The organism is Methanosarcina sp. (assembly GCF_035390745.1).
Classification (GTDB): Archaea; Halobacteriota; Methanosarcinia; order Methanosarcinales; family Methanosarcinaceae; genus Methanosarcina.
This window is the reverse complement of record NZ_DAOOUJ010000023.1, coordinates 1-42716: the sequence shown is the minus strand read 5'-3', so window position 1 is coordinate 42716 and position 42716 is coordinate 1. Positions and strand designations below refer to the sequence as shown.

Annotated in this window: 36 protein-coding genes and 1 pseudogene; 22 read left to right on the top strand and 15 right to left on the bottom strand. The window is 41.8% G+C overall.

Going from position 1 to position 42716, the window contains the following annotated elements; all coding sequences use genetic code 11:
* Positions 1-107: 107 nt before the first annotated feature.
* Positions 108-605 (bottom strand): Holliday junction resolvase-like protein, encoded by a 498-nt coding sequence (locus PLL47_RS07440; protein WP_324445558.1) that lies wholly within the window; start codon positions 603-605, stop codon positions 108-110.
* A gap of 277 nt (positions 606-882) precedes the next feature.
* Here PLL47_RS07440 and PLL47_RS07435 point away from each other — a divergent pair, with 277 nt between their 5' ends.
* From PLL47_RS07435 to PLL47_RS07420, 4 genes are all read left to right on the top strand, one after another.
* The gene (locus PLL47_RS07435) at positions 883-1119 is read left to right on the top strand and encodes a hypothetical protein (RefSeq protein WP_324445557.1); all 237 of its coding nucleotides are present in this window, start codon (positions 883-885) and stop codon (positions 1117-1119) included.
* Positions 1120-1540: 421 nt separating this feature from the next.
* Complete coding sequence (locus tag PLL47_RS07430) at positions 1541-2347, top strand: AzlC family ABC transporter permease (RefSeq protein ID WP_324445556.1); 807 nt, start codon at positions 1541-1543, stop codon at positions 2345-2347.
* Positions 2347-2685 (top strand): branched-chain amino acid transporter permease, encoded by a 339-nt coding sequence (locus PLL47_RS07425; protein WP_324445555.1) that lies wholly within the window; start codon positions 2347-2349, stop codon positions 2683-2685. The genes PLL47_RS07430 and PLL47_RS07425 overlap by 1 nt, the downstream gene beginning before the upstream one ends.
* Positions 2686-2763: 78 nt before the next feature.
* The gene (locus PLL47_RS07420; protein WP_324445554.1) at positions 2764-3645 is read left to right on the top strand and encodes a ferredoxin-like domain-containing protein; all 882 of its coding nucleotides are present in this window, start codon (positions 2764-2766) and stop codon (positions 3643-3645) included.
* Positions 3646-4577: 932 nt separating this feature from the next.
* Here PLL47_RS07420 and PLL47_RS07415 read toward each other — a convergent pair.
* The 6 genes from PLL47_RS07415 to PLL47_RS07390 all read right to left on the bottom strand — a co-directional run bounded on the left by PLL47_RS07415 (position 4578) and on the right by PLL47_RS07390 (position 10590).
* Positions 4578-5102, bottom strand: a complete 525-nt coding sequence (locus tag PLL47_RS07415; protein WP_324445553.1) for a hypothetical protein — start codon at positions 5100-5102, stop codon at positions 4578-4580.
* Between the two features lie 340 nt (positions 5103-5442).
* Entirely contained in the window at positions 5443-6519 is a 1077-nt protein-coding gene (locus tag PLL47_RS07410) for a DUF8173 domain-containing protein (protein ID WP_324445552.1), read from the bottom strand.
* 178 nt (positions 6520-6697) lie between these two features.
* On the bottom strand, positions 6698-7207 hold the full coding sequence (locus PLL47_RS07405) for a nitroreductase family protein (RefSeq protein WP_324445551.1): 510 nt from the start codon (positions 7205-7207) through the stop codon (positions 6698-6700).
* A gap of 199 nt (positions 7208-7406) precedes the next feature.
* Positions 7407-7877, bottom strand: coding sequence for a serine O-acetyltransferase (locus PLL47_RS07400; RefSeq protein WP_324445550.1), 471 nt, complete (start codon positions 7875-7877; stop codon positions 7407-7409).
* 1226 nt (positions 7878-9103) lie between these two features.
* On the bottom strand, positions 9104-9373 hold the full coding sequence (locus PLL47_RS07395; RefSeq protein WP_324445549.1) for a hypothetical protein: 270 nt from the start codon (positions 9371-9373) through the stop codon (positions 9104-9106).
* 152 nt (positions 9374-9525) lie between these two features.
* Positions 9526-10590, bottom strand: a complete 1065-nt coding sequence (locus PLL47_RS07390; RefSeq protein WP_324445548.1) for a chromosome segregation ATPase — start codon at positions 10588-10590, stop codon at positions 9526-9528.
* 216 nt (positions 10591-10806) lie between these two features.
* Between PLL47_RS07390 and PLL47_RS07385 the strand changes: the two genes are divergently transcribed.
* The 4 genes and pseudogenes from PLL47_RS07385 (at position 10807) to PLL47_RS07370 (ending at position 15555) form a co-directional block, all read left to right on the top strand.
* Entirely contained in the window at positions 10807-11913 is a 1107-nt protein-coding gene (locus tag PLL47_RS07385) for a helix-turn-helix transcriptional regulator (protein ID WP_324445547.1), read from the top strand.
* 344 nt (positions 11914-12257) lie between these two features.
* Positions 12258-12761, top strand: a complete 504-nt coding sequence (locus PLL47_RS07380) for an amino acid-binding protein (RefSeq protein ID WP_324445546.1) — start codon at positions 12258-12260, stop codon at positions 12759-12761.
* 19 nt (positions 12762-12780) lie between these two features.
* Positions 12781-13782 (top strand): annotated as a pseudogene (locus PLL47_RS07375) (homoserine dehydrogenase); the annotation flags it as partial.
* 66 nt (positions 13783-13848) lie between these two features.
* On the top strand, positions 13849-15555 hold the full coding sequence (locus PLL47_RS07370) for an ATP-dependent DNA ligase (protein WP_324445545.1): 1707 nt from the start codon (positions 13849-13851) through the stop codon (positions 15553-15555).
* 92 nt (positions 15556-15647) lie between these two features.
* Here the strand turns inward: PLL47_RS07370 and engB are convergent, their stop codons facing one another.
* The 3 genes from engB to PLL47_RS07355 all read right to left on the bottom strand — a co-directional run bounded on the left by engB (position 15648) and on the right by PLL47_RS07355 (position 19096).
* On the bottom strand, positions 15648-16277 hold the full coding sequence (gene engB, locus PLL47_RS07365; RefSeq protein ID WP_324445544.1) for a GTP-binding protein EngB: 630 nt from the start codon (positions 16275-16277) through the stop codon (positions 15648-15650).
* Entirely contained in the window at positions 16274-17263 is a 990-nt protein-coding gene (locus tag PLL47_RS07360) for a DHHA1 domain-containing protein (protein ID WP_324445543.1), read from the bottom strand. Before PLL47_RS07360 ends, engB begins: the two co-directional genes overlap by 4 nt.
* Positions 17264-17497: 234 nt before the next feature.
* Positions 17498-19096, bottom strand: coding sequence for a BatD family protein (locus PLL47_RS07355; RefSeq protein ID WP_324445542.1), 1599 nt, complete (start codon positions 19094-19096; stop codon positions 17498-17500).
* A gap of 687 nt (positions 19097-19783) precedes the next feature.
* Here PLL47_RS07355 and PLL47_RS07350 point away from each other — a divergent pair.
* A complete protein-coding gene (locus tag PLL47_RS07350; protein ID WP_324445541.1) occupies positions 19784-20704 on the top strand; it encodes a Nif3-like dinuclear metal center hexameric protein in 921 nt (306 codons plus the stop codon).
* Between the two features lie 49 nt (positions 20705-20753).
* Here the strand turns inward: PLL47_RS07350 and PLL47_RS07345 are convergent, their stop codons facing one another.
* Positions 20754-21575, bottom strand: a complete 822-nt coding sequence (locus PLL47_RS07345) for an HD domain-containing protein (protein WP_324445540.1) — start codon at positions 21573-21575, stop codon at positions 20754-20756.
* A gap of 674 nt (positions 21576-22249) precedes the next feature.
* Here PLL47_RS07345 and PLL47_RS07340 point away from each other — a divergent pair.
* Positions 22250-25588: a tetratricopeptide repeat protein gene (locus PLL47_RS07340; RefSeq protein ID WP_324445539.1), complete on the top strand. Its 3339-nt coding sequence runs from the start codon at positions 22250-22252 to the stop codon at positions 25586-25588.
* 198 nt (positions 25589-25786) lie between these two features.
* Here the strand turns inward: PLL47_RS07340 and PLL47_RS07335 are convergent, their stop codons facing one another.
* Complete coding sequence (locus tag PLL47_RS07335) at positions 25787-26065, bottom strand: DUF5661 family protein (protein ID WP_324445538.1); 279 nt, start codon at positions 26063-26065, stop codon at positions 25787-25789.
* A gap of 158 nt (positions 26066-26223) precedes the next feature.
* Between PLL47_RS07335 and PLL47_RS07330 the strand changes: the two genes are divergently transcribed.
* From PLL47_RS07330 to PLL47_RS07310, 5 genes are all read left to right on the top strand, one after another.
* Positions 26224-26721, top strand: coding sequence for a nucleoside deaminase (locus PLL47_RS07330; protein ID WP_324445537.1), 498 nt, complete (start codon positions 26224-26226; stop codon positions 26719-26721).
* Between the two features lie 336 nt (positions 26722-27057).
* Positions 27058-29475: a phosphoenolpyruvate synthase gene (gene ppsA, locus PLL47_RS07325; RefSeq protein ID WP_324445536.1), complete on the top strand. Its 2418-nt coding sequence runs from the start codon at positions 27058-27060 to the stop codon at positions 29473-29475.
* A gap of 281 nt (positions 29476-29756) precedes the next feature.
* A complete protein-coding gene (locus PLL47_RS07320; protein WP_324445535.1) occupies positions 29757-29888 on the top strand; it encodes a hypothetical protein in 132 nt (43 codons plus the stop codon).
* Positions 29885-30061 carry a hypothetical protein gene (locus PLL47_RS07315; RefSeq protein WP_324445534.1) on the top strand — a complete coding sequence of 59 codons (177 nt, stop codon included), beginning with the start codon at positions 29885-29887 and terminating at the stop codon, positions 30059-30061. The genes PLL47_RS07320 and PLL47_RS07315 overlap by 4 nt, the downstream gene beginning before the upstream one ends.
* 877 nt (positions 30062-30938) lie before the next feature.
* A complete protein-coding gene (locus PLL47_RS07310) occupies positions 30939-31508 on the top strand; it encodes a hypothetical protein (protein WP_324445533.1) in 570 nt (189 codons plus the stop codon).
* An 801-nt stretch (positions 31509-32309) separates the two neighbouring features.
* Here PLL47_RS07310 and PLL47_RS07305 read toward each other — a convergent pair.
* Positions 32310-32933 (bottom strand): hypothetical protein, encoded by a 624-nt coding sequence (locus PLL47_RS07305; protein WP_324445532.1) that lies wholly within the window; start codon positions 32931-32933, stop codon positions 32310-32312.
* A 558-nt stretch (positions 32934-33491) separates the two neighbouring features.
* On the opposite strand from PLL47_RS07305, the gene PLL47_RS07300 reads away from it, so the two are divergent.
* The 7 genes from PLL47_RS07300 (at position 33492) to PLL47_RS07270 (ending at position 40640) form a co-directional block, all read left to right on the top strand.
* Positions 33492-34295, top strand: coding sequence for an indole-3-glycerol-phosphate synthase (locus PLL47_RS07300; RefSeq protein ID WP_324445531.1), 804 nt, complete (start codon positions 33492-33494; stop codon positions 34293-34295).
* A 148-nt stretch (positions 34296-34443) separates the two neighbouring features.
* Positions 34444-35652 (top strand): tryptophan synthase subunit beta, encoded by a 1209-nt coding sequence (trpB, locus tag PLL47_RS07295; protein ID WP_342674264.1) that lies wholly within the window; start codon positions 34444-34446, stop codon positions 35650-35652.
* A 1-nt stretch (position 35653) separates the two neighbouring features.
* Positions 35654-36472, top strand: a complete 819-nt coding sequence (gene trpA, locus PLL47_RS07290) for a tryptophan synthase subunit alpha (protein ID WP_324445530.1) — start codon at positions 35654-35656, stop codon at positions 36470-36472.
* A 34-nt stretch (positions 36473-36506) separates the two neighbouring features.
* Positions 36507-37619 (top strand): anthranilate phosphoribosyltransferase, encoded by a 1113-nt coding sequence (gene trpD / locus PLL47_RS07285; protein ID WP_324445529.1) that lies wholly within the window; start codon positions 36507-36509, stop codon positions 37617-37619.
* The gene (locus tag PLL47_RS07280; RefSeq protein ID WP_324445528.1) at positions 37616-38317 is read left to right on the top strand and encodes a phosphoribosylanthranilate isomerase; all 702 of its coding nucleotides are present in this window, start codon (positions 37616-37618) and stop codon (positions 38315-38317) included. Before trpD ends, PLL47_RS07280 begins: the two co-directional genes overlap by 4 nt.
* Complete coding sequence (gene trpE, locus PLL47_RS07275; protein WP_324445527.1) at positions 38304-40007, top strand: anthranilate synthase component I; 1704 nt, start codon at positions 38304-38306, stop codon at positions 40005-40007. Before PLL47_RS07280 ends, trpE begins: the two co-directional genes overlap by 14 nt.
* Before the next feature lie 30 nt (positions 40008-40037).
* Positions 40038-40640, top strand: coding sequence for an aminodeoxychorismate/anthranilate synthase component II (locus PLL47_RS07270; RefSeq protein ID WP_324445526.1), 603 nt, complete (start codon positions 40038-40040; stop codon positions 40638-40640).
* A gap of 65 nt (positions 40641-40705) precedes the next feature.
* Here the strand turns inward: PLL47_RS07270 and PLL47_RS07265 are convergent, their stop codons facing one another.
* The gene (locus tag PLL47_RS07265) at positions 40706-41446 is read right to left on the bottom strand and encodes a hypothetical protein (RefSeq protein ID WP_324445525.1); all 741 of its coding nucleotides are present in this window, start codon (positions 41444-41446) and stop codon (positions 40706-40708) included.
* A gap of 244 nt (positions 41447-41690) precedes the next feature.
* Positions 41691-42362, bottom strand: a complete 672-nt coding sequence (gene rnhB, locus PLL47_RS07260) for a ribonuclease HII (protein ID WP_324445524.1) — start codon at positions 42360-42362, stop codon at positions 41691-41693.
* Positions 42363-42716 lie beyond the last annotated feature (354 nt).

Genomic DNA, 42716 nt, shown 5'->3' with positions numbered 1-42716 from the left:
AAAAATAGCAGGTAAGGAAATTGCGGAAACAAAGGAAATTGCGAAACAAAGGAAATTGCGAAACAAAGGAAATTGCGAAACAAAGGAAATTGCGAAACAAAGGAAACTTACTCTCTGTTGTGGATAATTTCGTAGCTTACCTTTCCTCTATTGATGCATTCCCGGACAAGTTTTTCTCTCTGGGAAAGAGCGCCGTTTTTGCCGGACTTGACCTCGACAAAGACCACCTTATTCATTTCTCCCTCGGAAAGCCCGTCAAAAACAATGAAATCCACAGGAGTCCCGAGAAACCTTGCATCCTTGGGGTTATATTCAAAGTCAGGGAAATAAGGGATAAGGTGTTCCGTGACCTTTCCGCGGATAACGGCTTCACTTTTCTTTACCGCGTCCTGGCGGATTTTCTTTTCTTCATCAAGTTTCCATGTCCTGAAGAGAGTATCGGCTCTTTCGGATACCAGGCGTTCCATTTCCCTTGCCTGCCAATCTTCGTAGAGGTCTCTGGCACGGGATTCGACCCTGCCTTTCAGTTTAATGTATTTAACGAGCAGGTAAACTATAAGCAGGGCAAGGAAAAGAATAAGGGTTGAAATCATCCAGTCGTCCACTTTTGTTTCTCCGGAAAGTTTTGTTTTTCAATTGAGTAAAGTAAGGGATAAGTTTCAAGACTGAAGCTCTAGAATAAATTTCCAGAAATAAATCTGAGACTCTATAAATGGCTACAAATATTTAAAAGTTCCAGCAGGCTCTGATTTCCACAAAATTAACGCTTTGAATATCCTTAGGGATGCCTGAGGAGTCCTTATCCTGAAAGTTCCTTGATTCTGAAAAAACATTAGCAGTGTCTCTCAAGTACAATATGGAGAATATAAAATAGAGGATATAGTGGGGGACTCAGCACAGAACTCTGGAGAGAGCAGCTTCGGTGAAATTCTCGGACTGAAGGAAGAAATCGGAAAAATACAGGTGTCAATTGCTGAGTATGAGACCGGGAAAAAACTTAACATTGCCATAATAGCCGGAACTTTCCGCACCTGCTCATCGAACTCTCCTGCAATCGAGCCTGCGGCTTTGGTTGCAACTTGCATGATTCTTAATAGAAATGTTGAATTTATTTTTTAAGTAGCTTCTTAAAAAGACCGAATATACTAAAAGATGTCCTACGGTAAACTTTATTGTACACCGCTTTTTTTGGACTCTTTACAATTCCCGTTCCCTTTTTTCCATAAAATGGTACTACAGCCTTTTTTACTTTACGTTTTAATTTGCCTGTAGTTCTTGCTTTAATAGACTTTTTCAAAGATGGTTTTCGGATACCGAATTTCATAAACTTCCACACCGTTTGATTTTATTCCAGAAATAATAATATAACACTATATATAACTGGTTTACTTCTTCTTAAATATAGAATTCTAAAAATAACATGCTTTTCCAAAATATGATGAGAATTCCGATATTTATTCAGTACCTTTAAATATAATAAATACAATGTATGCTTTTTTCTTCAGGCAAAATGAGGCAAAAAGGTAAAAGAAGAGATAGTATGAATTTAATGGAGGAAAAAAGGCACAAAACAAAAAAAGGTAATAAGGACCTTTTCCTGACCGCCCTCAAAACCACAGTTCCCGTATTTCTCGGATATATACCTCTCGGAATGGCTTTTGGCTTCCTGCTGGACGGCGCCGGATACCACTGGATTTATGCTTTTATAATGAGCCTCCTCATTTATGCGGGTGCAGGGCAGTTTCTTACAGTAGCTCTACTTGCTGCAGGAGCCGGACTTACGGAATTTGTCATAGCCACTCTGCTCCTGAACCTCAGACACGCCTTTTACGGGCTTTCTCTGCTGGAAAAATTTTCCGGCATAGAAAAAGTCAAGCCATACCTTATCTTTGCATTAACTGACGAGACATATGCCCTTCTGACCACAAGCGAAGTTCCGGAAGGTGGCTCAAAGTCAAGGTTTTACTTTTATATTGCAGCTCTGGACCACATTTACTGGATTATAGGGTCCGTAATTGGTGCGGTGCTTGGTTCCATGCTTAATCTTAACCTTGAGGGTATGACTTTTGTGCTGACCTCCCTTTTTGTGGTGCTGACCATAGAGCAGTACTTCAATTCCAGCGTACGCTTCCCCTTCGTAGCAGCAGTGGGTGCAGGCGCCGCTTCCCTTATACTTTTCAGCCCTGATAACATGCTGTTGATCTCAATTATTCTTGGTACTCTAATTCTCATGGGCAGGGAAAAACTGATTCAGGGGGATTTGAATATGAATAAAGGAATTAAGAAGGCGCATTCAGCAGCAGCGCAGCCCGTTAAGGTTCAGGAAAGATCAAAGGAGGAGAGCTGATGGCAGAAGCACTGCAAATGCTTGTAACTATTATGGTGGTAGCTCTTGCAACCTTTGCTACAAGGGTTCTTCCTTTCGTATGTTTTGGATCAAGAGAGCCGCCGGAAATGCTTTCTACTATTGAAAAAAACCTGCCGCCAATGATCCTCTTGCTGCTGGTAATTTACTGCTTAAAAGATGTTCAGTGGTTTGCAGCCCCTTACGGAGTTCCGGAACTGTTTACAATAGGAGTTGTTGCAGGGCTGCACTTCTGGAAAAGAAACGCCATGCTCAGCATCTTTGCAGGCACGGGTCTATACATGGCACTTGTGCAGCTAAATGTCTTTTCTTTCCTCTAAATTTTATTAAATGAGAAATATAATTCAAAATATTAATATACAGCTTCTATCATGCCTCCTAAAGTGAAGTGACTTTATATGGATGAGAAAAAGGTTGACAAGGCTTCAATAAAAAGTAAAGGTTTTCTGCCTCAGAGGCAGGAAAATATGTTTTCAATGCGGCTGAAAGTAGTGAGCGGGAATCTGGATGCTGAAAAACTCCGGGCAATTGCAGACGCAGCAGAGAAATACGGCTCCGGATATGTTCACATAACCTCAAGGCAGCAGATTGAGGTTCCTTTTGTCAAACTTGAAGATGTGGAAGCAGCAATCAACGAACTTGGAAAGCAGGGCATTTCAGGGGGCTCTGCCGGGAAAAGGGTAAGAGCCGTGGTCGCCTGCCAGGGAAATAGGGTCTGCAGACATGGGTTGATTGACTGCGAGAATCTGGCATATATGATAGATAAAAAGTACTTCGGAGAAGCAGTCCCGAAAAAACTCAAGATTGCAGTAACAGGATGCCCTTCAGCCTGTGTAAGACCCCAGGAAAATGACTTTGGAGTTATGGGTACGGTAAAGCCTGAAATCCTCGAAGAAAACTGCGTCGGCTGCAAGCTCTGTGAAAAAGCGTGTAAGGTGGGGGCAATAACAGTACAGGAAGAGAAAGCCAGCATAGATACTGAAAAATGCATACTCTGCGGAGCCTGCATTTCAGCCTGCCGAAAAGATGCCCTGAGGGCAGAAAAAACAGGATGTACAATCTTTGTTGGGGGCAAAGCAGGACGCCAGCCCAAACAGGGGACAAAGATTCTTGAGCTTGCGGACGAGGAGCAGCTCTTCTCAGTCCTTGAAAAAACCTTTGAATATTACAGGAGCGAGGGACTTGATGGAGAGAGGCTTGGAGAACTCCTTGAAAGGCTGGGAATTGAAAAATACTTAAACACAGTAGGCTGTGCACCGATAAATGGCGGCTTATCGTAAAATCAGAATTTGAAAAAAGGTGTTTTACAGTACAGCCGATCAAAATCCATTTTTTTACTTTTTTCCAGGATTTCGGCATTTATCTCGCTGAAATTCCCGGAAAAAGTCATTGCTAACTCTGTTCCGCCTGAAATATGGAATAAAAACGGCAAGTATATCTGCTAGAGTGCTATGATATTTTCAAACTTTTGAGAAACTTTTCTCGAAGGAGCGTTTAGTTATGGATATTATATACCATATCAAAGTGCCAGCTGCCAGAACTCTAAAATTACCTGAAAGTTTAAAAACTTAAGAAGCTACAGAAAAACTCCTGTTCTGCCTATCTTAAACACACCAGATTTGATATAATAAAGAGCGCCATATGATAGCATTTCTAACGTCTCTTTATATCCTTAAAATGATTGTATTTTACTGGATAGCAAAGAGAATAATTAGATGGAGAAAAAAGAGGCGAAAATAGACCGTCTTTTTAAGCTGATTTAATGCCGGACTGAAATACAAAAATCCAGGCCGGCATTATTCCGAATAGAACTAAAAGTCAAGAGTTTGCAAATATTGTAAGTGACTCTTTTTTATAAAGGAGTGCCTCTTCAACAACTCTTCTAAAATCTTCATGGTCCTCAAATGTAAGATATACTTCTTTTTCCATATTATGACCTCATCAGTTCTTAGTCTTCTTTTATATTACTATTTGAACTCTTTATGGTATTTTCTGGAAAGTTCATTCAGAAATAGATGTAGAGTTCCTGTTTTCAAGTCCTCACCTGCGATCCCATCCGGAGATTAAGAGAAAACCTATTACCCCTGATCCAGATATCTATAATAACAGAGTAATATATATCATAATTGATGCCAAAAATTGTTTAGGATTTGAAATTTTAATATGATTAAAAAATCAGGTGATATGCAGTTGCACTCCCGCAAGAATTATATTAAGCAAGCACTAAAGGGCTGATGCCAGCAGTCCCTGAGTTATCCTTTGACTCAGTAAGTATCGAATCGCAGTACTCATTCCACGTATTTTCAGTCATGAGACAGACATGTATCTTGCAGGAAGAGCCTCCGAATTTCTTGTGGAATGCTCCCACAAAGTGTATATTTTTCTTTTCGGAGATACGGCTTTGAATGTATTCGATTCCCATATTACTGAAAACACCATTAAAACGATATTCAACTGCAACAGCCACAATATCCTCATAGGGCCTGTAATAATTTCTCGCCGTAGTGATAATCAGGCGCTCAATTCCGGGTTTTGGAGCATATGAAGTTCTTAAAAACATAATAGGGTACAGTATTACATCATCGTTTTTGCCTAACCTGAAGATTTCTTCAAATAGTCCAAAAGTTATCTCTTTGCAGTCGAGAGGTTCGACGGGTTTCCTGTCTTCATAATAAGCAACTCCGCATTCATTCTGCCGTAATGAAACAGTGACATAATATTGGTTATGGCTGATCATGGAATCTCCAATTACTGATTTTACACTTAAAAAGTAGTTCTTATACAGCTTGCAAATTTTTCACTTGATAAAATTTTCACTTGATAAAATAATGTTATTTATACTAATAAAACTTACTCAAAAAAATTAGGAGATCGTGTGCAGGAAATAATCTCGATCTTGCTGGCAAGTATACGGCAAATGTGTAAACATGTACCTTTTTGAGATAGCTATGTTTAATAAAAAATAAAGGAAGAACTTCTTCCCATAACTCCCTTATACCGGATAAGACCTCTGATCAATATGAAGCAATTTGCAGTCTGTTTTATTTTCTTTGGGCTGCTTTTTCAGTTATTTTGGATCACCTTTCAGTCTTTGCCTTATCTGCAAGCCAGATCCCTGTTGCTCCCAGTCCTATCAGCAGCGCAATAAAACTTATGAATGAACCAAGGAAAGGAATTTCATAAACGATTGCAAATATAACCGCTCCTACAAGGTAGTATGCTATTTTTCCGGCTTCTTTTTTGAAGACTCTGGTGTAAATTATTTCTCCTGCTAACAGTTTGACCGGTACCGTAGCGATAAGTGCTGCAAGTGCGAAGAGAAGGAGCAACAGGATCGAAAGACTCCATCCGAAGAATGTTATTAGCAGGATGACAGAAAGAACCGGGACAAAGAAAAGGAGTAAAAAACCCAGCAGACCGGCTTTCAGTGTCGAGATCTTCACAACTTCCTCAAGTTCGGTTACAAAACCAGGGAAAGTATAGATAAGAATAAAGCCCAGAGCAAGAGCTGCCAGCAGTCCCAGAATAAAGGAAAAGATACCGAAACCTTCAGTTTCTCCTTCATATTGATCCGGCGCTGCGGCTGTGATGCTCAGATTTCCTCCCACATCCTCTTCGAGATCAGAAGGGTAATTTTCGGCTTCAAGTTCAAGATCTCCTTTAAGCTTAAAGTCCTCTCCTGTCTGAAGGGTTCCGGCAGATATAGATCCATTACCATTGATAACCCCTTTAAGGGTTACTTCCCCTCCGGCCAGAAGGATATCTCCTTCAACAGTGCTGTCCCTGGAAAGAAATATCTCCCCCCCAGCTACTACCAGGTCTCCGCCAACATTTCCATTTACACGGATAGTTCCCCCAACTGCCATGATATTCCCTGAAACATCCCCGTTAACAACCAGTTCCCCGCCTGCGCCGGTGAAATCATCCATAACATTTCCGTTTATCTCAAGTATTGAACCTGCAAGCACCAGATCCCCCTGGATGTCCTGATCGATCTGAATGTCATTTCCGCCGCCGAAAGCATTCCCTGAACTGGTATATTTAAGGTAACTTTCTTCGTCTGCAGCTCCCGCCGAAAAAGGCAATACAGAGAAAAGTATCGTGAATAAAACAAGTAGTAAGAAGAGCTTCTTTTCCATAACCTCGCCTTCCATAATATATACAATGTTCCCGGTAAACTTCCCGGATAAATATCAGGTATTCTGACTAATATATCAGGTTTAATACCATAAAAAGATATAAATATCCATTAAAAAAACTGAAGAGTACTTAAAGACCAAAAATATAAAGGAAAAAAACCCAATCGATACCCGATTTGTATTAAGGGAGTTTTTACCAGGAATTGTCATGAACTCTTGAGGCATCGTACCTTGATCTTCCCGACTTCTCTTCTGCAGGATAACCTATTGCAATTGCAGAAAACGGAACCATTTGACCTGGAATATTGAACATTTCCCGGATTCCGGTAACGAGTTTTTCAGCCGGGTAGATTCCTATCCACACGGCCCCAAGCCCCTGGTCATGGGCAGCAAGCAACATGTTTTCGCATGCAGCTGAACAGTCCTGAACCCAGTAATCTTTGAACTTAGGGACATCTGGATCTGCGCAGATCAGTAACGCAGCAGGAGCATTTTTCAGCATTTTTGCGTAAGGATGCATTTCAGAAATCTTTTCAAGCAGGTCGTGTCTATTAATTATAATAAAATGCCAGGGCTGTTCATCTCCTGCTGATGGTGCACTCATGCCTGCTTTCAAAATATTCTCAATCCTATCCCTGCTGACAGGATCTGGAAGATATTTCCGGATACTTCTTCTGCTAAAAATCGCTTCCATTGTTTCCATAAATATTACCCCCATTGTTAATGTTTTTTAATAATGGATAAAACTTTTGTTAAAATGAATAAATTATGCAGCAGTTAAAAAGATGAAATCTGCATAAAAATAAGAAATATTTCCTGAAAAAAATGAAAAAAAATCAAAAGAAAAGCCTCTAAAAACATATTGAGGCTGCTTTCCTCAGTTTGAACAGGTATTAAGTGACTTATTCAGTTACATTGGCGCGTTCAACAGTTTCATGCGGAATAGAAACTGAAAATATTTTTGTTGCTTTAATTAGCATTCCATTTGATCCTTTATTATTTATTTTTTTAGCAGGAACACCTGCAATTGAAATCCCCTTTTCATAGAAGGACTTGTTTACTACAGAATTTGCCCCGATTGCTATATCGTCAGCAATTTCCACATTTCCGAAAATTTTGGCACCCGGCCCTATATATACGCCATTTCCTATTTTTGGCGCCAGATGAATGCTACCCCTTCCGGACCCGATGTTGGTGCAGGCATGTATTCTGCAGTTCTCCCCAACTCTTGCGCCTTTATTTACAATAATTGTCCCTCTATGAGCTATGCTTAACCCTGGACCAAAAACATTTAAAGGAATACTGAATCCAAGATGGATGCCCATTCTGTGCAATCTAAATAATATAAAGTTCAAATATAGCCTGTGAATCAAAGATTTTTTGCAATTATTATAATATTCAGCCTTTCTTAATAACCTCTGAAATTTCCATACATCATCGCCTATTAGCTTAGGTTTTTTATAATCCTTTCCTAAAGCTAATCTGTCTGCTTCAAGGTATAGGTTGTAATCTTTTTTTGACTTTATAGAAATAGAAATCCCCTCACCACATATTCATACAGTTTGAAGTCTCATACTGCTGAATTTTCAGTTAATATACAGGTTCAAATATATAAATCCAGAAACGAAACAGGCTTTAATCTTATTCATAGAAAATTTCACAACACTTTTGTGCTCGAAACTCTTGGTTGAGTAATACAAAATTAAATCTCTATCTCTTTAAATCTTAAACACATTCCATTATATTAAATTTAATGTTTTAAATATATTACTCATTTATGAGTAGTCTGATTTATGGAAGTCATACATAGATATTTGTTAATGTTTATAAGATTTATATATAAAAAATCGGCAAATTTGCCTTCTTTATCTTTGTATGAGAAACACCTCTTTGAAAGCTTGCTCTCTGTTCGTGGTTTTGAGTAACTAACCCCTATGGCGAGGATATTATGTTAGCTTATTTTTAGCCAGACTATCTACAATTAAAGACATTTATTATTAAATCTTAGCATTTGGATATATTATTTATGAAAGTATGGTGTGTATAGGAAGATCCATTAATTATTATCCTGATTGGTGAAATAAAACCAAAGAATGTAATATATGGGTCTAACCTTCTGCAGATGTCTTCAAAAAATAACATTTTACCTGTGATGTTTTTAGATTAATTCAAAAATCTGCAGTCATTATCTCAACTGAAACTTCGAGAAATTGGTGCTGAAAGTTTTCAATAAAAGCAAAAGGCCGAAAATTGTGGGATATTTCAAAAATACATGTTGAGTAATCAGGAAGATTATTCAGAAAAAACGATAGCAGGAAAAATTAATAAGAATGGAAAAAACGTCTGAAGAAGGTGAAAGCAGAATAGATTGCGCGAAATAATATAGGATTAAGTAGAAATTCTCAAAGGATGAAACTAACAAACAGAGTAAAGGAATTAGAAGAGCAAAACTGAATCGAAAAGACCGGATCAACAATATTAATTCTTGAAACGGATTTTTGAGAAGACAAGAATAAGAAATGATATTTTTCAGCTTAGAATTGTTTTTATCTCTCTATTGCTTCTCATCTCATCTTTCAGTTATTTTCACCTTTCCGGTTCACTCCTGAAGATCTTCAAGTACTATTTCTTCTTCAGCGCTTGAACTGTTCAGCAGGTTTTCCAGATCTGCCATGTCACCATCAAGTTCCTGAACCTCTGCCGGAGTAAGTCCCACTTCAGAATTATCAGAGATTCCATATTCTGCTTCGGCAACGTTATGGGCAATTCCTGCCTCCTTTATATCAGAGGTATTATTTCCAACACAACCGGACCCTGCAAGCCAGACAATTAAAGCTGATAGTACAAGCAGATGAGCAAGTTTAGCCATTTCCTGTCTCCTTAATCATAAATCTGTCCTCTGAGAAATATTCCGTCTTTTCTCGTGGGGGATATTGTTAAGTTCTCCTTCTGGATAGATATTCATCTTGTTCACAGGAGTACCGTTTTACAGACAAATAATTAGTTTACTCAAATCAGATATTAATTTGCATTTGTAGTATTATTAATTTTGGTTATTATGTTATTTTCAGCACCACCTTTACTAACCTCTTTAAAACCATATTCTTTCAGTTCATCGAAAATTACTTTGAGTATCTGGTTTGCCTTGTTTACATTATTCAGAGATTCACGCAGGTAATTGTTTGCTACTTCAAGATCTTCAGGGGTAGCATGGTCATCTTCATAAATAGAATCTGCAGCTGCTTTTTTCTCCTGAGCAGCTTTTATATACAGATTATAACTGGAAAGCCTTGTTTGAAGGTCAGCCGTATCAACGCCTGTTTCATTCAGTCTCTGGATTTCAACATCGAGTTCTTCTGAGAGGTTTTCTGACTTGTCAAGGAATTCGCCTATTCTCTGACTGACAATTTGTCCTGCACCTGTCAGGCTGGTTTTTTGTGCATTAGTCCATATTCCACGCACAGCCCTGACCGAAACGATAAGTTCTTGCTGATTGGAGGCATTTGCAACTTCTGCCTGTTCAGCCTCAAGCAGTTTAATGCTTTCGTTTATGGCAGCGATTTTTTCTTCAGTTCCATTGCCATTTGAGTATTGCATATTGGTTTCTACATTTCTCAGGTGGGCTATCATATAACTGATACTGGAATTAAGGTAGAGTTTTGTGGCATCCACGGCTTCTTCAGAACCTGGATTAAGTTTTCCTGCCTGAATTTGATTTCTTACCTGAATGAAATCCTCTTTTGCTTCCCTATATTCATTTTTCTGCAACTGAAGTTCTTCTCGTATTTGTTTTCTTTCCAGTTTATACGCAGTATATTTATCCTTATCCTGTATTAGGGTTCTGTTTTCTTCCATTCGGGTTCTGTTTTCTTCCTTTTCATTCTCAGAACCAGAACTTTCAGTACCATTAGTGTTTTCGGAACTGTCTTTTTCATAAATTTCGGCATCAGTAATGTTTTTGTTTGCATACTGGTTTCCGTTATCCGATAAAGACCTGGAAGCAAATACTTCTCCAGGCAGTATGCTGAATAAAACTAATATGAATGTGATACAAGCCAGATATCGAACAATAACTAATTTTTTCATCTGACTGCCTCCTTTGGCAGGTAATTAATACCGTCATAATAGAATAAGGAAATATAAGTATACTTTTCGGAATGAAACTGAGTAACGGTAAAATAAAAAACTTCCAAGCTTGATAAGATCTTTGTTTTCTTGATAAAACTTTAACCTGCCTTCAGTGTGTTTCAACTTCCGATAAGGAAAGTAAAAGATTTATGCTAAAAAACCATTTAAAGCTTCGTGAATTTTAAAAAGCTCTGCAAGATCGCCTGTGTATTTATATTCCTGATGTGTCTTCAGGGAAACGCACTTGCGGCGACGATTCACGGGACCGTGTACGAGTGGTACAGCTTTAAACCTCTGGAAAACTCAATAGTTGAAATAAACTCTACTCCAGAGCAGTCTCTTGTTGCAACGAATGCCGAGTATTCCTTTAACCTTACTCCGGGCACCTACAGGATAAACGCCAGTTATTTTGAAGGGGATATCGTAGTTTATGAAACTGAAGAAGATGTTACAATTTCCGATGACGGGGAGTACATTCATGACCTTCTTCTTTTCCCTACTTATCCGGAAGATCTTATTGACGATGAGGGCTTCGAAAATGTTGACCTGGATTTTGAGGATGAAGATACTCAATTACAGGCAGACTCGCAAAAGGGAGATACTCAATCTGAGGCAAACTCACAGAATACAGTTTTGATTTTTGCCTTACTTGCACTTTGTATCCTGCTTCTGGCTGGTTATTTCATAAGAAAAGAAAAAAGAAACCCTTCTGAAAAGTCCGAAGGCTCTCCAGGAGAAACTCAAAATCTTAATTCACCAAAACCAAATTCATCAGAACCAGATATCTCATACCCTGAAAATTCCACAATAAAGACAAAAATATCGGGATATACAGAAACCTTTGAAGCGGGTTCAATCGAAGGAGGCTCTATGACAAATTTCGAGCCTGAAGCATCTCATATTGCAGGAGAAGAGATGTATGAGACAGAAACGCCCGGGCAGCAAGAAATTAAGTTGCCGGATGACTCAAAAGTATCCGCTGGTTTTCTGTCTGATGAGGAATCTGCTCTGTTGAGTTCCGAAGTTTCCGAAAGCCCTGAATCAGGTCTCCCTGATGATTTGAAAGAAATCATGGATCTGATCCGAGCTAATGGGAATCGAATTACTCAGAGAGAACTTCGGAAAAAGTCTCCCTATTCTGAGTCCAAAGTCAGCCTTATGCTTTCGGATCTGGAAGAACGCGGATTGATTGAAAAGTTTAAAAGGGGCAGAGGAAACATTATACGAATCCCTGATGGAGAAGTTCTCAGGCTGGCAGGACCTCAGGAAAGAAAAGAGTAAAGAAGAGAATTAGAAGAGAATTAGAAGAGAATTAGAAGAGAATTAGAAGAGAATTGTGATATTTGATACAAACTATTACCAGCTACAAATTATTACTATAACCCTTTTGAAAAACCATAAATAGCAAACTATATAACTGAATTCATCTACTAAGCAGCAGGAAAGGTTAACAAAAATTTGAAAGATCTGGCATAGTGATATTTCCAGTGCCTATCTTGCTTTGTATACCGGGATTAACTTTTACCTATTGACCGGATTAATTACTGACTATATATTGCACGTTTATTAAAATTAATACGTCATTATTTGACGCATTTGGAATTATAAATTGCATGAGGGACACTATGCGAGTTTCCATGGACATTGAGTTAAAAGATGTGCCCGGGCAGATGCTTTTAGCCCTCCAGCCTCTTTCGGAATTCAAGGCTAACCTGATTACGGTTTTACATCACCATCAGAAAAGAACCCCCAGAAAGACAGTACCTGTACAGCTTGTACTTGAGACAAAACCTGAAAGCATAGGAGCAATAAAGGCAAAGCTTGAGGAAAGCGGGATAAGAGTTGTAAGGGTTGGAGAACACCGTTTCAGAGAAAGCATAAATGTAGTTCTTATAGGGCACGTGGTCCATACAGGGATCCAGGATACAATTGATGAGATTGACAAGACAGGGTTTGCAGAGGTTGTGGACCTCTCATTGTCCATGCCAGGCATTAACCTGCTTTCCTCAGCCCTTATCAGAATCGACGCTGTGGGCAAAGAAGATCTGAAAAGAGCGCTTGATATCCTGAAAAAAGTCTCGGCAAAAAAAGATTTGCTGATGGTGCTTCCAATAGACATCCAGGCCTGAAAAAACAAGGAGAGTTGAAAACATGAAAACAGTGCGCTGCTCTATTTTAGGATTTGGTGCAATAGGACAGGGTGTAGCCGAAGTACTCCTCATGAAAAAAGAGTATCTGGAAAGTATAGGGCTGGAAATTCTGGTAGTTGCTGTTGTTGACTCCAGAGGGGCTACTGTCAATCCCGCAGGCGTGGACCTTGCCGACTGTATTGCCCGTAAAAGAACAAAAGGCACGGTTGCGATAGAAAAACTTACAGGCGTTGAGGTTATAAAATCCGTAGACCACGAGCTCGTAATAGAGACCACCCCTACAAATATTGTTACCGGAGGAGCGGGACTTCAGAATATGCTTGCAGCCTTCGAAACAGGTAAAGATGTCATCACCTCCAATAAAGGCCCCCTTACCCTGAAGTATAAAGAACTGACGGAAGCTGCAAAAGCTGCCGGATCAAAATTCAGGTTCGAAGCTACTGTAGGCGGCTCCATGCCAATTATTAACCTGGCAAATGAAGTTCTTGCAGGAAACAGGCTTAAAAGCATCAAAGGGATTCTGAACGGGACATGCAACTATATTCTTACCAGGATGCTTGAAGAAAGAGCAAGCTACAAAGACATTCTTGCTGAATCCATGGAACTGGGAATAGCTGAAACCGACCCAACATATGATGTGGACGGAATTGATACTGCCTGCAAGCTTGTAATTCTTGCCAACGCAATCTTCGGGCTTGATGTAACATATAAGGATGTTGAGGTTACAGGAATCACCAAAATTACTCCTGAAGCCCTGGAAATGGCTTATGAAAGAGGGCATGTGATCAAGCTCATAGGAGAGGTCAGCAGGGAAAAAATCCATGTTGCTCCAAGGCTTGTGCCTATCAATCACCCGCTTGACGTAAGAGGCACTCTTAATGTGGCGTCTATAGACACCGAACTTGCGGGAGAGATTACGGTTACTGGTAAAGGCGCAGGCCCTATCGAAACAGCAAGTGCGATTCTCAGCGACCTGATTGCAATTTACGGAAATCGGTAACTTCTGGAGACATCTACCGTCATAGATCAGAAGCCGAAAAACAAAATAAAAAAGGCTGTGTGAACCATGACAAGTTTCAGGGAATTTGCAGAAACATGCCAGGCAATTGAAAAAACATCGAGCACTATAGAAATCACAAATAAGGTTGCGGACCTTCTCAAAAAGGTTGACATTGAAGAGTTGCCTATTGCCACTCATTTTATTATGAGTGAGGTTTTTCCTGCCTGGAGTGGAGAGCAACTTGGGATTGGTACAAGCCTTCTTTATGTTTCTCTCTCCAAAGCCTCGGGCATGTCCATACACAGTATAGAATCTCTTGTTAGAACGACCGGAGATATTGGGGATACAGCACTCCTTATCCTGAAAGAAAGAAGAAAAAATCAGGTAACATTCTCTTCTTTCCTTGAAGAACAGCCTGAGCTCTCAATTACAGAAGTGTATAACCGCTTCAAGACTGCATCAGAAGCTTCCGGAAAAGGTTCACAGGATATAAAGGTCAAAAACCTCCAGTTTTTATTTACTTCTTCAACCCCCAGGGAAGCAAAATATATCTCCAGGCTTGCTCTTGAAGAACTCCGGATAGGTGTAGGGGAAGGAATTGTCAGGGACGCTATTGCAAAAGCTTTCTCGGTCCCTGCAGAGATTGTGGAACATTCCTTCATGGTCACAAACGATCTCGGGATAGTGGCTGCTGCTGCCAAAAAAGGAGGAACAGGAGCCCTCGAGAGTCTAGGGATTGAAATTAACCGCCCGATCAAGATGATGCTTTCGCAGATCAGCCCAGATATCGATGCAGACATCAGAGAGATGAAGGAAGCTGCAATTGAGTGGAAATTCGATGGGGCGCGAGTCCAGATACACAAGGATGGAGATTCAGTTACTCTTTTTTCACGAAAGCTTGAAAGCGTTACCAGTTCTCTCCCTGACCTTGTTGAAATAGTCAGGAAACATGTAAAAGCTGAGTCTGCAATCCTTGATGGAGAAGCCGTAGCTGTGGATGAGGACGGAAAACCCAGGGCTTTTCAGGAGATTCTCAAGCGTTTCAGGCGCAAGTACGATGTTAAGGAAAAAGCAGCTGGAATTCCTATCCAGCTCAACCTTTTTGACATAATGTACCTGAACGGAAAAACTCTGATAGACCTCCCCCTTATTGAGAGGAGAAAAGCGCTTGAGTCCTGTGTGGAGAATTCTGTAGAGAATTCAAAATCTATCTGCGTGGATGAGCAGGTAATAACCGGAGACCTTGAGCTTGTGGAAAAAATCTACAGGGAAGCCTTAAAAGCAGGACATGAAGGAGTTATGGTCAAAAACCCGAATTCGGTTTATTCTCCCGGCAAGCGCGGCAAAAACTGGCTCAAGAAAAAACCCCTTATGGACACCCTTGACCTTGTAATTGTGGGGGCGGAATGGGGCTTCGGGCGAAGGGCAAACCTGCTAGGCTCTTACACTGTCGCCTGCTACGACCCTGAGACTCTCCGCTTCCTGCAGGTTGGCAAGGTCGGCACAGGACTCACGGACGATCAGTTAAAGGAGCTTACGGAAATACTCTCTGGGCTGATGGAAGGAGGAGAAGCCGGAGGTGTCTTTGCTATAAGGCCAAAAGTTGTCATTGAAATCGCTTTTGAGGAAATCCAGAAAAGTCCCAACTACGATTCAGGTTTTGCACTTCGTTTCCCCCGCTTCATCCGCATCAGGGACGATAAAGATCCGGAAGAAGCCGACACACTCCAGCGTATAAGTAGAGTATACAGCCAGCAGCTGAAAAGGCTGTAAATTCTTATATTTTCTAAATTCACATATCCCTGGGAAAAAAGAATTGAAGATAAACCAGAAACAGATTTTCAAGCCCGAGCCCAGGATAAAAATCAAATATACTTGAACAGGTCGTCCCTTTTCATTTCGTGCAGCCTATTCCGGAGAAGCCCTTGTAAGGTTTTCAAATCTCCTTTTTTGGCGCTGATTGGAGCAATCAGATGCTTCCAGTTCTGCCAGGGAGGCTCAAGCCCCAGGCGGACAGAGATCTCGTCAAGGAGATAATCATATTCGCTTTCTTTTACTTTATCCATCTTGTTTGCAGCAACGATAGTGTCGATCCCTATTTCTCTCAGGAAATCAAACATCTCAACGTCAATTGGTATCTGATCCCTTGAGTCCCACCGGTCAACGATTTCAGGAAATGCGGGCCCGTCTATTACAAGGACAGCGATTTTGATCCTTTCGGCATTCTCTTCGATATAGTGTACGGTTTTATCTTTTACTATGTCCTGCTTTCTTTCCTTCACCCCGCTCATGAAACCAAATCCTGGCATATCGGTAATGAGCAGATCCGAAACCTGAGCGTGCGTGGGGCGCAGTGTGACTCCGGGACGTTTTCCTACCCTTACTTTTGCCCCGAAAAGCTCTTTCAGGAGGGAGGATTTGCCTACGTTTGAACGTCCTACAAAGATAATCTCAAGATTTATACCGCTTTCAGCTGCAGTCTTGCTGGTTTTCATTTTGTTGTTACCTCGCTTGCTTCTCCGATCTTTTTATCGAAAGCCCGGAGAAAACTCTCCAGCGAATCTTCAGGGATACGAGCTCCTGCCGCAACAGGATGCCCGCCGCCGCTTCCTCCAAATTTAGGAGCAACCGAGCGGAGGATTCGATTCAGGTCTACATCTCCACGGGAACGTATGCTGAGATCATACACTCCTTTTTTCTCCCGATACTCGGCTGCAATTCCCACGTCCTTCTGGCCGTAAGAAGCCGCATAAATGGCTGCTTTTGAAATGGAATTATTCATATTTACAACATACGCGCTGTTTCTCAGGATTTCCACATGTTCTTTTACAAAACGGCGGATATTCTCTTCATTGATTGCAGCTTCCCTGGCAAGTTCGAGTAAATCGGGAATATTTGAAGGAATTACATTCTTTGAGAGGGGTTCAAGCAAAGTTCTTTTAAATTCATATTCTTTTCCCTTATGGATTATTGCCTGAATCAGGGTTCCAGCCTGGAAATAGAGACTTCTTTTGTCCCAGTCTCTTACCCAATCCTTCACACAGGGAGTATTATCGCAGAAATCACCTATGGCACCGTATATCGCAACTCTTCGCATTTCTTCACTCAGAAAATCTTCAAAGACCCTGTAAGTCAGCTCTGATGAGCATACTCCGGTATCATGGTAGAACCATTCCTCTTTTTTGCAGTTTTCCGGAAGGGGGTGATGGTCTATATAATAGAGACTGCAGTCCTTCGCAAGTCCTTCAAGCGCGGAACGAAGTTCAGAGCAGTACCTTTCATCAATAGCAATATCGCAGATAATGAGAGTCTCAACGTCTTCTATAAGGTCTAATTTGTCAAGAAGGCTGACAGGGCTTGTAAAGTACACATATGAATCAGGGAAAGCGCTTTTTGCAAGGGCTCCCGAACATATCCCGTCAGAGTCTCCATGAGTCAGGATCAGGGTTTTTGCTTTAAGCCGGTTCTCAGGTCCTTTCATGATTTGGTTCCTTTTTCAGATTGCCAGTTATCAATATATTGCTCTAATTTATTGTAGTTCCTTATTAATCAGCTGATATTATTTCCAAATAACAAAAATAGAATATGTCATTTCTCTTCTCTATTTAAAAAAGAATACGGATAATCCGGTACACCGGGAAGTACAGAAATTAGATAGAAAAAGTGAATTCTCCGGAAAGCCCCGAAGAATCCTGAGTAATAGTTATCTGGTTTTTCAGAAGCTTCTCTTCCTCATAAGCCCGGCTCCCATCAGGATTCCTGCTGTAGCCAGGAAAAAGCCAAAACCGGGAGTATCTCCATAGTCTTCTTCGGTGCCACCTGTGCTCTGACCAGAAGATTCATTTTTCTCCTGGTTGGAATCGGTTGACCCTTCTGGTTGTGAACTGCTTCCTTCAAGAGTAATTGTCCCTACATTAACCTTATGGGTTTCTGAAGAAACTTCTCCGGAATATTTATCGAGATCAAGGAAGCTTGCTTTACAGGCAGGTATTTCGATTTCTCCTTCTTTATTCATCTGCATAATATAAGTGATGGTTTTCGAGCCGCCGCCGCTTGCAAGAACCTGCTTGAAACTCGTTTCTCCACTTATAAGTTTAGCTTCAGAGGGTACGGTATCGGTTACTGTTACACTTGCATCAACATTTCCGGTGTTTTTTGCAGTGACTGTCACAGTCAGTTTATCTCCGGGATTTAACTGCTGTTTGTCAAGAGTTTTTGTAAGCTCAATATAAGGCCCATAAATCGTTATCTTTTCCGAGTTATCGGATTTCACCTCTTCGTCCTGCCCATTTGAAAGGGTGAAAGTAGCTACAGTTTGTGGGAAAGTAAATTCCCCTGGCTTTTCCGGAACAAGGGTATACTCAAAAACATCCTCAGCTTTTTCTCCAGCCTTCAGGGAAAGTGTCTTCTCAAAGGTAGCATCTTTCTGGAGGTGCATGTTGGATATGATAGAATCTTTGAGTACGATATCATTTATGTCACAGAGCCCTGCATTCCTGACAGTGACAGATACAGGTACAGTTTGCCCCATGTGGCGTTCTTTTATAAAGCTCTTTGAGACAACAAGATCCCATTTTTTTTCGATTTTTATAACTTTGTAACCTATATTTTCGTATTTCTTGCCCTTAATATCTTCACAGGTAGTTTTTACACTTATATTGTAATCAGTATCTTCCCATGGAGTGGACGCTTTGAGTGTAAGGTTTATAGGCGTAACAGTTCCTTCTTTAAGAATATTTGAATATGTGTACTTTGTTTTTCCGCTGAGTACCTCCAGTCCATCGGTATCTACAGTCAGAACAACATTTTCAGCTTTTGCTTCATCATCGTTTTTAACATTTATTGTTACATCGATTCTTCTATCTCCTGTAATTTTAGAATCGTATGTATCTTTTTCAGTTTCGACATCTATATCAAAACTCGGTTTTCCCCTTACAAGAATATCCAGTTGAGCATATGGATTCCATTTTCCGGTCTTGAATTCTTTTCCGTCTTTCGTGATGATTTCGTAATTTGGATCCACATTTTGGGCATAAACCTTTATCTCTTCATTATAATCGAATTCCAGCCCTGCTGTAAGGGGAGAAGTTTTCAATTTTTCGCCATCTTTAGAAATGGAGACAAAGACCATCTTATCTTCGTTAAAGTCTTCTGCTTTTATTTCATAGCCTTCTACGGTTATTGTGTCTCCCCAGTAAAGTTTTGCACCATCCTGTTTCTCTACCCATTCTATTTCCTCTGCCGCAGCAGTCATTGAAAGGACAGAGATGATACAGACGGCAAGCAATCCAATCAGTACAATCTTTTTAGCCATGGTTACCTTCCTTGATTTTGATACTGAATCTCTCGGATCCGGGCACCGGAAATGTACACTTTGCGCTTCTGTAATTTTGCGGCTTATTAAATATTATTAATGTGTAGAGAAAAATTTTATAACTGAAATTTGATTACAGCCATATTATATTTATGCGCAGTAGTATCTCCGCCCCCAGTATACCCCGCATGAATGAATCATTATAAGACTTATATTTCAGATTTATTTTTCGTATAAATGCGATTTTCATTATTTTTCAAAGTGATTTCTTTTTTATCCCCGTAACTATAGAGATTTTATAATTTTCTCTCATGTTCTCTCTAGAAAGAATCTTATTCAAATCTCTATAAAATATCTTCATATATCCTATTTTAATTTTTGCTAATGTTTTGATACTATCCCTGTGAAAACAACTGGTTTTCAAAAGAGAGTCTTTTATCTGGCATTAAGTAAAAACGAGGCTTATGACCTTAACAAATTAATAAAATTACTAAAGAATTGTGTTTAATTTTTCTGGAATTTGTTAGAGGCTTGTGAAGAAGGATAAAAAGCCGACATGTCCCAAATCAGATTCAGCTCATCGAATCTATTAATTCATGCCTTAAAGTTAAATGCCATAAAGGCTTAACCTGAATTCTGTTTGAAGAAAACCAGTAATTTTAATTTTCCAATCTTGGAGACTTTTCCATGAAAATCACAAAAATTGTGCAGATCCTTGAAGAAATAGCTCCACCTGAGCTTGCTGACGATTTTGATAAAGGGAGGATCGGGTTGATCCTCGAGCTTAAGGATGAGATAAACAGAATTGCAGTTGCTCTGGATGCAAACTCTTACGTACTTGAAAAAGCTGCAGAAATTGAAGCAGACATGCTAATTACCCATCATACCCTGATCTTCCATCCAGTAAACATAATTTCAAAACCTCTGGCTGCTTCTCTTAAGACTGCCCTTGAAAACGGGATATCCCTGTACAGTATGCACACAAATTACGACAGAGCTGAGGGAGGAATTAACGATGTTCTTGCAGCCAGAATCGGACTCAAAAATATAATGGCGCCAGAAATTGGCAGGATAGGGGAAATTGAAACCTGTTCCTCAGCTGAACTGGCAGCTCATGTTTCTGATTGCCTGCAGACTCCTGTCATGTATGTGGGGGAAAAACAGGAAATAAATAAAGTTATGGTGGTAGGAGGCAGTGGCTTCCGGAGCGAATTTCTTGAAATTGCCAGGGAAAACGGAGTTGATGCCTTTATTTCATCAGAGCTCAAACATGACGTTCTCAGAACTCACGAAGACATCTGCCTGATTGACGCAACACACTATGCTACTGAGAATCCAGGCATGGAATCCCTGTGTTCCAGACTGAGCAAGCTTCCTGGAATTGAGGTTGTGTTCATTGACCAGCCTTCTGGACTTAAGACAGTTGACTTCAGAGCTGACAAAAACGGGGCTGCACTAAATGCGAAAGAAGGAGAAAAAGAATCTATACTGAAAGAAGATGAGAAGGACTCGCTTGAGCTTATGCTTGAAAAACAGTCAAGAAACCAGATACGTTCGGATTACCGGCGCAGCCTGGGCAATGAGAATCGAAGAAGATACCTCGAGTAACCTCTTCGATAAAAGTTAATCTGGGATTTGCCTGCTTAAGGCTTTGTTTTCATAATTTAAGGATACTACGGTCTTCTCTGGCTCCATTTTCTATCAAATTTAAGTAGTTTTCTAAATGCCTTCTCAAAAGGCTCGTTTCTTTTATATCAGGCAGCACGGACATAATTTCCTCGAGATAGCCGTATTTTTTGATAAGGGAAAAAGTTGCAGGGAAATTGATATCAAAAACCCAGCTCAGACGAAGTAATTTTATATCGTTTCTGTTTTTCATATCCTCAATTTTTGCCATTCTATTATTCAGGATCTCTGAGACTATGGGTTCCGAATATCCCCGGGTATCTGGAAGATATAATTCGAGAGCGGGATTCAGGCTTTTACCTTCTGCGGCATATTCTTCACAGGCAAGCCTCAAAATGTCAATCTTATCTGCATCCCTTATCAATCTGGAGTAAAAATTAAGTTTACTTTGTTTTTCTATATTTTTTGGGATTTCCATCAGGTTGTGGTATTCTACAGCTTTCAGGATGAGGTTTTCTTCCTCTTCTGAGAGACAGGAAAGAACTTTTTCCCTATTCAGAATTTTCACACTAAGAACTGCATGATTCTCTGATTCCGAATCACTATACGTTTTATATTTTGTGAACTGCTCAAAACGACCCAGGTCATGAAATAGGGCTATTGTTTCGGCAAGAATGCACTCGTTTTCGCTCAGGTTCTCAGACTTTGCAATTAAAAGAATATTTTCACAGACCCTGCCAGTGTGTTCGATCTTCAACTCGATATTTTCCTGAACAAAAGAGTCGGGAGAAAAGAATCGGCTTGTGTACTCGAAAAACCATTTCCTAAAAAAATCCAGGTCTTCCCTTTGCATGCTTCTGCAATAGGAAATATTGAGGTATATACTTTATGCATATTTTGAAGGTTTTGTACTGAAAAGGTTTTTACTGTTTTAATAACAATAATAATTGATTTGGGCAAGAATGAGATTAAAATCTCCTTTAAAATAAAAGCCCTGTAATGTACTGAAACCTAACCAGTGATATCTAACCAGTGAAACCTAACCATTATGTGTAACATCGCGAAAACAAGCTATAAATTCGAGATTTTCCTGTGAATTTCACATTTATTTGTGAATCAAACATCTTCAAAAATATAGTAATTACATGAGATTTAGTAGTAATTGCTAAGTAAAAACCAGTGGTTTTCACAGAAACTTCACAAGTTCATTAATAAAATACATAAGTTATATATTGGAGAAGCTCCTCAAATTAAATATAAACTGGGAAATGCGGAAAGATACTCAGTTCACACTGGACAAATTATCTGGGGAGAGTAAAAAGAATTCGAATAGTTACTTATTTGTATGCTTACTTCTATCTCAGGATGTTCTCATTTACATAGTTTAATAAAGTACATATCGAATGATCTTAATTCATACTGACAGACTGCTTATGAAAATTTTCTGCAGGAACTCATTAGAATAAATCGGGGTATTTAATGAGCTCAATTAAAAAAATCTGTATAATCGTTTGCTCTTTCAGTCTTTTGGCTTTTGCTTTATCTTTTGCCTCAGGTATCTTACCTGCGGCAGGGGCAGCTGATACTCAGAAGAACGCTGTAGAAGACGAGGAGCCTGCTTCTTCCTATCTTGAAGGACTTACGCAGCAACCGTCTTCTGTAGAAAGTATGTTAAATAAAGGTAATGATTTCTATTCTAACAAAGAATATGAGCTTTCTATAAAATGCTTTGATGACGCGCTTAAAATTGATTCTAATTCATCGATGGCATGGTATGGTAAAGGATGCGCTCTATCTGCTCTGGAACGATATGAGGAATCAATCAGCTGCTATGACAGGGCTATCGCCACCTTCCCGGTCTCTTCAGGAAGCTGGTACGAAAAAGGAAACGAATACCTCCAGACACTAAATTATATAGAGGCAATTAACTGCTACGAGAAAAGTCTCGCTGCGGATAGCTATCTTTCCAGAGTATGGTTCCAGAAAGCTTTAGCCTCCGAGAAGCTAAACCTTGACCAGGAAGCTCTAGCCTCTTACAACAGTTCAATTCAAGCTGGTTCCAATTCTTCAAAAGCTTTGCAAATGCAGGGAAAAGCATATGCAAAGCTTGAGGACTACGAAAAAGCAATGAGTTGTTTTGACAGAGCACTTAATATTACCCCTAAAGATTTTGATGCCTGGACTCAGAAAGGAATAATGTATGATATGTCCGGAGATTATGAAGCTGCAATAAAATGTTACGATCAGGCTATTTCTCTAAACTCTAACCTTGTGGAAGCCTGGTACAATAAAGGCGCAGACCTTGAAAGGATGGAAAGGTATCAGGATGCTCTGACCTGCTATGACTTTGTCCTCCTTTCAGAGCCTGAAAACTTTAATGCTCTGCAGAAGAAAGGCCTCTGTCTCGAGCACCTTGGCAGAAATGAAGAGGCTCTGCAGTGCTATGAAGAAATACTGGTTTACAGTCCTGATAACACTGAAGCATGGTACAGCAAAGGCTCCGTTCTTAATGCAATGGGGCAGTATGACGCTGCAATAGCCTGCTATGATAGGGCACTTAACCCTGATGCAGGAATTGAATTAGAAGAAGCTGGAGATAGTCTTCTCGAAAGCCTTAATGCTTATGACTCTGCGCTTCCCAGCTACTCCGAAGTCCCCGAGTTTAAATCCCCTGCAGTTAAAATCTGGTACGATAAAGGACTGGCTTTTGACAAGCTTGAAAACTACGAGTCTGCCCTTGAGTGTTATGACAAAGTTCTTGAGACCGAATCAGGACATGCAGTGATCTGGTATCAGAAAGGACTGGATCTTGATAGACTTAACAGGTCTGCGGAAGCACTTGACTGTTACGATGAAGCCCTTAAACTGGATTCCGGATATGCTAAAGTCTGGTATAGAAAAGGATATGATTCTTCACAGCTTGGAAAATATAAAGAAGCTACAAAAAGTTACGATAAAGCCCTGGATATTGATGGCAATTACACACTTGCATGGTATGGCAAAGCCTTTGCTCTGGCAAAGATAGGAGAATACGAGGATTCAATCGTTTGCTATGAAAAAGTCCTTGCCTCGGCACCTGATAGCGCCGAAATGTGGTATAACAGGGGTCTTCTCCTTGACCAGCTCGGTAGATATCAGGAGGCTTCAGACTCTTACAGTCAGGCCCTCCAGATTAATTCCGGATATTCTATTGCTCGTTTCAGATTGAATAAAGATATGGAAATGTTGTCAGGAAACTCGACTTCAGGATCGGTTGGAAGTAATAATTCCAGCATTATCCCTCAAAAGGCAATTTCAGGGGGCTTCTGGTCTTACCTTTTGAATAATAATTATGCACATCCTGAAGAAGACTCAAGCCTTTCAGGGAACCTCAGCGACCTCAGTCCAGATTTTGGTTACGATGCAGCATGGTACGGCAAAGCTTCAACATACAGCAAACTTGAGATGTATAACGATGCTCTTTATTCTTACGAAATGGCCCTTGCGATTAACCCTGTAAACACCGAAGCATGGTATGAGAAAGGCTCTGCCCTTGATAAACTTGGAAGAAGCGAGGAGGCTCTGGAGTGTTATCAAAAGGCCCTGGATATTGACCCGCATTCGAGTAATGCCTGGTATGGTATGGCGTCTACCTCGATAGATCTTGGAAGGGCTGAAGAAGCAATTGCCTACTATGATCAGTTACTTGCTTTCAACTCCAGTGATTCGGAAGCCCTTCAGGGTAAATCTCTTGCCCTTGTAAGCCTTGGCAGATATGATGAAGCAATTGCCTGTTTCAATCCTCTTCTCGAACTCGAGCCTGAAAATATAGAGGCTCTTGGAGGCCGGGCTTTTGCTCTTGCCAGATCTGGAAGACAGGAAGCGGCGCTTCAAGACTATGATCTGATTATTAAGCTTGACCCTGCAAACTCACAGGTACTTGCTGAAAAAGCTTCTTTGCTTGAAGAACTCGGAAGGTTTAAGGAAGCTGCTTCTACCTATGGAGAGATTCTCGAGATTACTCCAGAGAACAGAGAAATAATGTACCGTCAGGGTAAGGCCCTGGAAGCTATGGGAGATTTCGAAGCAGCAATCGCCTGCTATGATCGGATCCTTAAGCTGGACCCAACAAATGTAGATGCGATTAATAACAAGGGTTTTGCTTACGCCAAACTGGAGAGATATCAGGAAGCAATTGCAACCTATAATAAAGCCCTCGAACAGGATCCAAATAATCCTGCCGCCTGGTATTTCAAAGGATGTGCGAATTTCGCAATTAGCAGCAACATTGCTGCCCTTGATTGCTTCAATAAAACAGTGCAGTTAAAGCCAGACTGTATAACGGCATGGTACAATAAGGGATATCTGCACAATATACTGGGAGACGTTAATGAGTCTATAAACGCTTATGACAGTGCTCTTGCAATCAGTCCCGATGCACCCTCTGCCCTCTATAACAAGCGTTTTGCCCACTACCGCATAAAGGAGTACGACGAAGCTTCGATATGCAAGGCAAGGCTTGATACAGTGGACCCTGGCTTTGAAGAATCTCTGGAAAATAGAGGAACACGCATCTTTATTCCCGAAACCTATAGAGGTAACCTTGATTATCCACTGCCTTTAAGATGGTATGGTGGAGAGGGAAATATTACTCTAAATACCAGCACAAACATGACTCAAGCTTATCAGCAGTTAAACAACACTTCCTCTGAATCTAAGAAATATGAAGACACTTATGAAAGCTATAATGAGTCTGATGAAGATGCCGGCTGGTATATTCCTGAGCCTGAGGAAGATCAGAAAAATGAAGAGTATCAGGAAAATGAAACCCAGGATGATGAAAGTGACAGCGGAGACTGGTACGTTCCTGAGCCAGATGAGATATAAAAGTATCTAAAATGAGAATAAATTGAAAAATATCAATTTTCGGTATGTCTGGAACTCTACAGGCATACCGGCAAACTTTTTTCTGGATAAATCAAAAAAGTTATACCTGTTTGCAAATTTTTCGGTATTTTTATTCGCTTTGCTCACCAGGCAGGATAATTTGTGGGTAACAAAAAATAAAGCAACGTTTTTTAAAGCTCAGTGTTCGGATTTTTCCCAGTATTCTTCGGCTTCCTCTTCCATTTCTTCCAGCCTGTCATAATAATCTGGAAACTCATTAAGATGAGCCAGAGCAATCTTTCCTGTCATAATGGGGTCGTCATCTGTTACATTTGTCGCGGGATCTCTGGTTCCATGTTCCAGCTCTACATCCATTCCTCTGCGAAACTGGTCAACATCGAATTTATCCCAGGTGATTCCAAGTTTTTCCCCAACAGTCTTTGCCTCTTCAGCGGTGAAACTTTTTGTTGTCAACATTATCACTCCTGATAATGATTTGATCTTTTTTTATACTTAAGGTTTGTTCTGTAAAGCGCCTTTTTTCAGTTATTCTTCAAACAAAGGATTTTATTTATCTCACAAAAAGCATGTACTGCCGTTAAAAGGCATATTCTGTCATCATATTTATCATGTCTATGAAGATACAAACAAAAGAAACCATGTCAGAAAAAGACCTCCTGTTTATAAAGCGCGCCATTGAACTTTCCCTCAAAAGTGTGAAGAGAGGGGGAGGTCCATTCGGTGCCGTAATTACGAAAGATGGAGAAATAATTTCGGAAAGCTACAATCAGGTCACCTTACTTAACGATCCTACTGCTCATGCCGAAATCGGTGCTATAAGAGAGGCTGCGCGTAAGATGAATACCTTTGATCTCAGCGGATGCGAGATCTACGTTTCCTGTGAGCCCTGCCCTATGTGCCTTGGGGCCATTTACTGGGCAAGGATAAACAAAGTCTTCTTTGCCAGTACAAGGTCTGATGCTGAGAATATAGGCTTTGACGATTCCCTCATATACGAGGAGATTTCACGCCCTTTAAGGGAAAGAAAAATCGAATTCAAACAGCTTCTGAGGGAAGAAGCCCTTGAAGCTTTCAGGGCGTGGGAAGAATACGAAGATAAGGTTGAATACTGAGCTTCCCGAAAGAGATAACCTTTTTTAGTTTGCGTTTTAACTAAAAACCAGATTATTTAACTCCAGAAAATATTTCTTATGGGTCAGGCCTTAGCCATACCTTAGTTTTTCTTTTTTCACTTTATTCAGAAACTTAATCATAATTTACCACGCAGGAAAAATGATTTGATTTATAAGAACCTAATTACTACTGGGGTATATATAGGGTTCTGGATAGGTTCTGTTCCGAAGCCAAACATATGCGTTTTTGAACAACTTCTTCACAACGTCACTAAACTTTAAATGTGATGCAGTCCTTACTTAGTTAAGACAAATGTTATTAGGGGATTTGGGAAAATGCCTGGAGATAAAAACAAATACATCCGCTGGTTTGAGGAGACCACTATCGAGGACGTCCCGCTGGTAGGCGGGAAGAACGCTTCCATAGGGGAGATGTACAGGGAACTCACTTCAAAAGGAGTCAGAATCCCTAACGGCTTTTCAGTTACTGCTGATGCTTACTGGCACATGCTTGATAAAGGAAGAATCCTGGAAAAGCTCAAAAAAACAATGGAAGGGCTTGATACTTCGGATGTATCCGACCTTGCAAAGAGGGGAAAAGCTGCAAGAGACCTGATTCTCGATGCGGGCCTTCCCGATGACCTGTGGCAGGAGATAAAAGGAGCTTATGACTGCCTCTGCGAGCAGTATGGAGAAAATACGGATGTGGCAGTAAGAAGTTCGGCAACTGCTGAAGACCTTCCAACTGCTTCTTTTGCCGGGCAGCAGGAAACTTACCTGAATATCCGCGGGTATCCGGCACTTAAAGATGCCTGTATACGCTGTTTTGCATCTCTTTTTACGGACAGGGCCATTTCCTACCGCGTAACCAATAATTTCGACCACTTCAAAGTAGCCCTTTCCATAGGAATTATGAAAATGGTCAGGTCTGACCTTGCATCAAGCGGAGTAATCTTCACTCTTGACACTGAAACAGGTTTCAGAGATGTAGTTTTCATTACCGGGGCATACGGGCTTGGAGAGAATATCGTACAGGGCCAGGTCAACCCTGACGAGTTCTATGTGTTCAAACCCACTTTCCGTGAAGGGTATAAGCCGATTATCCAGAAAAAGCTCGGAAGCAAAGAAATAAAGATGATCTACGGAAGAGGCGACTCCAAGGTACTCACCCGGAACGTGGAGGTTCCCGAAGCTGACAGGCTGCGCTTCTGTATTAACGATGAAGAGGTGCTCAAGCTTGCTGGATATGCAATCGATATTGAAGACCATTATTCAAATAAGTACAGGGAATCCAGGCCCATGGATATCGAATGGGCAAAGGACGGCATAACAGGGGAACTCTTTATAGTGCAGGCAAGGCCCGAAACCGTCCAGTCCCAGAGAGCAAAAGATGTGCTTGAAACTTATGTACTTGAAGAGAAGTCTGAAGTCCTTGCAAAGGGCAGGAGCGTTGGCGATAAAATCGCTTCTGGAAAAGCTCATGTAATCCCTGACGTATCTGACCTGCCTTCATTCAGGCCTGGCGAGATCCTTATTGCGGACACCACCACCCCTGACTGGGAGCCGGTCATGAAAACCGCAGCCGCGATCGTCACAAACAAGGGAGGCCGGACATGCCACGCTGCAATTGTCAGCCGGGAACTCGGAATTCCTGCGGTTGTCGGGGCTGAAAACGCTACAGAAGTCCTCAAAACAGGCAGAGAAATTACTGTGAGCTGTGCCGAAGGTGAAGACGGGCTTGTATACGCGGGTATTCTCCCATTCCATAAAGATACTGTCAGCCTGAAAGCCATGGAACGCCCCAGAACCGAGATCATGATGAATCTTGGAAACCCTGAAAGCGCCTTTGCCTTTTCTATGATTCCTAACGATGGAATAGGGCTTGCAAGGTTAGAGTTCATCATCTCGAGCTATATCAAAGTCCACCCCATGGCACTTGTGCATCCTGAGAAGGTTAAAGACCCTCGAGAGATCGGAGAAATTGAAAAACTGACAAGGGGATACGAGAAAAAAGAAGATTATTTTGTGGAACAGCTTGCCAGAGGCGTGGGGATGATTGCTGCAGCTTTTTACCCGAAGCCTGTTGTGGTAAGGATGAGTGATTTCAAAACAAACGAATATGCAAGCCTTGTCGGAGGAAGCTATTTCGAAATGGAAGAAAGCAATCCTATGATAGGGTTCAGGGGAGCTTCACGCTACTTTGATGAGCGCTACAGGGAAGGATTCGCCCTTGAGTGCAGGGCTATGAAAAAAGTAAGGGGTGAAATGGGGCTTACAAATCTTATTCTTATGATCCCCTTCTGCCGGACTGTTGAGGAAGCGAAAAAAGTTATTGCCGAGATGGAGAAAAACGGTCTCAGGCGCGGAGAAAACGGACTTCAGATATATGTTATGTGTGAAATCCCAAACAACGTCCTGCTTGTCGACGAGTTCAGCAAATTCTTTGACGGTTTCTCCATAGGTTCAAATGACCTTACCCAGCTGACCCTGGGGGTTGACCGAGACTCAGAATTGCTTGCTGCAGAATTTGATGAGCGGGATCCGGGAGTTATGAAAATTCTGTCAATGGCAGTACAGGGAGCTAAACGTAATGGAAGACACAGCGGAATCTGCGGGCAGGCTCCGAGTGATTTTCCTGAGATTGCAGAGTTTCTGGTAAAGGAGGGGATAGATTCCATTTCCCTTAATCCTGACTCTGTTATGAAAATCACCCTCAAGGTTCTCGAAACCGAAAAGAAGTTAGGAAGGCGCTAAATCCTTCAGCACAGCTGTCCAGCTTACTTTTTGTAAAGCTGGCAAGTTTTTCAGTCAATGATAATTTAAGGCGCTTTATAAGCGGCTGTTTATGAATGGCTGTATAAGTTTGCAGGATAGAATCATACATATGCTTGAATTCTTATCCTGCTGGCAGGTCTATATACAAGATAGTGTATATATAATAAACGTGAAAAATTCAAAGGAAGCAATTAACTATGCAGGAAACAACCAGAAAACAAATTGCTGAGGACAAAAAAAATCCAGGCCATACTCTTTTCTTGAAAAGATGTCCAGAATGTCATTCCAAACTTGAAAACGACCTTTTCAGCGGATTTCAATACTGTACTGTTTGCGGGTACTGGACTCGAAAGGAAACTGCAAGACTTGAGCCGCTCATGATCCTGGAGTGAGCACAGGTATGTTTGACCTTCCTCCAAAATGTTCCAGATGCGGTTCACCCCTTAAAAAACAGGTAATTGGCTCAAACAACATTTACTACTGCAGAAAATGCGGATGCACAACCTCAGTTAGATCTGTAAGGGTCTTCACACAGTTAGCGGCCCAGGAAATAGTGAACGTTTAAAAGAAAAAGATATTAAACCTTAACTCTGCCACGAATAGTGAATAACTTTTTCAGAGAACAATGCTCCTGATCATGTTTCACTCAGAATTTTCAAACATCAGTATGAAGTTTTTCAGACAATTCCTTCAGAAGCTAAAAATGACAAATTGATGTTTGAGCCTGCAGGCATCGAATTTAAAAATAAGCAAAAAAGTAAAAATTACTCGAAGTTATACCTTGTAGGGAATAAGTTTTCTCCAGATCTCTTAGTTTGTTTCAGACAAAATTTTCGGCATCTAAAGAACAGATAATACTAAATTATAAAAAATTTCTGGTGAAATTGAAAGTAACAGAGAGAAGAAAAATGCATAACTCCATTAAAAAAACGGTATCAAAAGACAAAGTCATCAAATTGGCTTGTTCCCTGAGCGATGGAGAGTTAAGGTTTCTAAATGTTGTTTGTGGTTTAGGACGCCCGTAAACTTTACTGATTACATATTTCAGAAAAGTAATTGAAATGAAAAATATCAAAACATAGTAAAAGATATTCAGAGTTTATTGATATAATTATAAGATTATAATTTAATTGTTTGCCGGTATCTAAAGATTTGGAGTTAGATTTGAGTATTTTCTTCTTAACTGTGTAACTTCATGCTTTCTTTTTTAAATATACGGTATAAGATTTGACTGGATTTTAGCTAAAATGAAAAGATCTATACGAATTTTACGCGGATTTGCCTTTTTCTGGAGATTTACTCTTTCGAGAATTTGATACGAATCCTTACGTTTTTATAGGTGACTTAGTTTATTTTTTAATTGGGAAGAAAGTAGGTAAAATTCTATTAAGTTATGTTAAGTTCCGATTAATAATCCAGATAAATGCAGTGGGGTAGATTATATGGAAAAACAACAGGTTCTTTGCCTGTGGGTAGCCGCAGGCTTATTATTTACTCTGGCCGTACTTCCGGCTTCAGCCGGAACGGTTACGGAGGATAGTGAAATTATTGAAAATGAAACAAATGAAATAAATTTAACAGAATTATCAACGGCTTCATACAACGAAACTGAAGCAGTTGAAACCGAGATAGGGCTGGGCTTTAAATTTCTTAAGTCCATGCTTAGCCTGCTTGACCTCAACCTGAACCTTATAAATGAGACCCTGAGTGAACACTCTGAAGAGTATCCTTTCCTGCAGCCAACAATAGAAGGGACGTCTACAGGCATAGATGCTGTGGACTCTGCGGTTGTTTTCGTGGATGATCCCACTAACATGACTAAAGCGAATGCTGCCATGCATACCTTTGATGATGCTATTACAGACCTGAACGAAAGCCTCGTATATCCTCAGGACATGCTTGATGCTGCAAATGCAACCCTCGGGCAGCCTGAAGCTACAACACCTATACTTGAAGATATGTATAAGATAACTAAAGCAATGGTCACAGTTTATGACCATATTGAGTCATAATGGGAAAGAAGGGACCTGTAACAACCGGATTTTTTAAATCAGGCCCCAAATTATTCTTTTTTCTTTTGAGGTTCAGGATAACTCATTTTATTTGAAGAAATATTGGATGGATGTTCATTAAAGCCGAAATTGGGTTTTAAAGTTCCTTTTCAGGGGGCTGATGCTATTGGGGCTCTAAAGTTTGGTAAAAAGCAAAAAATCCAGCAATAGTGGAAATATTGAGTCTCAAAAATATTCTATTTTAAACAGAAAAACCTGAAGAAACACGATCGCAAACTTATTGGATTATTATGTAGAGATTGAGATACTTTTTTAATCCTTTAATATTTATTTCAACCCCTTTATTTCACATTGAAAAAATAAACAGTCAGTTATGTGCAACAACTTTAACAGAATCCACTTATGGTTCAACTGGAGATCGTTATGGCTAGAATGCCCTTCATCGACTGGATGGTCGTCCATGAAATTTGCCAGACGAATCTAAAGACCACTCAAAGCCTTTCTGGAACGAAGTGCAGAAAATCCTGCCGGGCTATGAGGAGGGGAAAGAGTAGCTGCGTATAAATGGAGATTTGTTGGAAATCTGAATACTGATCTAAAAATAGAGGACATCGTCTTGCCTAATAAGATTTGAAAGTTACTTTATTTCAGTCGAATATCCAGCAGCTTGCTACGAGGATGAGGACTTCCTCATAAACCGCAGGAAAAATTATAAGAGGAAAATTATACGATATGTATAGATCTCTGGCGCGAACATACCCCATTGCCTTTTTGCAAACTCCGGCCGCACGAATCAACAAACTATTCTGACGAATCGATAAATGCCTCTAATTTTCTTCGCACCTCATCTAAATCGTGTTTTCCCTCCATGTGCCACACCTCAAGTTCTTCAAAATCGTACAATATCGATAGTGGTAAAGTTTTTTTCTCGTATTTACTTTTTATTTCCGGGTAATTATCTATACTTACAACTTCGACAAACAGGGCATTGTTAAATTTTGGTTCTGTCCGCAGTAGCTCACGCATAAAAAATATTAAGTCCTGGCTGTCCTTGTTAGTGATGGAGTTTATATTTATACGATATACCAATTTGTTGCCATAGTAAGAAAACAACAAACGTTGCAGGACAGTATTTATTGTCTCATCAGGGTGGATTTTCGCTTCATTGAGTCTGTCATGAAGGTCTTGCGTGATTCTCACATTTTCTGTAGTATGCGAAAGCTCCGGAAACCTCCGTTTCCTGTCGTTAATGACGAACCAGTAGTTACCGTTTTCACGTATAAGTTGACAGGTGTCATCATATCGCACCAGTAGTTTTGTAATTATCGCGCCCTTTGACTCCCATCCAATATCACTATCTCTATCTCTACAAAATTCGAGCGCTTCGTACAGCTCTGCACTGATTTTAATGGTTTTTGTGTCCACGGGTGTACCTCAATCTGGAGCATACATTTGGTTAATATATAAATAATGTTCGCCGTGGCACTCAGGTGGACTACTTGTGAATTTTCACGCTCGATGAAGGAGAGTGGCCGTCTCAAAAGACAAAAAACAAAAAAGAAGAGAATCAACAAATAATTTTTTTGTTATTTGCTAATATTCAAATTTCTTCTTTCTTCTCATTCTTTTTTGTTTTGTGCAGAGCCGCCAGACAGGCTGGCGTGGTGTTATATTATCTGTGAATTCAAAAGAATGGTTCTCTGGATAGAAAAAGCACTTTTCAGATTTACTTGAACCCCGGGCATAGTAATACCTTTTTTCCAAAATTGCCGACCACACAGCCGATCTGCGCGAAAATGATTTGTCAGCAATTCCTCATCTCGGGCACAGGCATAAATGATAGATTTGCTCAAAATCAATCGGAAAGCTTTACCCGGCACTTTTAACTGGTTACATTTTAAACTCTTCTCATCATCCAAAAGCTTTTTATATCAAGTGCAGTATTAGACATTGTTGTACATAACTATACACCAGTGATAATAAATGGACGATTCGATCCTCCATATCCTCAATACAACAAAAACCCGGATTCAGGCTTTTGGACCCGATATCCACAAGGAAGGACCGCAGCCGCAGTTCCAGAAAAGGGACTTTATTGCCGCTGTGGCAGCCATACGGGCAGAAGGTCGGGCTCCTGTAATTGCAGAGGTCAAGCCTGCATCTCCGGGAAAGAGTTTCAGGGAAATTCCGCCGTCAGCGGCTGCTGAACTTGCATGGGAGATGGAGGAAGCTGGAGCCGTTGCAATTTCAGTTCTTACTGAGCCAGGAGTGTTCCGGGGTTCGCTCGAAAACCTGAAAGAGGTAAGGAAAACAGTGTGCCTGCCTGTTCTCAGGAAGGACTTCATTATTGACAGGGTGCAGCTTGAAGAAGAAGGAAGCGATCTCGTGCTCCTGATTGCAGGCATCCTGGGGAAAGAACTCGGAGCATTTGTCGAGCTTGCTATTGAGAAAGGGTTTGAGCCTCTGGTTGAAGTCCACAACAGGGAAGAGCTTGAACTTGCCCTGGAAACCGGCACAAGAATAATAGGGATCAACAACCGAAATTTCGAGACCCTTAAAATCGACCTGGCTACAACGGAAGAGCTTGCACCCCTTATCCGGGAATACGACCTTGACCACGGAACCAGCCACATAATCATAAGCGAGAGCGGGATGAACAGTTCCGCGGATGTCAGGCGAGTGATGCAGGCGGGGGCAGACGCCGTGCTTATAGGGTCTGCACTTATGGAAAGCGATTCCGTTTTCGAAAAAACTAAAGAGTTCGTCCAGAGCTTTTGCTGGCGTTAATTATTGCTTTTCTTAACTTTCAGGAATTTTCCTCCCGCTAAGAGGGTTGAAAAGTCCGCTTTTATTTCAAAAACTAAGGATATAATTTTGTTCACTAAATCACGACTAAAGAGACCAGAAATCAAGAGAATAAGGGAGTAATCGAATTATGGGATCTACAATTTCAGAATTACATGTAAAGGGAAAGTACGGGAAATACGGAGGACAGTACGTGCCAGAAGTCCTCATGCCGGCTCTTGAAGAGCTTGAGGAAGGGTATGAGAGATTCAAAAACGATCCGGAATTCCTTGCAGAACTTGACCATTTCCTGAAGGACTTTGCAGGCAGAGAAACCCCTCTTTACCTTGCCCGGAACCTGAGCAAGAAATACGGGACTAAAATATACCTCAAAAGAGAAGACCTTGTGCACGGAGGAGCCCACAAGTTAAACAACGCCATAGGACAGGCTCTCCTTGCAAAATATATGGGAAAAACAAGGCTGATTGCCGAAACCGGAGCCGGACAGCACGGGACTGCAACAGCCATGGCAGGGGCAAATCTGGGTTTTGAAACCGTTGTCTACATGGGAGCAAAAGACGTCAAGCGCCAGCAGATGAACGCATACAGAATGGAACTCATGGGAACCGAGGTAAAAGCCGTACATACCGGTTCAAAAACCCTCAAGGACGCAATCAATGAGGCATTCAGGGACTGGGTTACGAACATAGGAAACACCCATTATCTCATTGGATCAGTAGTGGGTCCCCATCCCTACCCCATGATCGTAAGGGACTTCCAGAGCGTTATCGGGAGTGAGATAAGGGAGCAGGCAATGGAAAAAGAAGGCAGGCTTCCAGATGCACTCATCGCCTGTGCAGGAGGCGGAAGCAATGCAATGGGAACTTTCCACCCATTCATCGAAGACAGAGATGTCAGGCTGATTGCCGTGGAAGCCGGGGGAAAAGCCCTGAAATGCACGGAAAAAGCAGCCCTTCACTCAGCTTCCCTCTGCGCCGGAGAAGAAGGAATCCTTCACGGGGCACGGACAAAAGTCCTTCAGGACAAAAACGGACAGATCCTTGAGTCAGAATCAGTATCAGCAGGACTTGACTACTCAGGAGTAGGACCTGAACTTGCTTCTCTGGCTGAGAGCGGCAGGGTTACAGCCCGCTATGTAACAGACGACGAAGCAGTAGAAGCCTTCCATGAACTGAGCCGGCTTGAAGGAATAATTCCTGCCCTCGAATCCTCCCATGCTCTTGCATACCTGAAAAAAGCCGCCGAATCAGGAGAGCTGGGAGAGTTTGTGGTTGTAACCCTCTCAGGGAGAGGGGACAAAGATCTGGAAACCGTACTGAGCCTTAAAAGGGGGATCTGAAATGAGAACCGAACTTAAGGCAGTTGAACTTAAAAGGCAGAAAATCTCCGAGAAATTCAGCGAATTAAGGGAGAGACAAGAAGGAGCCCTTATCTGCTACGTGATGGCAGGCGACCCCTCTGTTGAGGCAAGCTCAGGGATAGTAAAAGCCCTGGCAAAAGGGGGCGCAGATATAATCGAACTTGGGTTCCCGTTTTCAGACCCTGTTGCTGACGGTCCTACCATTCAGGTCGCAGGACAGAGAGCACTTGCAGCAGGCATGGATATTGAACGCTATTTCGAGCTTGTTAGAGGTCTTGATGTTGAAATTCCCCTCGTTTGCATGACCTATTACAACCCTGTATTCAGGTACGGGGTGGAAAAATTCGTAGAAAATGCTGCTAAAGCCGGAATCAGCGGACTGATAATACCGGATATCCCTGTCGAAGAAGCGGCTGACCTGAAAAACAGCTGCGATGCCCACGGGCTTGACCTGATCTTTCTGGTCGCACCCACAACAACCGATGCAAGGATAAGGAAAATCCTGCAGAGAGGTTCCGGCTTCATCTATCTTGTGTCAAGGCTCGGGGTTACAGGAGCAAGAAACGACGTTGCAGGTTCAACAAAAGAACTGCTTGTCAGGGTAAAAACCGGCATTCCCAAAGCCGTGGGTTTTGGGATCTCAACCGGAAAACAGGCTGCAGAAGTCAGAAAAGCCGGAGCTGACGGTGTAATTGTAGGCTCGGCTTTTGTCAGGATCATTGAAGAAGGAAAAGACGTAAACGAAAGGCTGGAAGCTCTTGCAAGGGAACTCAAATCCGGCATGCTTGAAGCCAATTAAACAGGGGACAAAGGAAAGAGAAGGAGAGAGGAAAATGCAGGAAATAAAGGCGTACATTAAAAAGCTTGAAGAAGGCTGTGATCTGAGTTCAGAGGAAGCCGAAGCTGCACTTGGAGAGATTTTGAGCACAGCAGAAGACGAGGAGATTGGGGCATTTCTGCTCGCTTTAAAGGCAAAAGGGGAAAAGCCGCAGGAAATTGTCGGTTTTGTGAGGGGCATGAAAAAAGCTGGCAATACTATCCGGCCAAACACGCCTTTCAGGATCGTTGACACCTGCGGGACAGGAGGAGACGGGCTCAATACCATCAATGTTTCAACCGCAGCTGCAATTGTGACTGCGGCAGCCGGTGTCCCTGTAGCCAAGCACGGAAACAGGGCAGCCACTTCAATGACAGGAAGTTCTGACGTGCTTGAAGCCCTGGGAATTAAAGTGGATCTTTCTCCTGAGCAGGTCAGGAAAACAATAGAAAAGATAGGCATAGGATTCATGTTTGCTCCGGTCTTCCATCCTGCAATGAAGAGAGTCGCAGGGGTCAGGAAAAAGCTCGGAGTAAGGACTGTATTCAATATCCTTGGTCCTCTGACAAATCCGGCAGGAGCAAAAGGGCAGGTTGTGGGAGTTTTTGATAAAAGCCTCTGCGAACCTATTGCGTATGCCCTTGCAGAACTGGGGACTGAACATGCCCTTGTTGTGAACGGGGAAGGGATGGATGAGATCACAAACACCGGGGAAACCTTTGTTGCGGAGTTAAAGAACGGAAAGGTTTCAACCTATACATTGACACCTGAATCCCTTGGCATGCTGCGGGCAAATCCCGGGGACATAAAGGGAGGAAACCCGAAAGAGAATGCCAGAGACCTTCTCTGCATCTTTAAGGGGCAGAAAGGGCCTAAAAGGGATCTTATTATCCTGAATACAGCCGCTGCCCTTTATGTAAGCGGGATTGTGGGCTCTATCAAGCAGGCAATCCCCATTGCAGAAGATGCCATAGACAGCGGGAAGGTTATGGTCAAATTCAATCAGTTCCGGAATTATACCGGCGGATTTCGCGAAAATAATTATATAAAGGGCTCTGTTTCGGGAAAATCAGCTTTATCATCCTCCAGGACTCCCATATTAAGCCCGGCTTCCGGGGAAAAGGCATGAAAACAGGATTAAAAACCAGGATAAAGATCTGCGGGATGCGTACTCCTGAAGATATAGAACTGGCTGCCCATTATGGAGCCGATGCAGTTGGATTTATAACCGAAATCCCGGAAAGCCCGAGAAAACTTGATTCTAATGTTGCCGCTGCCCTTGTCGCAAAAGTTCCGAAATGCCTTGATTCGGTAATGGTCATAATGCCTGAAAACTCTTCAAGGGCGCTGGAACTCATTGAGAAAGTAAGGCCGGATATTGTGCAGATCCATTCCAGCCTGTCGCCTGTCGAACTTGGAATAATAAGGGAAAAAACTGACATCCCCATAATAAAAACCCTTTCCGTCCCTGCTGGACTGGGAGCTTCCAAAATTCAGAGCCTTGTGAACCGCCTTCTTGATGAGGTCCGCGAGCTGGAAGAAAGCGGAGTTGTTGACAGTGTGCTTCTTGATTCGGGGATTGCCGGGAAAACAGGCGGTACAGGCTGCATACACGACTGGGACCTGAGCCGGAGAATTGCGGAAGAAACTGAACTTCCCCTGATCCTTGCAGGCGGGCTAAAGCCGGAAAACGTGCAGGAAGCAATAAGAACCGTTTCTCCTTATGCTGTTGATACGGCTTCAGGGGTGGAGACTTCAGGAAAAAAAGATGCTGTGAAAATTAGAAGTTTTATTGAAGAAGTGAGGTGTGCCAATGCTTTCCTTTGACATTGGAGAAGAAGAATTTAAGAAACTTGTTTCGGGGCTCGAAAAACCAGGACTTGTTCAGCTCCTTGCAAAAATTGATTTAGCTTACTCCCCTGCCTGTTCCCCCCTTGAGCTTTATCAGGCATTGAAAAATTCGGGAACTTCAGCTTACTCCTACCTGCTCGAATCCGTGGAAAAACAGGCAAGCAAAGCCAGGTATTCATTTGTTGGAAACGACCCCGATGCCCTGCTGACAATAAATGACCGGAAACTTTCCCTTGAACTCCTGAACCCGAAAGCTTCGGCTTTATTCGAAGAAATCGTTTCAAGAGCAAAAGAAACCTGTACACCGGATACAGGAGAAGCAGAAGATGGAGAGAAGGCAAACAGGAAAACTGAAGAAAAGAAAACTGAAGTGCAGATACCCGGAAAATTCACAGTTTCAATTCCAAAAGGAAAAGACTCTTTTGATGCCCTTCGCCTGGTTTTCCCTCCGGCTAACGGGATTGAATTCCTCAATGAAAAGCGCTTTGACAGGCAAACCTTCCTTGGAGGAGCTATTGGTTATACAGCTTATGATGCAATTTATGACAGCTGGCTCGGGGCGGAGAAGGGCTTTGAATCTGAAATTCCCGAACTTCAGTACCTGCTTGTCTCGAAAAGTTATGTCTTTGACCACCTGACTGAAGAGATCTATATCGTGGTCACTCCTTTCGTAAGCCCGGGATCGGATGCAGGAAAAATATACGAAGAAGCCCTTTCAGAAGCAGAAAAACTTTATTCAGCGGTCAGGGAAGCTTCCCTGCTTGAAGATCTGAAAGTAGCAGCTTTGAACCAGCCAAAAGTACCAGGGATGAAAGAACCACGATCAACAGGATCAGGTTCACCTGTACCGGTCTGCAGCGCTGACCAGTCAGAATTTGAAACGTCGGTGCTGGAGGCGAAAGAACACATCTTTGCAGGGGATATTTTCCAGGCTGTCCTTTCCAGAAAATGCGAATTCGATCTTGAACAGTCTCCATTCGAGCTTTATATGCAGCTCAGGGCAATAAACCCGAGCCCGTACATGTATATTTTTGAGTTCGGAGACCTGGCAATAGTTGGAGCAAGCCCTGAAACCCTGCTGACTGTGCATAAACGCACTGTTATGATAAATCCCATTGCAGGCACATGTCCGAGGGGAAAATCCGAAGCTGAAGACGAGGTTCTGGCTTCCCATATGCTCAGTGACGAAAAAGAAAGGGCAGAACATGTAATGCTTGTTGACCTTGGGAGAAATGACGTCCGCATGGTCTGCGAAAGCGGTTCTGTAAAGGTTTCAGGTTTTATGAAAGTCCTCAAGTATTCTCATGTCCAGCACATAGAAAGTACGGTTTCAGGGACTCTCAGACCCGAGTGCGACCAGTTCGATGCCTTCAGGGCAATCTTTCCAGCAGGAACCCTGTCAGGAGCTCCTAAAATCCGGGCAATGGAGATTATTTCCGAACTTGAAACAGCTCCAAGGGGGATTTACGGCGGAGGAGTAGGATACTACAGCTGGAACGGGGACGCTGATTTTGCAATCGTGATAAGGACACTGCTTATAAAGGGAAAAAAAGCTTCGGTACAGGCAGGAGCAGGGATTGTTGCGGATTCAGACCCTGCGTATGAGTTCAGGGAAACAGAGAGGAAAATGGCAGCAATGCTTGCGGCTATAGGCGGAGAAATTTGAGGCAAAAAAGGTTTCAGGGGGAATCTTCAGATGAAAATTGTCTTCATAAATAACAAAGATTCTTTTGTATGGAATCTTGTTGATTACATATCATATTTCGAAAAAGATACTGTGGTTCTTCCCAACACGGTTACTCTGGAAGAGTTAAGGGAAATAAAACCTGATGCGCTGGTGATTTCTCCTGGCCCGGGAAATCCTTCTGACCCGAAGGATATAGGTAACTGCCTTGAGATAATCAGGGAAATGGGCAGGGAAATCCCTCTTCTCGGAGTATGTCTGGGGCACCAGGCTATCAATGTGGCATTCGGCGGGCCTGTCAGGAGATGCAAAGTGGGACCCGTGCATGGTAAAAGTTCAAAGATCCATCACACAGAATCGGCTCTCTTCACAACACTTAAAGAGCAGTTTGAAGCAGGACGCTACCATTCTCTTGAGATTGGAGAGCCGGCTCCCGGAATAAAAGTTACTGCACGGGCAGAAGACGGAACCATCATGGCAGTCGAACATGCAAAATACCCGATCTACGGCCTGCAGTTCCACCCTGAGTCCGTGCTTACGCCGGAAGGGTTAAAAATAATAGAAAGATTTCTGGAAATCTCAAGAAACTTTAAAAAAAGACAGACGGCTGTTTAAAACAGCCATGAACTATTTTTTTGGTTAGCCAATGGCAATTATTGTTTCTCTGTTCCAGCTCCAGCTTAAGTTTTTCCTTCTTTACCTTTGCTTTCTTCTTCCTCTGCTTCTTCTTCGAAGAATTCTTCTTCCGTAAATTCTTCATTGGGCCTTGCTGCATAACCTGCGGGCTGGAGGTTCTGAAGCTCGGAGAATTCGCCCACGGTCTGCGCAATAAGTTTGGGATATTTTTCAATCTGATCCCTTGTAACGAATTTCTCCGCTTCCGATGCCTCTATTATCTGTTCTCTTGCGGTTTTTGCCATACTGCTGAGGTCTTCGAGCTGCTGTCTGTCTGCCAGGTAGCTGATCTCTTCCAGTGCCATGGTAGTCCAGAGGGTTACGACTTCCATTCTCTTTGCAACGGCGCCTGACCCTATAATCTCAAGCGCATCCACCGCATTCTGCGCAGGCTCGATCATCCTGAACTGCGTTGCTCCTTTGCCTATCTCCTGCACAGCTTTTGAAAAGGACCACATCGCACTCGAGAGGTTTTTCTCAAGCGCAGGTTCTACAAGGCTTTTAAGGACCTGAACAGCACTGGTTGCAACGGCATCAATTCTTTTCTGGACAGCTTTGCTGCCTATGTTCCGGATTGAGATTATAACCCTTTTCAGGTCCGTCTCCAGTTTTGCTTCAATGATCTCTTCGCCGAATTCACGAAGGTACTCTATATACTGAAGCGCATCGTATTCGTTTTTTTCTCTTACTGCTTTTTCTCCAGATTCTCCGAGTTCAATAGCTTTTTGTTCATTTAACGAGAACATATTAAAACCCCTTTCCAGTTAAAGCGTTTAAAAAATGACGGTTTTAAGAATTGAGTTTAAGAATGTAGTTATTTATATTGGAATACTCTGATATTAGTCTTCCTATATTTTTAGAAAATTTAAAAAGAATTTGAAGCCTTTGTTAAAGAATAAGAGAAGAAAATGAAAGAATGGAAAGTTTTCGGAAAAGCTAAAAAGTAGACCGGCTTGAGAATAAGTTTTAGAAAATCTGACTTCACTCTTTTCACTCTTTTTTCGCTTTTTCCAGTTCTTCCCGTATGTTTTCCACAGTCTGCCAGGACTGCCTGACTATTCCGGGGAATTCTCCGCTGTGCTCTTTTCCCCATTTCAGCAGAAATTCTTTTGTTTTGGGGTCCGAGGGATAGCCGCTTCCAAAGTCCATGTGCCATTCCTTTTTGAGCTCTTCGATGAGCTCATCCCTGCGCACCTTTGCGATAATCGAGGCTGCCGAGACGACAGGAAAGGTTGCATCTGCCTGGTGCATGGAGATTATCTCTATTTTCTTTGCATGGTCGGGGCTGGTCTTTGCATACTGCCTGCGGAGGTTTTCGGCAAAACGTTCGGCTTTCACATCAGCGGCATCGGCATATACGATATCCGGCTTCAGCTGTTCGAGCACTTTTGCAAAGCAGACAACCATGATCTCATTCATGCTCATTATTTTCCGGAGTTCGTCAATCTGAGAAGGGCTGACCTCAAGAACAAAATAGCCGTCTGCATGTTTTTTGATCTGGGCTGCAAGCTGTTCCCTTTTTTTCGGCGTCAGCTTCTTGGAATCAGCAACCCCAAGCACCTTGAATATATGGGCTCTGGATTCATCGATTTTTACGCCACCTATGCACATGGGCCCGATTACCGGACCTTTTCCGGCTTCATCAATTCCTGCGATCATCATTATTGGATGGCTCCTTGTTGAGGGAAGAGAGCTTTTTTACTTTATAAAAGTAGGGGAAGGTATATTTTAAAAGTATTAAACAGAACTCTATAAGAATACTCTGAAAAACAAACTTCAATTAATTTGAACTTAATGGGTTGATACTTTTTAGAGTATTCAGTTTCGGTTTATTCAGTAATTTGAACAGATTTTTTTGGTTAAAGTCTGTATTATAAAAAAGACCAGCTCCAGAGTAAAACAGAAATGAAAAAGAAGACAGCCAAAATTGGGCTTATTTTTTCTCTTTCTCGAACTTTGAAATCTCCAGGAACCAGTAGCCTCCCCTCAGGACCATTTCACTCTCCATGATCCTTA

Bases quoted from the DNA above. Each gene is read 5' to 3' on its own strand.
- PLL47_RS07430 (WP_324445556.1), top strand. From the start codon at position 1,541: ATGAATTTAATGGAGGAAAAAAGGCACAAAACAAAAAAAGGTAATAAG.
- PLL47_RS07425 (WP_324445555.1), top strand. From the start codon at position 2,347: ATGGCAGAAGCACTGCAAATGCTTGTAACTATTATGGTGGTAGCTCTT.
- PLL47_RS07420 (WP_324445554.1), top strand. From the start codon at position 2,764: ATGGATGAGAAAAAGGTTGACAAGGCTTCAATAAAAAGTAAAGGTTTT.
- PLL47_RS07415 (WP_324445553.1), bottom strand. From the start codon at position 5,102: ATGATCAGCCATAACCAATATTATGTCACTGTTTCATTACGGCAGAAT.
- PLL47_RS07410 (WP_324445552.1), bottom strand. From the start codon at position 6,519: ATGGAAGGCGAGGTTATGGAAAAGAAGCTCTTCTTACTACTTGTTTTA.
- PLL47_RS07405 (WP_324445551.1), bottom strand. From the start codon at position 7,207: ATGGAAACAATGGAAGCGATTTTTAGCAGAAGAAGTATCCGGAAATAT.
- PLL47_RS07395 (WP_324445549.1), bottom strand. From the start codon at position 9,373: ATGGCTAAACTTGCTCATCTGCTTGTACTATCAGCTTTAATTGTCTGG.
- PLL47_RS07390 (WP_324445548.1), bottom strand. From the start codon at position 10,590: ATGAAAAAATTAGTTATTGTTCGATATCTGGCTTGTATCACATTCATA.
- PLL47_RS07380 (WP_324445546.1), top strand. From the start codon at position 12,258: ATGCGAGTTTCCATGGACATTGAGTTAAAAGATGTGCCCGGGCAGATG.
- PLL47_RS07370 (WP_324445545.1), top strand. From the start codon at position 13,849: ATGACAAGTTTCAGGGAATTTGCAGAAACATGCCAGGCAATTGAAAAA.
- engB (WP_324445544.1), bottom strand. From the start codon at position 16,277: ATGAAAACCAGCAAGACTGCAGCTGAAAGCGGTATAAATCTTGAGATT.
- PLL47_RS07360 (WP_324445543.1), bottom strand. From the start codon at position 17,263: ATGAAAGGACCTGAGAACCGGCTTAAAGCAAAAACCCTGATCCTGACT.
- PLL47_RS07355 (WP_324445542.1), bottom strand. From the start codon at position 19,096: ATGGCTAAAAAGATTGTACTGATTGGATTGCTTGCCGTCTGTATCATC.
- PLL47_RS07350 (WP_324445541.1), top strand. From the start codon at position 19,784: ATGAAAATCACAAAAATTGTGCAGATCCTTGAAGAAATAGCTCCACCT.
- PLL47_RS07345 (WP_324445540.1), bottom strand. From the start codon at position 21,575: ATGCAAAGGGAAGACCTGGATTTTTTTAGGAAATGGTTTTTCGAGTAC.
- PLL47_RS07335 (WP_324445538.1), bottom strand. From the start codon at position 26,065: ATGTTGACAACAAAAAGTTTCACCGCTGAAGAGGCAAAGACTGTTGGG.
- PLL47_RS07330 (WP_324445537.1), top strand. From the start codon at position 26,224: ATGAAGATACAAACAAAAGAAACCATGTCAGAAAAAGACCTCCTGTTT.
- ppsA (WP_324445536.1), top strand. From the start codon at position 27,058: ATGCCTGGAGATAAAAACAAATACATCCGCTGGTTTGAGGAGACCACT.
- PLL47_RS07310 (WP_324445533.1), top strand. From the start codon at position 30,939: ATGGAAAAACAACAGGTTCTTTGCCTGTGGGTAGCCGCAGGCTTATTA.
- PLL47_RS07300 (WP_324445531.1), top strand. From the start codon at position 33,492: ATGGACGATTCGATCCTCCATATCCTCAATACAACAAAAACCCGGATT.
- trpB (WP_342674264.1), top strand. From the start codon at position 34,444: ATGGGATCTACAATTTCAGAATTACATGTAAAGGGAAAGTACGGGAAA.
- trpA (WP_324445530.1), top strand. From the start codon at position 35,654: ATGAGAACCGAACTTAAGGCAGTTGAACTTAAAAGGCAGAAAATCTCC.
- trpD (WP_324445529.1), top strand. From the start codon at position 36,507: ATGCAGGAAATAAAGGCGTACATTAAAAAGCTTGAAGAAGGCTGTGAT.
- PLL47_RS07280 (WP_324445528.1), top strand. From the start codon at position 37,616: ATGAAAACAGGATTAAAAACCAGGATAAAGATCTGCGGGATGCGTACT.
- trpE (WP_324445527.1), top strand. From the start codon at position 38,304: ATGCTTTCCTTTGACATTGGAGAAGAAGAATTTAAGAAACTTGTTTCG.
- PLL47_RS07270 (WP_324445526.1), top strand. From the start codon at position 40,038: ATGAAAATTGTCTTCATAAATAACAAAGATTCTTTTGTATGGAATCTT.
- PLL47_RS07265 (WP_324445525.1), bottom strand. From the start codon at position 41,446: ATGTTCTCGTTAAATGAACAAAAAGCTATTGAACTCGGAGAATCTGGA.
- rnhB (WP_324445524.1), bottom strand. From the start codon at position 42,362: ATGATGATCGCAGGAATTGATGAAGCCGGAAAAGGTCCGGTAATCGGG.